This window comes from Nocardiopsis protaetiae (assembly GCF_045446735.1).
In the GTDB taxonomy this organism is placed as follows: Bacteria; Actinomycetota; Actinomycetes; order Streptosporangiales; family Streptosporangiaceae; genus Nocardiopsis; species Nocardiopsis protaetiae.
This window is the reverse complement of record NZ_JBJJBV010000034.1, coordinates 1-42346: the sequence shown is the minus strand read 5'-3', so window position 1 is coordinate 42346 and position 42346 is coordinate 1. Positions and strand designations below refer to the sequence as shown.

Genomic DNA, 42346 nt, shown 5'->3' with positions numbered 1-42346 from the left:
CCCACCGCCCCCGCCGGGCCGCCTCCCGCGTCACCCGTGCGGGCGCCGAACCGGTGGCGGGCATCCGCCGGACACGCCCGGCGTCGTGGCGGGGCCGCCGCGCGGATGGTGCGGGGCGTCCCGCCCACCCGGCCGCACCTCGCCTCACCGGCGCAGGTGCCGAACCGGCGAAGGTGTTCGTCGTGCGGTGTCAGCCGGGGTAGGGGGCGACCGCGCGGGCGGCCTTGAGCGCGCCTGCCCACCAGGCGAGCTGCTCCAGCATGGCCTTGGCGTACGTCTGCGCCTCGGGATCCTGCGGGAGGCCGTCCTCCCAGTTCAAGTAGTACTTCGGGAAGGACAGGCCGTCGCGGACGGTCACCGCGTGCAGCTCCGTCAGCACGTTCTCCAGGTGCAGCACCGCATGGCGGCCGCCCGCCGCGCCGCCGTAGCTGACGAACCCGACCGGCTTGGCCGCCCACTGGGTGAAGTGCCAGTCGATGGCGGCCTTGAGCGAGGCGGGGTAGCTGTGGTTGTACTCGGGGGTGACCAGGATGAACGCGTCGGCGCCCGACAGCGCCCCGGTCAGCGGGGCCAGGGTCCGCGGGATCGGGTACGCGTCGCCCGCCATCAAGGGCGGGATCGCGGGCAGGGCCAGCGGCAGTTCGAAGTCCGCCAGGTCGACGACCTCCACCTCGAACGCCCCGTGGGCGTTCGCCTGGTCGGCGACCCAGGAGGCGACCGTGGGGCCGAACCGGCCCTCACGGACGCTGCCGACGACGATCACGAGCTTGAAAGTGTGCGTGGTGTTGTCCATGGCCACCACCATCCGCCCTGGTCGGAGCCGGGAACAGGCCGTGTTCAGGCTGGCCCCCACAGGGCCACCCTGAGGCCGTGACCCGCCGGCGGGCCCGACCTAGGATCGTGGCATGGGTACTCCTCTGGGCGATTTCATCCGGGCCCGGCGCGACGCCATCCAGCCCGAAGCACTCGGGCTGCCGGCCCGCCACCGCCGCCGCTCCCCCGGCCTGCGCCGGGTGGACCTGGCCTCCCTGGCGGGGATCAGCGTCGAATACCTGACCCGGATCGAGCAGGGGCGCGACAACAACCCCTCGCCCGCCGTGGTGAACGCGATCGGCGACGCGCTCGGACTCGACACGTCCGAGCGCGGGCACATGCTCTACCTCACCAAGATCACCGGCGGCGGCTGCCCCTCCCACAACCGGCCCGCGCCGCCGGACCGGGAGGTCCCGCCGACCGTCCTGCGGACCCTGGGGCTGCTGGAGCCGGGCGCCGCGGCGGTCACCAACCGGCTGGGCGACCTGCTGGCCCGCACCCGCGGGTTCGACGCGGTGTTCGCCGGGACGGGGTTGCTGGAGGAGACGGGGGCGGACGGCGGGTTCCCCAACCTGACCCGGTACGTGTTCACCGACCCCCGGGCCCGGGAGCTGTTCCCGGACTGGGGCACCGTCGCCGACGAGCAGGCCTTCGACCTGTGGACGGCGCCGTCCCGCGAGTCCGCCGAGTGGATGGGCGCCGAGCTCGCCCCGGTGGCGGGGGCCGAGTTCACCGACCGCCTCCAGCGCCACATGCTCCCCCGGCGCGGGGTGCTGGCCGTGGCGCATCCCGCGGCCGGGGCGCTGCGCTGGCACCGGGAGCTCCTGGAGCTGTCCGCCGGGGACCAGCAGGTGCTGGTCCTGCTGCCCGCCGACGAGGCGACCGAGGCCGCCGCCGCGCGCCTGCGCGACCGGGCGGACGCGGTCGTGGTCGCGGACCGCTGACCGGGGTCACACGTCCCGGCGTTCGAACACCGTCACCGCGGCCGCCGCGAACACCGCCAGCCACACGCCGAGCACGAGCACCGCGACCACCGTGGGCGTGTACCCCTCCGTGCCGGGGATGGCGATGCCCGCGACGCTCTCCACCGCCGCGCCGTAGGTGTACCGGGGCACGGACTCCATCCACCACTCCCCCAGGAGCGGGGCCGTGAACACCGGCAGCATGTTGAGCAGGACCACGGTCACGAACGCCCCGGCCCCACTGCGCAGCACCGCGGCCGCGCACGCGGTGAGCACCGCCTGCACCGCCATCCCCACCGGGATGTACACCAGCGTCGCCCGGAGCATCCCCGGTGCGCCCAGGCTCAGGGCCGACTCCCCCGCCGCGCCCAGGGCGGCCTGGCTGACGTGGAAGTTCACCTGCGCCACGGCCACGCCCACCACCAGGGCGAGCACCGTGACGATGACCAGCTTGGCCAGCAGCGGACGCCACCGGCGCGGGGTCGCGGTCAGCGTGTACACCGCGGGTCCGCGGAACTCCGAGGCCACCGTGTTCCCCGCCAGCGCCGCGAAGGCCAGGGTGCCGAACCCGCCCGCGAAGAAGATGACGGCGTACTCGCCCTCCGCCTGCTCGCGGGCGAGCGCGGCGCTGTCGCCGAACACCACGGTGAGCACGGTGATGCCGATGGTGAGTACGAACACCAGCACCAGCATGACCCGGTTGGCGGGCGTGGCGAGGAACTTGCGCCACTCCGACCGCAGGACGGACCCGAACCCCGGGGCCGCGTTCCGTCCGGTGTCCCGCCTGTTCTCCTGTACCGCCGTCATCACTTCTCCCCTCCCGCCACGGTCGTCGCCGGGGCGAACACGTGCCCCGCGCTGTCGCCCGTGATCTCCATGAACACGTCCTCCAGGCTGGGCCGCTGAGCCGTCAGCTCGTGCAGCGCGAGCCCGTACCGCGCGGCCAGGTCCCCGATGTCGGCGGCCTCGGCCCCGGTGACCACCAGGGCGGGGGTACCGCTCGTGTCATCGGCCGTCGTCCCGGTCTCGACCGTGCAGCCGTGGTCGCGCAGGACGGCGGCGAGCGACTCCTGCCGCGGTCCGCTCACCCGGACCCGGCCGCCCGCACCCCGGTGGACCAGGTCCGCCACGGTGGTGTCGGCGATCAGCCGCCCCCGGCCGATGACGACCACCCGGTCCGCGGTCTCGGCCATCTCGCCCATGAGGTGGCTGGAGACCAGCACGGTGCGCCCCTCCGCGGCCAGCGACCGCATCAGCGTGCGCACCCACCGGACCCCCTCGGGGTCGAGCCCGTTGACCGGCTCGTCCAGCAGCAGGGTCCCGGGGTCGCCGAGCAGGGCGGTGGCGATGCCCAGCCGCTGGCGCATGCCGAGGGAGAAGCCGCCCACCCGCTTTCCGGCGACGTCGGAGAGGCCGACCGTGCCGAGCACCTCGTCCACCCGCCGGTCGGGCAGCCGCGCGGCCGCCGCCACCCAGCGCAGGTGGGCCGCGGCGGTCATGCCGCGCGGCACCCCGCCGGTATCGAGGACGGCGCCCACCGTGCGGAGGGGGGAGGGCAGGTCCCGGTAGCGGACGCCGTCGATCCCGGCCCGGCCGCCGGTGGGGCGGTCCAGGCCGACGATCATCCGCATGGTGGTGCTCTTGCCCGCGCCGTTGGGGCCCAGGAAGCCGGTGACCTTGCCGGAGGGGGCGGTGAAGGTCAGGTCGTCCACGGCCCGGGTCCGGCCGTAGTGCTTGCTCAGGTTCTCGACTTCGATCACGTCGTCCGCCCTTCGTCGCCTGCTGCCTGTCGTCCGTCACCACCAGGCAACCGTTCGGGGGCGGGGCGGGGTGAGCGCCGAACGCGGGGAGGAGGGATGACAAATGTTGTCGATCCGGGCCGGAACGGGGCCGTCGTGGGGTCCGCGGCCTACGGTGGGGCCATGAGCGATCAGGCGCAGTCCCCGGCACGGGGCCGGGCACCCCGAGGGGCCCGGTGGGGAACCGTGCTGCTCGTCGGTGTCTTCGTGTTCCTCGCGGTGGCCAACGGCGTCTTCTGCCTGGCCGTCATCGAGGACGCCGAACCCCTGTGGGTGCTCGCCGGCGTCGCGGTCATGGCCGGGGCGTCGGTGGTGCTGGTGCCGCTGGGCCCCCGCTTCCCGGGCGCCGTCGCCGTGGCGGTGGTCCTCCTGGCGGTGTCGCCCTACCTGTCCGACACGGGCTGGCGGGAGCTGGCTCTGGCGGGCGGGCTGATCTGGCCGGTCCTGGCGCTGGCCTGGGCGGCGGCGAACCTGGTCGGCAGGGCCCGCGGGCCGGGCAGCGCTGTGGCAGGGGCGGCGGCGTTCGTCGGCTACGCGGTGTTCATCGCCATCGTGAGCGGGACGGAGGGGTTCGCGTTCGTGGAGGCGCTCAACGCGTCCTCGCCCGTGCTGGGCGGGGCGTCGCTGGCCCTGTACGGGCGGCTGTCGCAGGCGAGGAGGGACCGGGCCCGGCAGGAGGAGCGGGAACGGGCGCTGCTGGCCGAGCGGGCGCGGATCGACGAGCGCCGGCGCCTGGCCCGGGAGATGCACGACGTGGTGTCGCACCAGGTCAGCCTGATCGTGCTGCAAGCGGGGGCGCTGGCCTCGACGTCCGCCGACCCGGGGGTGCGGGAGATCGCCGATCGGATCCGGGCGGCGGGCGGGAAGGCCGTGGACGAGCTGCGCGAGATGGTGGGGGTCCTGAACGACCCGGCCTCGGTACGGCCGGACCCGCCGGTGTCCTTCGGGTCCGTGGCGGAGGCCCCCGACCTCCTGGCACCGGTGCGCGAGGCGGAGGAGGCGGGGCAGCGGGTGGACCTGGCCGTCCGGGGCGACCTCGCGGGGCTGCCGCCGCACGTGGCGCGGGCGCTGCACCGGGTGGTGCAGGAGTGCCTGACCAACGCGCGCAAGCACGCGCCGGGGGCGGCGGTCGGGCTCAGGGTGGTCCGCGAACGCGACGCGGTGCTGGTGGAGGCGGAGAACCCGGTGGACGACGGCCTGGCCGGTCCCCTCATCGAGGGGACCGGGACCGGGCTGGAGGGGTTGCGGCACCGGGTGGAGATGCTGGACGGGTCCCTGCGGGCGGGCCGGGACGGCGACGGGTTCCGGGTGGCGGTCGTCGTCCCCCTGCCGAACGGAGAGTCGGAGGAACAGCGGTGATCGACGTGGTGCTCGTGGACGACGAGCCGATGGTCCGCGAACACCTGCGGGTCATCCTCGGCGCGGCGGAGGGGCTGCGCGTGGTGGGCGAGGCGGGCGACGGGGCGGAGGCGGTGGAGGCGGTGCTCCGGCACCGGCCGCGCGTGGTGCTGATGGACCTGCGGATGCCGGGGGTGGACGGGATCGCCGCCACGGAGCGCATCGCGGCCCTGCCCGACCCGCCGGTGGTGGTCGCGCTCACCACGTTCGCCGACGACTCCCACGTGGTGCGCGCGCTGGCGGCGGGCGCGGCGGGCTTCCTGGTGAAGTCCACCCCGATGGAGGAACTGGTCGGCCTGGTGCGGGTGGCGGCGGGCGGGCACGCGGTGCTGTCCCGGGAGGTCGCGGGCGGGTTCACGGGCCGTGCCGGAGGGTCGGCGCGGGCCCGGGAACAGGTGGCGGGGCTGAGCCCCCGGGACCGCGACATCCTGGGGTGCCTGGCGGAGGGGATGACCAACGCGGACATCGGCGCGCGCCTGTTCCTGGCGGAGACCACGGTGCGCGGGTACGTGTCGCGCCTGCTCACCCGGATCGACCTCACCAACCGCACCCAGGCGGGACTGCTGGCGCGGGAGGCGGGGCTGCGGGCCCCGGAGCGGCCGTCCGAGTGACGGGCCGGGCGGGGACGTCCTCCTAGGCGGGGACGTCCTCCTCCATGAAGTCCGCCAGGGGGCGCAGGCCCAGGGAGGTCTCGATCCCGTCCTCGTGCAGGACCAGGCGGATCGCCGACATGTCGATGATCATGTCCCCGGCGGGGTGCGCGGACAGCATCGACAGGGCGGTGCCGTACTTGGCCATGGACTGGGCGCCGGGCAGGAACACCGACAGCTCCTCGCGGGACTCGGATTCCCGCACCTCGACCCACTCGTCGAACTTGACCAGTGCGGCGCTGTCGCCCTCGACGGGGAGCTCGACCCGCCACACGGGCCCCTCCGCCGAGTTGAACCGGCGCCGCTGCTCCTCGGTCTCCCGGGTCATGGACGCCCACGTCGGCCCGGTGGCCCGAACGCCGTGTGCCTCCGCCACGGCGGTCAGCTCGCGCGCCGTCGCGGCGACGACCGCCATGGTCGGTCCCCACACGTCGTCCTCCAGCTCCGTGGGCGGGTCCGCGGGATCGGGAGCGACCGCGGTCAGCACCACGCCGCCGGGAGCGGTGCCCCGCCGCACCTCCGGCCGCGCGGCCAACAGCTCGCGCGCGGTGGCGATGGCGTCGTCCTCCGCGGCCCGCTTCAGCCGCAGTTCCTCGACGTGTTCGCCGAGCAGCCCGGCGGCGGCCTCGGGATCGTCCAGCGCCCGCCGCACGAGCTTGACGCTCATCCCGGTCCCCCGCAGGGCCATCACCGTCATGGCGGTCTCGATCTGGTCGAACGTGTACCCGCGGTACCCGGTCCGCTCGTCCACCTCGGCGGGGACCAAGAGCCCTTCGGCGTGGTAGAAGCGGAGCGTCTGTGGCGAGAGTCGGCACATCTCGCTGAAGTCCTTGATGGAGAGCATGCGTCGAGTCTGCGCCCTGCAGTTACCAGAAGGTCAACCCCGCAGCCCCTGCCTTCGCCGACTCGCCGGTGGACCTGGTCCGAGGGGGTTCCGGCCGCGCTCCGGCCCGCAGGCCTTCTTCCTCGCCCACCGACCCGAAGGCCCCCCGAGGGGCGTGACCAGGGACCGGGCGTACGGACATGTCGACTTGCCGATGCGGACCCGCCGGGTCGGCGGCCCTGTGGAAGGATCGGAACGTTCCTTCTGATGCCGAGACGGCGGGTGGTCGCACGTGCGGGACGAACCGATAGGCGCTTACCTCCACAGGCTGGCCGCCCGGGAACCCGCGCCGGGAGGCGGGGCGGCCGCCGCGCTCCACGCGGCCCAGGGGGCCGCCCTGGTGGCGATGGTGGCGCGGTACACCTCGGGGCCCAAGTACGCCCAGCATGCCGAACAGATCGAGCGGATCACCGGGCGCGCCGACGCCCTGGCCGAACGCGCCCTCGGCCTGGCCGCCGAGGACGAGACGGCGTTCGGCGACGTCGCCGCCGCCTACAAGCTGCCCCGGGACACGGAGGCGGACAAGGCCGCCCGGTCGGCCGCGATCGCCGAGGCCACGGTCGGGGCGACCGTGCCGCCCGCCGAGGTCATCGCCGTATCCGGGGAGATCGTCGCCCTGGCGGAGGCGCTGCTCCCGATCGGGAACCCCAACGTGGTCACCGACATCGCCGCCGCGGCCGAGGCCGCCCGCGCCGCGGCGACGACCAGCCGGGTGAACATCGAGATCAACCTGGCGGGGGTCGAGGACCCCGACCGGCGCGCGGACCTGCGGGCCGTCGCCGCGGAGGTGGACGACATCTCCGCGGCGGTGGAGAAGATCACCGCCCGGGTGCGCGAGGTGATCTCCCGATGACCGCCGTTCCCCTGTCCGGCAAGGAACTCGCCGCCGAGATCCGCCAGGAGGTGCGGGCCCGCGTCGGCGGACTCGTCGCCTCGGGCGTCCACCCCGAACTCGCGGTGGTGGTCGCCACCGACGACGGCGGCAGCGCCTGGTACGTGCGCTCGATCGCCCGCGCGGCGGAGAAGGCCGGGATCGCCTGCGACATCGCCGACCTGGGGGCCGACGCGACGGCCGAGGAGATCAAGGCGCGCATCGGCGACCTCAACGGGGACCCGGACGTGCACGGCATCATCCTGCAAACGCCCCTGCCGCCGGGGGTGCGGGCCTCCGAGCTGGTCGGGCTCATCGACGTCGGCAAGGACGTCGACGGCGCCAACCCGCAATCGCTGGGACTGCTGGCGGCGGGCATCCCCGCGTTCCCGCCGGCGACGGCCGAGGCCGTGGTCGCCCTCCTGGAACACCACGGGGTTCCGCTGGAGGGCGCGGAGGTCGCGGTGGTCGGGCGCTCCACCGTGGTCGGCAAGCCGGTGGCGCACCTGCTGCTGGACCGCAACGCCACGGTGACCGTCTGCCATTCGCGGACCAGGGACCTGGCCGCGGTGACGTCCCGCGCCGATGTGGTCGTGGCGGCGGTGGGGCGTGCCGGTCTGCTCGGCGCCGCCCACGTGCGCCCGGGCGCGGTGGTGGTGGACGTCGGCACCAACCCCACCCCGGACGGCGGCCTGGTGGGCGATGTCGACGCCGACGGGGTCGCGGGGGTGGCGGGCGCGCTGACCCCGGTCCCGGGCGGCGTGGGCCCGGTGACCACGGCGCTGCTGCTCCGCCACACGGTGGACGCGGCGCAGCGCTGACCGGCGGATGCCCGGACCGGACGACTCGCCACGGCCGCCCGCCCCGCATGTGTTCTGGGACCGCCACCCGTGGGCCCCGCCGCTCGCGGCTGTGGTCCTGGGTGCGGTGTGCGGGGCGCTCTCGGCTCTGTACGTGGTCAAATTCAACGAGTATCCGGCGGCCTCGTACGGCCTGTTCGTCGTGCCCGCGGTGCTGGCGGGGTGGTCGGCGCCCCGGCCGGGACCGGCCGCGCTGGCGGGGGTGACCGCCCTGCTGGGCGGGGTGCTCGGCCACTTCGTGGGGGTCCGGTTCATTGACTACGCCCAGAACGATCTGGAGTACCGGGCCTGGGTGGTCATCGCCCTCGCTTTCGGGGCACTGCTCGGCCTCATGGGCCACCGGCTGCGGGACGGCAAACCGCTCCGCCGCGCGACGGCGGCGGCCCTGGTCATCGGCCTGCTGCTCGCCCCCGTGCACCTCTGGTACAGCGCCGGCACCCACCCGACGGAGCACGCCGACCCGCGCGCCTACGTTCTCGACGCGTGCGCCGCCGCCCTGGTGCTCTTGGCCTGTCGGGGCCTCGCGCCCCGGGTCCTTGCCCTGGTCATCGCCGTACCGTTCACGATCCTGTTCGGCACCCTGTCGGTGTTCGCGCCGGTCCTGCTGTGGCGCGCCGGCGGCGGCTTCTGAGACGGCGCCCCGTCCGGGAAGTGGCGCGGGGGTGTGACCGCCTCCCGGTGGAGGTCATCGGTCGAACATCTGCTTGACCAGCGAGGGTCCCGGGAAATCGGCGGGGATCGCGTCCATGTGGACCTCGTTGACCCGCTCGCCGAGCCACATGTTCGAATCCCGGCGGATGCCCTGTTGCTTGAACCCGGCCTTCTCATAGGCCCGGATCGCCCCGATGTTGGGTTCGAGCACGGTGAGCCACACACACGCCATGTTCGCGACGTGGAAGGCGTAGTCCAGGACGAGCCGGGTGGCTTCGGCACCGATACCCCGTCCGTGGTGCTCGGGGTCCATGGACACGATGTACTCGGCGTTGCCGCGGGCGGTGTCCATCGCGACCTTGGCCAGCCCCACCGGGATCTCGGGGGCCTTGGTGACGTCGTAGATGGTGAAGCGGATCTCGTCGGGGCTCCCGCCGTCGACGAGGATCGCCCGGGTGGTCCTCACCGGCTGCGGGCTCTGCCGGTTGTAGCCCACGATCGTGGTGATCTGCTGGTCGAGGCGCCAGTAGGTTTCGAGTAGGTCTTCCCGGAGTGGTCCCAGGCCCGCGACGTCGCCGCGAAGCCAGATCCAGGGGGCGGTCTCGTCATGCATGTGTGTCCCTACTTCTTTTCGGAAGGGATGGTCAGGAGCTTCGCGCAGCGCAGCGTGCTCGGGGGTTCGGCGACAGGGGCTCCGTCGACCGAGATCCAGGCGTGCAGAGGCCGGGTAGGGGATGCCCACGGGAGGTGGGCTCAGGGTTCAGGCCGGGGTGCGGCGCGCAGCCACCCGTCCGTGTCGCTGGATCCGGTCGTGGCGGGTGCGGGCTTCGTCCCAGTAGGTGTGTGGCAGGAACCGGTGTCGCGGTACTTGGGCGAGCAGGTCGGCGATCCGCGCGGGGGTGTCGTGGTCGGCGGGTTCGGTGCCCGGGGCGCGGGTGAGGAGACGGTGGTCGAGGGTCATGAGTTCGTCAGGGTCAGTCCCAGCCGCCCGAGGTCGAGGCGTTCCGCGCGGCGTGCGAGCAGGTACAGGTGTCCTGCGCTCCGGTCCTGCTCCTTGACCAGGGTGAACCCCTGGGTCTCGTAGTACTTGGCCAGCTCGGGGAAGAAGCATCCCCGCCGCACCCACCGGCGACCCTGCCGCGCCGCCCGGTCGACCGCCCACAGGGCGATCATCGTGCCGGGCCTGTGCTCCCGGTAGGCGGGGTCGGTCACGGTCGTGAACAGGTACAGGCTCGGCTCGTCGGCCTCCTCGGGTGTCCAGTCCTTCGGCGGCGCGTGCGTCGTCACCGTCGTGCACCCGACGACACGGTCTTCGGCTTCGAGTACCCACATGAACCCGGCCGCGGCCTGACCGGCGAGATCGTCGACGTTCTCCCGCCAGGACTCCAGCCCCCGCTGCTCCATCCAGTCGCAGCGCGCGGTGATCATCGACGCGACTCCGGGGGTGTCCGCCTCGGTCGCGGGGCGCATGGTGAACACTGACGGTGTCCTCTCAGTGCAGGAAGGCGGTGGCGGACAGGTGCAGGCTGAGGACTTCCAGGATCTTCGCGTCACGCTCTTCGACGTAGCGCCCGGGAACCAGGCGGTCGATGCCCGTGCGCAGCCCGTCGGGGTCGACCAGACCCTCCTCGAACAGGGGCGATCCCTCGGCCAGCATACGAGCGAACAGCTTCGGCGCGTAGGTGGTGAGGGACGCCTCGATGACCTCGGCGAAGGACTCCCGTTCAACCGGGTGCACGACGTCCTCACCCATGCCGAGCGTCGCCAGACGGCGCCGCTGGAGTTGTTTCAGTTCCCGCCAGGCGAACGGGAGCTGTTCGCCGAGCGCGACCATGTCCGGGTCCGCGAACGGGTGCATCGGCCACAGCCCGTGCCTCAGCAGTAGGGGTGCGGTGGTCTCCAGCGTCAGCAGCGTCATGGAGTTGATGAGCGCCGGGGGCGCGATGCCGTCGTCGGCGAACTCCAACAGGCCGGGGACACGGGGCCCGATCCACGGGAGGAGGTGCGCATCGGTGATCTCGCCGAGCCCCTTGTGGGGTTCTTCCTCCTGGGTGAGGGCGACCATCTCGTCTCCGCCGAGACCGGTCACCACCGTGCGGGCTCCGCCGGCGGCGACCTTCCGGGCCATCTCCGCGAAGGGCCGGTGCAGGGGCTCCTCGGTGGGGTCGACCACGAGCCCGTTGACCCAGGGGCAGTCGGGAGAGAGCGGGAGATGGCGCATGGCGTCGACGACGAGATCCGGTTCGGCGAACGGCACCCGGGAGCGCATCTCGGCGCGGCGCCGGATCTGCTGCTCACGCCCCGGTCCGCCGATCAGCAGGGCGGCCGTGGGGAACCGGCCGGGGTGCCGCTCGGCGGCCCGGGTGGCCACGGTGCCCGAGTCGAACCCGCCGGTCAGGTGGAACAGGGTGGTGTCCTCAACCCAGGGGCGGCGGTCCATCGCCGTGTCCATGGTCGCGATGAACGCGCCCAGGACATCGACGTCCGGTACCAGTTCCCTGGGCAGGCGGTGCAGGGCGGGCTCGGGGTAGGTGATCCACAGGGACCCGCCGAAGTGCGCGACCGCGCGCTCGGTGAGCCGGTGCACACCCCGGTACAGGGTCTCCGACGAGTACCGGGGCCGGTAGATCAACAGCCGGGCGGCCTCCTTGGGGTTGATACCGGTGGCATGGTCGCGAAGGTCGGCCATGTCCCAGGACCCGACCAGGGTCGTGTCGTCGGCGGCCAGGTACAGGGGCGTGGTCCGGGCCGATCCGGCGGTGACGCGCACCGGCAGCCCGGGCTCGGCCTCCACGAGCACGAAGTCGGTCGGCCAGCCCGCGACGGCATCGAGCGCCCGGTCGTACCCGGCGGGGGTGAGGGCGCGGACACCGGGGTCGCAGGCCGGGCGGTCGGCGACGCGCTCGCGGACCACGAGCAGGGTCCGGTGCCCGTCGGTCGCGGCCAGGTGCTCGACCATCGGGTGGTCTAAGGGCTCGACCCTGCTGCGCCGGTCGAGGGTGCTGTAGCGCGCCCCGGACCACTGCCAGGTCGGATTCTCGCTGTAGGGGGTCAACTGCAATCGCAACATGGGGAGGTTGCTCCGGGGTGCGCGTTGTTCAGCGGATCAGGTGGTCAGCGGGCGGTCGTGTCGTAGGTGTGGGCGGCGTCGCCCGACCCCGAGGACTTCTTGTACTCGTGGCTCTGCGCCGGGGTCTGCACGACCGCGCGGGCGGTCGCGACGAACAGGCCGGCCATCTGCTCGCTCGCGGGCGGCGGGGTGAAGTCGTTCACCGTGTTCTCCTTTTTCCTTGTGGTTTCCGAGAGAGGTGGACCACGTACTCGGAGAGGTCCGGGTACGTGTGGGGGATGTCAGCCGTCGATGGCCTGTCCGAGTCCGGGGCGGACAGCGTCGATGCCGAGCGGGCTCCGTGTGATCGGCCCGGGCGCCGATCCCTCCCCCTTTGACCGGGTGCGGCCCGGAAGTGGAGGGCGTTCTGCCGTGCGGGGCCGAGGGGCTTGCGGGGTGCGGGGAGCGGTGAGTCGCGCGAACTCCTCGAAGGTCACCGCCCGCCCGCCTCGCCGTTCAGGGGGCGGTTGCCCCATCCGTGCGGGTTGCGCATGCGTGCTTCCAGGGCCGTGGACGTCTTCTCCATCAGGGTGGGTTCGACGTCGTCGGCCAGGGCGGTGGCCATCCAGTAGCGGGTGGTGCGCCAGATCTTCCAGCGGCCGGTGTGCTCGGCCTGGAGGCGGGAAAGCTCCTGGAAGTCAAGTTTGACCAGTAGTCCCGCCGGGCTGTCGGCGGTCAGTGTGGTCTCGCCGCGCCGGGCCCGCCAGGGCCCGTGGTGGTCGTCGCGGCTGATCTGCCAGTCGGGGTGGTCGGCCGCGATCACCTCGATCGCGGACGGGTGCCCGTACAGGGCCGCGCGCTCGATCGCGCGCTGGTCGCTCGTCATCGCTCACCTCAGGGGAAGTCGTGGTGAGGGCGACGTTACGGAGCGCACAGGAGCCCGGTGTTCCGCTTTGGAACACCGGGGCCCTTGACTCGTCTCAGCCGATCTGCATGCGCCTGGCCAGGCCGCGCAGCGGTTCGGGAACGGCCCGGTGGACGTCGACCAGGTGTCCCGCGACCGCGCGGGCCGAAGGGTGGTACCGGGTCATCTGCGGCGCGGCCCGTTCCGCCGTCACCAGGCGTCCCAGCGCCTTTTCCCGCTTGCCGGCCTCGACCAGAGCCCGCGCCATGTCGATGTCGTGGTGTGCCCGGCGCTCTGCGGGCAGGGCCGACAGTACCTGCTCGGAGATCAGGGCGTCTCGGCGCAGGGCCTCGTCGTGGTCGCCCATCTCCACGGCGACCGCCGCCCCGTGGATGGCCACGTTCGCGGGGTTGAACTGCAACGCGTAGAAATCCGGGGCACGCGCGGGGAGCCGCTGAGCGGCTTCGACCGCGGCTTCATGGTGGGCCCATGCCTGGGATGCGGTGGTGTTGCCGGTCTGGGTACCGCGGGCGGACAGGATCGCGGATCGGAGGCTGAGGGCGCCATGGACGGCGAGTGCCTGCGGGGTGGCGTCGTCGACCCTCTCGGCGGCGGTGCGGATGAGGTGCAGCCCGGACATCCATGAGCCGTACATCATCATCATGAGAGCCCGGGGAAGTAGCGCCAGGGCGGGCAGGTTGGGATCGTCGGCGCGGGCCGCGCTGGTGGCGGCGTCCTTGATGGCGGTGGCGGCGAGGTCCATGTAGCCGAGCCGCCGGGCCATGGACGCGGCGAGGGCCTGGGCGGCGTTGATGTGCCGCCACACACGGGGGGCGTCGCTGTTATGGGCATGGACGGCGAGTTCGGTGAGGACCGCAGGGAGCGATGCGCCGACGTCGAGGAACCGCGCGTTGAGCGAGCACTGACGCAGCCGTTCCACTTCCTTGGCCAAGGCCGCCACCGGTCGGGGCTCCATGCCCAGGTCCGGGGGGACGTCCACGGCGTCGAGGGACCTCCGGACGTCGGGGATGGTGGCGTGGACCCGGTCCCGGGCGGGGGTCTGGCCGCGGTAGGGCTGCCCGGAGAGATCGGTCGGGTCCACGGACAGGGCGGTGGAGACGGCGGCGATGAACGCGGGGGTGGCCAGGCCGTGCCCGCTCTCGACCTTGGCGATCAGACTGCGTGACACGTGGCTGCGGGCCGCGAGTCCGTGTTGTGTCAGGCCGCGGAGCTTGCGCAGCCGGGCTACGCGTTGGCCGATGGTCTCTTCGGTGTTCTCAACAGGCATGGCACCGCCTTCCTGATCGGTCGCATTCCCAGAGTAGGGCGGGGCTTTCGTCGTGTCAGGGGCGCGGCCGATCCGTGACCGTCATCGCTGCTCGGGGAAGGCAGGCCGCCTTTCGTGTGGGTGGAGGCCGTTGACGGTGTCGATGACCTGGCGCCAGGAGGGCAGACGGTTCTCGTGGGGGGCGTGGGGTCGTGCGGGGCGGCCGGGTCGATGAGGCGCTGGAGCCGGCGCGGGCGATGCTGGACCGGGTGCAGGGCATGGAGTCGGGCAGGTTGCACGACCGGGTGCGGTCGGTGCGGCGCGCGCTGGCGTCGCGGTCGGCGGAGCCTGAGGTGCGGGAGTTCGCGGAGCAGTGCGATGCGGAGTTGCGGCCGGGCCTGTGATTGGGTGGCACCGTCACGTGCCGCTGAGGCTGGGGAGTAACCGTGCGCTGGACCGTTCACTCCGAGGAGGAGCTCTACCGGGACCGGTGGTTGGACATCCGGGTCGCGGACGTGGAGATCACCGGTGGACGGCACCTGGAGCACCGGCTGATCCGGTCGGCGCCGGGCGCGGGCGCCGTGGTCATGAACGCCGCCGATGAGGTGCTGTTGGAGTGGCGGCACCGGTTCATCCCGGACACGTGGGCGTATGAGATCCCCATCGGCGGTATCGACGAGGGCGAGGCGCCCGAGGACGCGGCGGCGCGTGAGGTGCTGGAGGAGACCGGGTGGCGGCCGGGGCCGCTCCGCCCGCTGCTGTACGTGCAGCCCACTCCGGGGATCTCGGACTCCGAGCACCACGTTTTCTTCGCCGACTCCGCCGAGCATGTGGGGGACCCGGCGGAGGACTGGGAGGCGGAGCGCATCGATTGGGTGCCGCTCGCCGATGTGCCGAAGCTGGTGGGGGAGCGGAAGCTGGTCTCGGGTACGTCGGTGGCGGCGCTGACGTACCTCTATGGGGTGGGACGCCCGGCCTGACCGACATGGATCGGGGGCCCGGGTGCCTTGGATGCCGGAACGTGAAAGGTGCTCGGCCGGGAAAGTCCGGCCGAGCACTCGGGGTGGGGGTCAGGCGCCGGGCTTGCGGCCTTCGACGCCGTCCTTTTCCGGTTCCGGCTCGGGCGGGGGTGCCGGGGCCGGGTCGAGGGGGTCGAAACTCCGGCCGCCTACGCTCGGACCGCCCTTGGACCTGTGCACGTTGGGTTCCCTTCTGGCGGGCGTCGGGTGCGCCCGCCCTTTGGGGCATCTACCCGCTGTCGGCGGGGTTCTGCTTCGGGCGGGTGGCCGGGCCGGGCCATGGCCGAAAGGGGCGGGAGGATTTCGGGATGGTGCTTTGGAACGGGGTCGCGGTCGGTTTTCGGCGGGCGATCGGTGGCGTTCCGGGGGTGCTCGACGAGGCGGCGGGGTGGCTTCGGGGGCGGGAAATTCGGCAGTGGCCTGGGTGTTTTGAAGCGGAGTGGGTGGCGCCCGCGATTGCTCGGGGTGAGACGTGGGTGGCCACCGTTGCCGGTGAGGTGTGCGGAACGGTCACGCTGGATTGGGCGGACCCCCTGTGGGGCGATGTCGCAGGTGAGGCGGGCTACGTGCACCGGATGGCGGTGCGGCGGCGGGTCGCCGGGCTGGGAACCGTGATCCTGGATTGGGTGGCCGGTGAGGCGCGGCGGGAGGGCGCTGCGTTCCTGCGGCTGGACTGTGTCGGCTCGAACTGGGGGCTGTGGGCGTACTACGAGGCCCGGGGTTGTGAGCATCGCGGGGATGTGGATGTGCGCGGCGCACCCGGGCAGCGGGGCGGGGGAGGTCCCGCCACCCGGGTCAGCCGGTACGAGCTGCCGTTGGCCTCAGCCGGTGAGGGTGAAGGTGGCCCAGGTGTGGGTGCCGAGGTCGCCGAAGGGGCAGACGGGTGAGTATCCCCAGGCTGTGGACAACTCCTCGACCATGAGCAATCCGCGCTGGCCCTCGGCCTCGTCCCACTCGGTGGAGGTGCGGGAGCGGGGGATGGCCGGGACGGTGCCGGACAGGCCGTCGTCGGTGAAGCCCAGGGTCAGCGAGCGGTCGGAGACCAGCCAGAGGGTGCGGACGACTCCGCCGCCCCGGCCGGAGGCGGTGTACTTCACGCAGTTGGCGAACAGTTCGCTGCCGCAGAGGACGAGGGTGTCGGCCAGGTCCTCGTGGAATTCGGCGAGGTCGGCGCGCAGGTCGCGGCGGACCTGCGACAGGCGGGCGAGGTCGCCGGGGTAGAGGTGGTGCCGCCAGAGGCGGGTGGGGGTCATGCGCCCACCTTCGCCTTCTGCTCCTGCTGGGCGATCCAGACGCGGGTCACCTTGGCCAGGTCGTCGAACGTGACCGGGGGCGACGCCAGGAGGTCGCCCTCGGGCGGGCGGGGCGCCGGGATGCGGGGCGCGGTCCACTGCTGGAGGCGGGCGGTCGCGGCGGCCTGACGGCGCTGCTGCTCGTGGGCGGTGTAGTAGGGCCGCACGAGCGGGAGGTCGTCGGCCGGGAAGATCTCGCGCGGCTCGGACAGGCGCGGAACCGCGGGAGGCAGGGGGCGTACGGCCGGGCCAGGGTTCGCGTAGCGGCGCACGCGGGAGGCGCGGCGACGGTGGTGGCGGCCGGAGGGGGCGGTGAACAGCGCTCGGAGCAGGGCGAAAACAGCCCTGAGGAGCGTGGCACTAAGCTGGTGCACGCTGGCATTCCTTGTGTTGAAGGGGTTGATGCTGGCCGAGACCCCGGGCGCTTACTAGGCGTCGCGGGGTCACTCTTTTTCGGTTATGGGGTCACCCTAGGGCACAGGGGTTCGAGGTGGGAAGTTTTTCTTCGAATTCTCTGGAGGGGATTTCATGTGGCCAGGTCAGGGTGGTTGGAAAAGTGTGACAAGTGGTGATTTGGGGATTTTGGTGGGATTGAATGAAAAATGGGCGTGTCGGTAAGTCGACACGCCCATTCCTCGATACGTCTACCGCGTCAGCCGGTCCAGGAACCCGTGCAGGTTCTCCTCCAGCCGCTTCACCTTCTCCTCGGTGGTCAGCGTCTCCTCGAACCGCCCACCCGGCTCCGGCTGCTTGAGCCCCCGCACGTACAGCGAGCACGCGAAGTCCGAGCACATGTGCAGCCCGATCGTGTTCCCCTCGCGCCCCGCCTTCCCCACGCGCGGCGCCACCATGAGCGCCACCCCCGGTCCCTGGCGGCTGGTCACGCACACCGAGCACAGCGCCCGCCGCGCCCCGTTCCCGGAAGCGGTCAGCCGCAGCGCCACACCGACCGGCCCGTCGCCGCGTTCCACGATCAGGTAAGCGCGCTCGTGCGCCATCGGGTCGCGCCAGCCCAGGAAGTCGAGGTCCTCCCACCGCTGGGAGCCCAGATCGCGCGGGAGGTTCAGCCGCTTGGCCTCGCCCTTGGAGCAGTTGATGAACGAGCCGCGGATCTCGTTCTCCGTCACGGGAATCATTCCTGTGACGCTAACAGCGACCCTCCGGCCGGGCAATGGCTTTAGTTTCCGCTGGTCCTGGGATCGCGCAGCGACCGCATCGCCTCCAGCAGGGTGGCGTGGATGTACTCCAGTCCGGGGCCGGTGAACGAGGTCCAGTCCTCCCCGCCGTCCCCCGTGTCCTCCCAGGCCGTCTCCTCCTGGGGCGTGTGGCTGTACACCCACCACAGGTTCCCCTGCGGGTCCACGAACCGGGAGAACACGTCCCCGAAGAACGCCGTGGCCTCCGTCACCACCCGCCCCCCGCGCGCCTTCGCCCGGGTCAGCGTCGCCTCCACGTCGTCCACGTACACCCGCAGCAGCGAGGGCGTGAACGGCCAGTCCGGCTTGCGGTCGGCCACGGTGATGAGCGAGTCCCCCAGCCGCAGTTCCGCGTGCAGGACCAGCCCGTCGGAGTCCAGGGTGCGGGCCTCGTGCACGTTCCGCGCCCCGAAGACGTCGACGATGAAGTCGATCAGCTCGGGCGCCCTGTCGGCCATGATGAACGGGTCGACGGTCGCGGACCCCTGAGGGGCCGCCGGTTTCGTATCCATGCCCCGAGTCTGCGCCCGGACCGCCGACCGGGTCTTGAACATTCCCGCCAACCCGCCGCCCTACGGCCCACCGGGCCGCAGCCGCGAAGGCCGCTCCGCCCGCAGCGCCACCAGCGACCGGGTCAGGTGCGCCTGGTCGGAGTACCCCAGCTCGGCCGCCACGTACCCCGGCGTCAGCCCCGAACGCAGCGCCCGCGCCGCCTCCCGCGCACGCACCACCTGGTCGATCCGCACCCGGGTCAGCCCCGTCACCGCCTTGATCCGCCGCTGCCGGCTGCGCTCGGACCAGCCGCCGAAGTCCCCGCCCAGCATCCGCCGGGTGTCGGCGTCCACCCGCAGCGCCCCACACTCGGCCAGCCCGTGCACGAACCCCACCAGCCGGTCGAACGCCGGAACCCGGTGCAGCCGCCCCGCCAGCGCGAACCGGTCCCCCACCACCGCCAACGGCACCAGCGCCCCGACCATCGCCGCCTTGTCGTACCCCGTCACCACGATGTCCGGCCGCAGCTCCACCCCCCAGTGCCGCTCCCCCGGCACCCCCGGCAGGGTGTGCGGCGCGGGCAGCGGCCCCGCGAGTTCGACCCGCGTCGACCGGTCCGGGCAGACCGTGAACGCGATTCCCCAGTACTCGGTGGCCGGGTCGAGGTACGCCCCCGGCTCGGTCACCTCCGCGTACCAGACCGCGCTCAGAAAGGGGTCGTCCTCGCGGTACTCAAGTTTGTACACCCTTCCGATCCTAGGTCAGGTGGCCGAGCCCGGGCGGACGATCATGAGCACGACGACCGCCGCCCACAGCAGGTTGTAGAACCCGGTCCACATGGACAGCCGCCCCAGCGCCGCCTTCTCGCCGGGCTCGCGCAGCGCCTCGCGCTGGCGGGGGTGGATCTGCCAGGCGAGCAGGACGCCCGCGGCGGCGGTGAGGATCATCGCGACGTTCACCCAGAGCTCGGCCATCCGCCCCTGGACCAGGGCCAGGGCGATGCCCACCACCGGGACGGCGATGCCCGCGAGCGCGTAGCCGCGGGTGATGCGGTGCAGGGCGAGGGCCGTGTTCCGACTGCGCTCGGTGGTTTGGGACGGCGGCCCGCCGACGGGGACGGCGACCGGAACGTAGCGGGGGAACAGGCTGGTGGCGACGGCCGAACCGCCGATGAACACGATGCCCGCGAGGACGTGGATCGAGAGCAGCAGGTCTTCCATGGTGGGCTCCTCGGTGCCAGAACCTTCAGATTGCCTGAAGCTTAAGGCATGCTTCAGCCATGCTGAAGGTGGGGTGCCCCGCGGGCCGGGTCAGTTCCGCGGGCCGGGTCAGTCGCGCGACGGTGGGGACGGCGACGGGGACGGCGGCGGGGCCAGGGCGGCGAACGCCTCGCGGAACGCCGCGCCCACCTGCCGCTGGATCGGATCGGCCTCCGGCCCGAACAGCTCCTCGTCCACCCGCGCGATCTCCCGCCCCGCGCGCTCCAGCAGCTCGCGCCCCTTGGCCGTGACCTCGATGCTCGACGCCGCCCCCGGCCGGGCGGTGAGATCGTGCACCAGACCTGCGGCGACCAGCGCCTTCACCCCCGAATGCGCACTCTGCACGGTGATCCCCGACATCCGCGCCAGGTCGCTGAAGGAGATGCCCGGCACCCCCGCGATGTGGCCGAGCAGGCCCAGCCGGGCGACGGTGAGGTCGAGCGGGGCCAGGGCGGCGCCGAGTTCGTTCTCCACCCGGCGGGCCAGCGTCAGCACGAGGACGGAGACGCTCAGTGCGGGCGGGCCGGGGCGGGTGTTCTCGGTGCTCACCGCTCCAGTCTCCCCTATCGCCGAATCGGCCCGTCCCCTTGTCATCGTGTCCCTGTATCGACAAGGACACAGGCCGACAAGGGGACGGACCGACAAGGGGACGGGCCGACAAAGGGTCCGTCAGGCCGCCGCGGGCAGGGAGCACTCCGCGCGCGACAGGTCCAGCTCCGACCCCGCCGCCAGGCAGGCCGCGATCATGTGGACCTGCTGTCCGTACGCGCGCCCCGGCAGGGAGGTCTCGTTGCCCTCCCCGTCCACCTCACAGGGGTTGTCGTCGGTGCACTGCTCGCCACTCTCGTTGTGGGTGTTGTGGATCCCCACCACCGTGGTGCCGTCCGCGCCCACCAGCGCAGAGCCGGAGGTGCCGAACCGGGGGGCGCAGCCCTCGTCCTCGGCGTACCGGATGGAGTCGTCCATCAGGTACTCCCCCTCCTTCAGGTGCGGGACCACGGCCTCGGCGGTGCAGTCGAACCGCTCGCTGGTGTGCAGCACGCTCAGCGGGTCCCCCGCCCGCACCGGTTCGGTGGCCAGCTCGAAGACCTTCGCACCCGCGGCCTCCACCTCCGCATAGGTGCGGTCCAGGCGGTAGAGCGCGATGTCGGTCCCGGTCATCGTCGCGTACACCAGCCGGTCCGCGTGCGCGGTGACCAGCGGATACCCCTCCTCGTCCCCGACCGCCACCTCGCGGTCGGCGGGCAGGTCCACCAGGGCCGAACCCGGCGCGGGCCGCTCGGCCTCCTCCACACAGTGGCCGTTGGTCAGCAGCAGCGCCGGGTCCCGCGGCCGGGAGTCGGCGGTGCGGACCACCGAGCCCGTGCAGCCGCCCAGGTCCACCGCGCCCGCCACGTCCGGGATCACGTCGTCGGGCGGCAGCTCGGCGGTGCCGTCGATGATGCCGTTGATCCAGTCCGCGTGCCGGGTGACGTCGGTGTACAGGGTCGGCGCGTCGGCCCCGCCGGGCCCGCTGACCACGCCGGCCACCACCCACTCCCCGTCCTCGCGGACCAGGGCGGGCCCGCCGGAGTCCATGTTGCCCGCGGCGACCGAACCGTCCGGGGCGCCGATGCACAGCTCCCCCTCGGGCACCGCGTCCGGGCAGTCGGCCAGCGGCCGAACCTCGGTGTCGGCCTCGTGCAGGCGGGTCGGGAAACAGCCGGGATCGCCGACGTTCTCGCAGGTCATGCCCCAGCCCATGATGCGCGCCCCGGTGCCGTCCGCAGGTGTGGTCGAGGCGATCCGCACCGGTTCCGCCCCGACCGGGGTGCTCAGGTGCAGCAGCGCGAGGTCGCGGCCCCAGAACCCGCCCTCGTCGCGGTGGGTCGCCAGTCGGTAGTAGTGGTCGACCTCGGCGACCTCGCCGCCGGTGGTGGTGTCCAGGGACCCGACCCGGATCTTCCAGTCGCGCGGAACGCCGTTCTCGGCCCCGGTCGGGGTCTTGCCCGCGCAGTGGCTCGCGGTCAGCACCCACTCCGGGTCCAGCACGATCACCCCGCAGCCGTGGCCGTCCGGGCGCGGTGGCGCGGGGTAGGCGGGCTGGAAGGAGCCCATGAAGGAGTAGGCCTCGGTCGATTCGGCGCCGCCGATGACGGCCTGGGCCGGGGCGGCGGAGAGGGCGGGGAACAGGGGCGCGGCCAGCACGAGCGCGGCGCCGAGCATCGGCACGGTCAGGGGGTGACGCCTTCGGTTTCGCATGCCCATGACCGTAGGTAGTGGAGGTGTTCATCCCTGTTGCGTTCCGGTCATACCCCTAGGGGGTACTATCCGGACATGAGCGACCCCGTGCCCGCGGCCTGTGCCGCCCGCTGCCCCGTCCCGTCCGCCCTCGGTCCCCTGGAGCTGTCCCTGCCCCTGCGCGTGCTCGGCCTGTGCCTGCGGCTGCGCGTCCTCCTGTCCGGAGCCTGCCCCGGAGTGGGTTCCGGAACGCGCTGACGCGGGCCCGCGGCCTGCGGCGATGGCCTAACGGTGTTCGACCACTCACCGAACGTTCGGTCAGTCCATAGGGTCTGAGCTGCTTAAATCCTGGTCCGGTGTTCAAAATGCCGTAGGTCACATGGCATAGTGTCCTAGGGCTCGTGACCTATGTCTCGACACATCCGTCCTGTGTCGATTCGGCGTTCCTCCCCGAACGCCGGGCGCGGCCCCCGGGAGTGACCGACCCCAGGGTCGGCAGACATTACGGAGCAGCAATGGCAACATCCGACGCCACGGCCTCGGGATCCGCCCCCTTGGACACCAAGGAGCGGCGCAAGGTCCTGGCCGGGACCATGGTCGGTACCACCATCGAGTGGTACGACTTCTTCATCTACGCCCAGGCGGCCGGTCTTGTCCTGGCGCCCCTGTTCCTCGCACCGCTGTCGGAGGCCAACCCCGGCCTCGCGCAGATCCTGTCGTTCTCGACCATCGGCATCTCGTTCCTGTTCCGCCCCCTGGGCGCCATCGTCGCCGGGCACCTGGGCGACCGGTTCGGCCGAAAGAAGATCCTGGTCGCCACGCTCGTCCTGATGGGCGTCGCCACCTGCCTCATCGGCCTGCTGCCGACCTACGCCCAGATCGGCGTGGCCGCCCCGATCCTGCTCATCCTGCTGCGCATCCTCCAGGGCTTCTCCGCCGGCGGCGAGTGGGGCGGCGCCGCCCTGATGTCCGTCGAGCACGCGCCGGTCAACAAGCGCGGCTTCTTCGGCGCCTACCCGCAGATCGGCGTGCCCTGCGGCATGATCCTGGCGACCTTCGTCGTCTGGCTCATCACCGTGATCATCGGCCAGGACGCCTTCCTCGCCTGGGGCTGGCGCATCCCGTTCCTGCTGTCCTTCCTGCTGATCATCGTCGGCCACCTCATCCGCAAGTCCGTGGAGGAGTCCCCGGTCTTCAAGCTGATGCAGCAGCGCCGCGCCAAGGCCTCCGCCCCGCTGGGCACCCTGTTCCGCAAGAACACCAAGGAGGTCGTGCTCTCCGCGCTGATCTTCCTCGCCAACAACGCGGCCGGGTACCTGGTCATCGCCTTCCTGGCGACCTACGCCTCGACCGCGCTGGAGATGGAGCGCGGGCCGGTCCTGCTGGCCACCACCCTCGCCTCCTTCGGCTGGCTCATCTCCACCCTGTACGGCGGCTGGGTCAGCGACCGCTGGGGCCGGGTGCGCACCTTCCAGATCGGCTACGTCCTGCTCGCGGCCTGGTCCGTGCCCATGTGGTTCCTGGTCGACACCGCGAACATCTACCTCTACTTCGTCGGCGTCTTCGTCTTCTGCCTGACGCTCGGCCTGAGCTACGGCCCGCAGGCCGCGCTGTACGCCGAGATGTTCCCGGCCGAGGTCCGCTACTCCGGCGTCTCCATCGGCTACGCCCTGGGCGCGATCCTGGGCGGCGCCTTCGCCCCGATGATCGCCCAGCTGCTGCTGGAGAGCACCGGCGGGTCCTGGAGCATCGGCGTTTACATCGTCGGCGCCGCGGCGGTCTCCTTCCTGGGGGTCTCGCTGGTCAAGGAGAGGATGGGCGTCGACCTGCACGTCGACGACGAGGACGACAGGGACAAGGCCGAGAAGACCGCTTGACCCTCTGATCCCCTTGATCCCTGATCCCTCGTCTCGGATCCCCTGATCCCGGATCCCGGAGGGCGGTACGGCGAGAAGTCGCCGTACCGCCCTCTCTCTTTCTCTTCTCGGCGCCCTATCGCCTTCCCCGCTTGTCGACACGGGGCCGGACCCACGATTCTGGGAGCGCTCTCACAACCGTTCCCCGAGCGAAAGGCGCCACCGTGTTCACCGACATGACCTGGATGAACGAGCCCCCGGCCTGGAAGGTCGAGGACGACGTCCTCACCGTCACCACCGGGGACCGCAAGGACTTCTGGCGGCACACCCACTACGGGTTCGTGCACGACGACGGCCACTTCCTGTCCGCCGAGGTCACCGGGGACTTCACCGTCCAGGTCACGTTCGACGGCGACTACCTGGAGCAGTACGACCAGGCCGGGCTGATGCTCCGCGCCGACGAGGAGAACTGGATCAAGACCGGCACCGAGTTCGTCCACGGCGGGCTCAACGTCAGCTCCGTCGTCACCCGCGGGTTCTCGGACTGGTCGGTGGTCTCCCTGGCCCGGACCGGCGGGTCCTTCCACCCGGTGACCGTCCGCGCGATCCGCACCGGCGACACCGTCAACGTCCAGTACCTCGACGGCTGGGGCGCCTGGCGGCTGCTGCGCCTGGCCCACCTGCCGCTGGGCGAGACCTGTCACGTAGGGGTCATGTGCTGCTCGCCGCAGCGGGAGGGGTTCCGCGCGGTGTTCCGGGACTACTCGGTGTCCTCCGAGATCCCCGAGGACACACACGCTTAGGGCTCCGAACGAGGGAGGGGCGGGTCGGCGAGGGAGGGGCGCCGACCCGCCCGAGCGGGGGATGGGGAGGAGGTCAGGAGGGAGAGGGCGGAGTGGATCAGGTGATGGTGTCGCGCACGCCGGAGATCACCGACGAGTTCCACATCATCGAGATGTGCTCCAGGCAGCCGGTCTGGTGGTTGGCCGCGCCCGGCAGGGACGTGCTCGACGTCGGGGAGATGACGATGTCGCAGGGCGAGCGGTAGGTCGTGTAGACCGTCGGGCCGGGCGTCGGGTTCCCGGAGTTGAGCTCGTTGAGGAACGACGAGCCGTGGCGCATCTCCGCGCAGGAGGTGACCAGCCCCGGGCAGAGGTTGGCGATGTTCGTCCCGTTGTTGGGGCCGCCGATCGAGATCCAGTGGTCGACCTTCTGCGCGCCACCGAGGTTCTTGATGTACCAGCGGGAGGACAGGCCGCCCATGGAGTGGGTGACCAGGTGGACCTTGCTCGCCCCGTGCTGGGCGAGGACCCCGTCCACGTAGGACGAGAGCTGGCCGGCGATGGTCTTGTTGGAGCGGAGCCAGTCGTAGGTGAAGACGTGCAGCCGGTTCTGCGGGTAGCCGGCGGCGACCAGCTGGGACCGCATGGTGGACCACTGCTCGCCCTTGCCGGCGAAACCGTGGATGAAGATGACGGGGGCGTGCGAGGCGGCCGCGGCGGGCGCGGCCTGGGCGAAGGAGAGGACGGCGGCCAGCACCAGGGCGCTGAGGACGGAGAGGAGGCGCTTCATTCGGGGGGTCCTCCGGGGATCGGCGGGGGGATCTGGAGTGAGTGTGTGACACCGGTCACTGGGTGCGCATCGGCTGAATCGCCGGTCCCTTTACTTCTCTTTAACTCGTGGGTAACTTTTGATGGGTGACCAGAGTGCCCCCCGCTGTCACCATCCCCTCCGGGCGTGAGCACGAACTCGCCGCCGTCCGCCGCCTCCTCCATGCCGCCCGCACCGGGCGCAGCGACGCCCTCCTGCTGACCGGCGGCCCGGGCAGCGGCAAGAGCACCCTGCTGGCCCGCGCCGTCACCGAGGCCGACGACCTCACCGTCCTGTACGCCCGCGCGGTCCCCGAAGAGAGCGACCTGGCCTACGCCGGGCTGCACCAGCTGCTGCGCACCGTGCTCCGCTACCTGCCGCGGCTGCCCGACGCCCAGCGCGGGGTCCTGGAGGAGGCGCTGTCCCTGGGGCGGGTCGACCGGCCCTTCCCGCTGGAGGCCGCCGCCCTGGCCCTGCTCACCGAGGCCGCCGCCGAACACCCGCTGCTGGTGTGCGTGGACGACCTCCACCTCATGGACGCGCCGTCCCGGCTGGCCATCGCGTTCGCCGCCCGCCGGTTCTCCGTGGAGGGCGTCGCCACCCTGCTGACCGCCGACGCCCACGCGCTCGGCGACCTGGCCGGGCCCGAACGCCTGCCGCTGTCACCGCTGCCCGACCCGGTGCTGTCCGACCTCCTCGACGAGCGGTCCCCGTACCCGCTCGCCGCCGGGGTCCGCGCCGACCTGGTCGCCGCCGCCCAGGGCAGCCCGGGCGCGGCCGCGGAGCTGGCCGCCGCGCTCACCGCCGCCCAGGCGCGCGGCGACGCGCCCCTGGGCGACCCGCCCCGCTCGCACGGGGCCATCACCGACACCTGCGCCCGGCTGCTGCGCACCCTGCCCGCGACCGCCCGCCGCCGACTGCTGCTCCTGGTACTGGACGACGCGATCGACCACCACGACCGGGCCGAACGCGCGGGCCTGGACCCCGGGGACCTCGACCCCGCCGTGGCCGCGGGCCTGGTCCGCCACGAGGCCGGGTCGCCGGTCCCCGCGCACCCCCTGGTCCGCACCGCCTGCTTCCACCGCTCCCCGCTGGCCGAACGCCACGCCGCCCACCGGACCCTGGCCGACCTGTACGCGGACACCCCGGCCGCCGCGATCCGCCACCGGGCCGCCGCCGTCGCGGGCACCGACCCCGGGCTGGCCGCCGAGCTCGCCGCGACCGCCCGCACCACCGCCGACCACGCCACCGCCGCCCGCCTGTGGGAACGCGCCGCCGAGCTCACCCCGGCGGTGGGCGCCGTCGCCGGACGTCCCGCGGCACCCGTCGGGACCCCCGCCGCGGTCGCGCTGTCCCCTGCCGCCACCGGAGCCCCGGCCGCCCCACCGGCCCCACACGCCTTGACATCCCCGGCCGCCCCTGCTGTCGGGGCGCCCCCGACCGACTCGGCGGCCCCGGCGACCCAGGATGCCCCACCGGCCCCGACAACCCCGGTGACCCCGACTGTTTCGGGGACTCCGGTGGCCCCACCGGCCCTGTCGGCCCCACCGGCCCCGGCCGTGGGAACGGCGGTGACCGGCGGCGGGGGCGGTACCGGCGGTGCACCCGGGGAACGCGAAGGGCGGTTCCTGATGGCCGCGTGGCACGCGTGGTTCGCCGGGGACCAGCGGCGGGCCAGGCGCCACGCCCAGCGGGCTGGCGACGCCGCCGACCCCCTCACCGCCCAGATGGACCTGCGCACCGGCGTGGCCATCGACGCCTACCACCGGCTCAGCGCCGCGGCCGAGACCGCGGCCGCGCACGACCTGTCCCGCGCCGTCGACCTCTTCCACCACGCCGGGGAGGCCTGCTGCCTGGCCGGGGACCACGAACGCTACTTCGCCACCGTCGCCCGCGCCCACATCCTCGCCGGAGCGGCCGCCGCACCCCGCGACCGCATCCTCCTCGACTACATGGCGGGCAAGTCCGCCGTCTTCCAGGGCCGCCACACCGAGGGCGTCAGCGCCCTGCGCCGGGTCCAGGCCGCCGCCGACCGGCTCGGCGAACCCGACACCCTCGTCCTGGGCGTCATCGCCGGGCTGCTGTGCGGCGACCACATCCGCACCCGCGCCCTGGCCGGGCGGGCCGTCCTCACCGCCCGCCGCACCGGGGCCGCCGCCCTGGTCCCCCAGGCCCTGGAGTTCCTCACCTACGCCGAACTCTGGTTCGGCCGCCTGTCCCTGGCCGAGGAGAGCGCGGCGGAGGGCCTGCGCACCGCCCTGGCCACCGGCCAGGAGAACTGCGCCGGGCACCACCGGGCCGCGCTGGCGTTCGTCGCCGCCATCCGCGGCGACGAGGAGTCCTGCCGGGAGCTGGCCGGGGCCGCCCTGGCCACCGCCGAGGCCCACGACGTGGGGCTGCCCGCCGCCCTCGCCTCCTGGGCGCTGGCCCTGCTCGACCTGGGCGCGGGCCGGGCCCGCGAAGCGGCGGTGCGGCTGCGCGCCCTCACCCGCTCCGGCCCCGGGCAGAGCCACACCGCCGTGCGCCTGCTGCTGACCCCGCACCTGGTGGAGGCCGGGGTGCGCGGCGGCCTCGACATCCGCCTCGACGCCGGGGTCGCCACCCTGCACGCCTGGGCGGAGGCCACCGGCAACGACACCGCCCGCGCCCTGGTGGCGCGCTGCCGCGGCCTGCTGGCCGACGGCGAGGAGGCCACCGGCCACCTGCTGCGCGCGCTGGAGCTGCACACCTCCGGGTACTGCGACTTCGAGCAGGCCCGCACCCGCTTGCTGCTGGGTACGCGGCTGCGGCGTTCACGCCATCCGGGACCGGCCCGCGAGCACCTGTCCGAGGCGCTGGAGACCTTCGAGCGGCTGGGCGCCGCGCCCTGGGCCCGCCAGGCCCGCGCCGAGCTGCGCGCCGCGGGCGGGGCGGTCACCGGCGCGGAGTCGCGCCTGGCCGACCTGAGCCCGCAGCAGCTGCGCATCGCCCGGCACGTGGCGGGCGGCGCCACCAACCGGGAGGTCGCGGCGCGCATGTTCCTCAGCACCCGGACGGTGGACCATCACCTGCGCAACATCTACGCCAAGCTCGGCATCCGCTCCCGGGTGGAGCTGAGCCGCCTCATCGACCGCCCGGTGCTCGCGGAGTGACCCGAGCCGGTCGGCCCGGAGCACCCGCCGGGGCATAGCGGCTGAGCCGGCGATGTTTCACGTGAAACATCGGCCGTGACACGGCGGCACAATACGGGGTCGCTCCGTACCCGGTGGGGAACAATGTGCGGGACGGCTCCCCCAGGAAAGGCGCCACGGTGTTCCACCTGCCAGGATTGCCCTCCGACCTGCCCCACCCCGAGGTCCTGTGGGCCCGGGCCGGGGCCTACGCGTCCATCTGCGCCGGGCTCGGACTGACCGAATGCGTCCCCGGACCCGGGGCCGTCCACTTCCAGCTGGTGCTGGGGGCCCGGTTCTGCCTGGCCCGGGTGGCCGGCGGCGGGTTCCTGCTCATCGGCCAGGACCCCGACAGCACCGACGCCCGCGCCTGGACCCGGCCCATCGACCCCTTCCAGGGCGCGCCCGAGGCACTCCCCTGGGACTGGCTGGCCGAGCGGCCCCGCCCCGACTTCGCCTACTGGTGGGACGGGGAGTGGGCGCGCGCCGCCTACCCCGACGACTGGGAGGACGACGGCCTGGCCGCCACCGTGGGCTGGTGCGCCGACCTGGACGACTTCACCGAATGGGTGGCCCGCGCCGCCCTCGACACCACCGACCCGGCGGGCACCGTGTCCGCCCGCAAGACCGTGGCCGACCTGGCCGCCCGGGCCCGGGAGCGCACCCTGGACGCCGACGCGCTCGCCGCGGCCCTGGACCACGCGGGCCGCGACGACGCCGACCTCGCGGCCGGGCTCGCGCTGGCCCGCAGGCTCGGGCTCACCGGCGAACAGGACCCCGAGGAGATGGAGCCGAGCGGGTCCGGGCCCGCCGCCGCGCACCCCGTCATCGGCGGGCACTCCTGGATGCTGCTGCTCGGGGACGCCATGCGCGCCGCCCGCGAGCTCCCCGGCCGCGGCGACGGCGTCACCGCCCTGGCCGCGGGCGCCGCCCCGAACGGGCGTGCCGAGGAGGCCCTGGCCGAGGCCGCCGCGCTGGTCCGCGAGCACCTGCTGGGCGACGCCGACCGGCGGGTCCTGGTCTACCGCGCGCCCCACGCGCACGGCCTCGTCCACGACGACCTCGTCCCCGTCGCCACCGGCCCCGGCCTGCACACCGTCCTGGAGCGCCTGCGGCAGGACGAGGGCGACGACGACGGCCGGTGGCTCTTCGCCCGGCTCACCGTCACCCGCGAGGACGCCACCCTGGAACGCGCCTACGACCACTGGCCGGAGTGGATGCCCGGCCCGGTGGACGAGGAGATCCGCGAACTCGGCTTCGCGCACCCCACCGGCGAGCCCGCCGACGTCGACGAACTCCGCGCCGAGATGGACCGCCGCACCCCCTCCCACCTCCCCTCCTGGGCCGACCTGCTGTCCGACCGCACCGCCGACGACCCGCCCTGGCCCGGCCCGCCCGGCCGCCCCAGCGTTCCGCCGCTGCGGATCACCCTGGACCGCCGGGTCGCCCTGATCGACGAGATCGCCGACCGGATGCGCTGCGCGGCGGGCGGCCTGGAGTGGTCCCGGCTGCGCCTCACCTACCACGCCCTGGCCGGGTACGCGGGCGGCACCCTGACCGCCATCCGCCCCGACGGCGACCGCGCACTGCCGGTGGGCGCGGACCTGCGCGCCGCCCTGGCGGTGCTGCGTTCGGCCACCTACATCGAGGGGCGGGGCGCCTGGTTCACGGTCGACATCGCCGTGGGGCCGATCGCCGGCTGGCGGGTCGCCTACGACCGGGACGGGCGGCCCGCCTTCTCCCTACCGCCGACCGCCTTCGACCACGCCCTCGACCTGCGGTACTTCCCCCGGGACTGGATGAACGTCCCGCCGTGGCTGGACGAGCGGCTGCGCGTCGCCGAGTCCTGATCCGGCCGGGGATCCGGGCTGGTCGGCGCGGGCTCCAGCGGACCGTCGGCGTCCTGGGCTTCCCCGCGCTCACGGTGGCCCTGGCCGCGTTCCCGGGCCCGGGCACCTTCACCGAGCCGCGGGTGCTCCTCGCCGTCGTCCTGCCCGCCGCGGTCCTGGGCGCCTGGCCGCCTGGGCGCTGTGGCGTCTGCCGGAGGTGGCCGCCCGCTCCGGCGTCCTCATCACCGACGACACCGTCGAACTCGTCCGGGAACGCTGCCTGTGGCGGTCCGGGGTGCGCGCCGTCGTGCCCCGAACGTCGATCACCGTCGTGCGCAGGGTCCGCGCCCCGTCCCTGACCGGTCTCGCCAACGGGTGGCCGGTGGAGGACGCCGTCGACCTCGTCGTCACCGCCGACCCCGGCCGGACCCCGTACTGGGTGCGCCGCGGCCGGGGCGGCGAACCCGGGACCGTCCGGCTGCGGGTGCTGGGCGGCCCCGCCGTCCTGCCGCTGACGAGCCGAGTCGGAGGACGCCTCTGACGGCGTTCCGGCCCTAGTGGACGGGGGTGACCGAGGGTGTCGGCCACCTGTCCACCCGAAGGCGTGCGCCGGGTCACATATCTGGACGATCGGTCACGCGACCTGGGGCTTTCTGCGACGTTTTCTCGACTTTGTCCCACGTATAGCGAACAGATGGCAAGAAACCGCACCATATGTCTGTACACGTCACCTTCGACACACCCGACATTCGACATATGGAGGAAGAGGCATGGCCGACGACCGGGACCTGCTCCCCTCCGAGCAGCCGGTGCAGCTGCTCGACGAGTCGGGGAAGCAGGTCGAGAACCCGACCCTGCCCTTCCCCGACAACGGGCGCCTCCTCGACGCCTACACCGCCCTGGTGGTCGGCCGCCGCGTCAACGACCAGGCCGGTGCCCTGGTCCGCCAGGGCCGCCTGGCCGTCTACCCCTCCTCGCACGGCCAGGAGGCCTGCCAGGTCGGCGCCTCCCTCGTCCTGGGCGAGAACGACTGGCTCTTCCCCACCTACCGGGACACCGTCGCCGTCGTCACCCGCGGCGTCGACCCCGTCCAGGTGCTCACCCTCCTCAAGGGCGACTGGCACGCCGGGTACGACCCCTACGAGCACAAGGTCGCCCCGCAGGCCACCCCGCTCGCCACCCAGCTGCTGCACGCCGTCGGCGTCGCCCACGCCGCCCGCCTGCGCGGTGAGGACACCGTCGTCATGGCCCTGTGCGGCGACGGCGCCACCAGCGAGGGCGACTTCCACGAGGCGCTGAACTTCGCCGCCGTCCTCAAGGCCCCCGTCGTGTTCTTCATCCAGAACAACGAGTACGCCATCTCCGTCCCCCTCGCCCGGCAGACCGCCGCTCCCTCCCTCGCCCACAAGGGCATCGGCTACGGCGTCAACGGCGAGCGCGTCGACGGCAACGACACCGCCGCCGTGCTGGCCGTCCTGGGCGGCGCCGTCGAGGCCGCCCGCGCCGGTGGGGGCCCGCAGCTGGTCGAGGCGCACACCTACCGCATGCAGGCGCACACCAACGCCGACGACGACACCCGCTACCGCGACAGCGACGAGGTCGACCCGTGGGTCGCCCGCGACCCCCTGGTCCGGCTGGAGGCGCTGCTCAAGCGCAAGCGCGTGCTCACCAGGGCGCGCCAGGAGGCGATCACCGAGCAGGCCGAGGCCGTCGCCGCCGCCATGCGCGAGGGCATCTCCCGCGACACCGACCCCCACCCCTCCGAACTGTTCGCCCACGTCTACGCCGAGCCGACCCCGCAGTTGAAGGAGCAGGCCGCCGTCCTGGCCGACGAACTGAGCAGAGAGAGCGACTGACCGATGGCCACCGACCCCACCAAGCTCAGCATGGCCCAGGCGCTCAACCGGGCGCTGCGCGACGCCATGGCCGAGGACGAGACCGTGTACGTCTTCGGCGAGGACGTCGGCCCCCTCGGCGGCGTCTTCCGCATCACCGACGGCCTCACCGCCGAGTTCGGCGAGGACCGCTGCTTCGACACCCCGCTCGCCGAGTCCGGCATCGCCGGCCTGGCCGTGGGCATGGCGATGAACGGGATGCGCCCCGTCATCGAGATGCAGTTCGACGCGTTCGCCTACCCGGCGTTCGAGCAGATCGTCAGCCACATCGCCAAGCTCCGCAACCGCACCCGCGGCCGCGTCTCCCTGCCCATCGTCATCCGGGTGCCTTACGCGGGCGGCATCGGCGGCGTCGAGCACCACTGCGACTCCTCCGAGGCGTACTACGCCCACACCCCCGGCCTGAAGGTCGTCACCCCGGCCACCCCGGCCGACGCCTACCACCTGCTGCGCGAGGCCATCGCCTCCGACGACCCCGTCGTGTTCATGGAGCCCAAGAAGCTCTACTGGGCCAAGGAGGAGTTCGACCCCGCAGCCGGGCGCCCCGGCATCGGCACCGCCGTGGTGTGCCGCCCCGGCACCGACGCCACCCTCATCGCCTACGGGCCGTCCGTGCCCGTCGCTCTGGAGGCCGCCGAGGCCGCCGCCCAGGAGGGCCGCAGCCTCCAGGTGGTGGACCTGCGCTCGATCGTCCCCTTCGACGACGAGACCGTGTGCGCCGCGGTGCGCTCCACCGGCCGGGCCGTCGTGGTCGCCGAGGCCAGCGGGTTCGCCAGCGTCGCCTCGGAGATCGTCGCCCGGGTCACCGAACGCTGCTTCCACTCCCTGGCCGCCCCGGTCCGCCGGGTCACCGGCTTCGACATCCCGTTCCCGCCGCCCAAGCTGGAGCGCCACCAGCTGCCGAGCGTCGACCGCATCCTCGACGCGGTGGACGACCTTCAGTGGGAGGACGACCAGTGACGGTCCACGTTTTCGAACTGCCCGACCTGGGCGAGGGCCTCACCGAGGCCGAGGTGGTCAAGTGGCTGGTGTCGGTGGGCGACACCGTCGCCGTCGACCAGCCGATCGCCGAGGTGGAGACCGCGAAGTCGATCGTGGAGGTGCCCACCCCGTACGGCGGTGTGGTGCACGAGCTGCACGGCGCCGAGGGCGAGGTGCTGGCGGTGGGGGGCCCGCTGATCAGCGTCGCCGACGAGTCCGCCGAGCCGGTCGCGCCCGCTGATTCTGAGCCTGCCGCCCCGGTCTCGGCGGACGGCGAGCGGTACCGCGAGGAGGAGCGCGCGGGGACCGGCTCGGGGAACGTGCTCATCGGCTACGGCACCCCGGAGTCGGGGGCCACGGGCCGCCGTCGCCGTCCGCGCAGGGCCGCGGCGCCCGACGCCGTTGTGTCCCCGGCCCCGGCGGTGCGCCGGGTCCCGCTGGTGACCTCGCCGCTGGTGCGCCGGCTCGCCCGCGAGGCCGGGCTGCGCGTCGCCGACATCGCTGGCAGCGGCCAGGACGGGCTCATCACCCGCCGCGACGTGCTCGCCGCGATCGAGGCCGCCCAGACCCCGGCCGCCGCACCCGCGGACGCCGTTCCGGCCCCGGTCCCGGCGGGGGCCGTGGACCCGCGCACCGGGCTGGCCGAGTCCAGCCGCGTGCCCATGAGCGGGTTCCGCAAGAGCGTCGCCGCCGCCCTCTCGCGCAGCCGCGGCGAGATCCCCGAGGCCACCGTCTGGGTGGACGTCGACGCCACCGAGCTGGTCCGCCTGCGCACCGCCCACCCGGACGGCCCGGGGCTGCTGTCCTACGTCGCCCGCTTCACCGTCGCCGGACTGCGCGCCTACCCCGAGCTCAACGGGCTGGTGGACACCGAGCGCGGCGAGCTGGTCCAGTACGACGGCATCAACCTCGGCCTGGCCGTGCAGACCGACCGCGGCCTGGTCGCCCCGGCCGTGCTCGGCGCGCACAGGATGACCACGTCCGAGCTGGACGCCGAGGTCAGGCGGCTCACCGCCGCCGCCCGCGCGGGCAAGGCCACCCCGGCCGAGATGACCGGCGGCACCTTCACCCTCAACAACTACGGTTCGCTGCGGGTCGACGGAAGCGCCGCCATCATCAACCACCCGCAGGTGGCCATCCTCGGCATCGGCCGGATCATCGACCGCCCGTGGGTGGTGAACGGCGAGCTGACCGTCCGCAAGGTCACCCAGCTGTCGTTCGCGTTCGACCACCGGGTGTGCGACGGCGGCGCGGCGGCCGGCTTCATGCGGGTCGTCGCCGACGCCATCGAGGACCCCGCCGCGGCCATCGCCCGCCTGTAGGCGGGGGTCCCACAGCAGCGGCCCGGAGGGAGTCGGCACCCTCCGGGGCGCTCTCCCGTGTCCGGGCTCAGGAGACGGCCGCCGGGTCGTAGGCGAGGACGTCGTCCAGGTACTCGGCCACGGCCCGCCGGTTCTGCTCCAGGCAGCGGATGCGCCGCTCCATGCGGTCGAGCTCGCCGCGCAGGGTCGCGATCATCTCGGGGGTGGCGTCGGGGAAGTGGATCGAGCGGGGCTTGTCCAGGCACGGCAGGATCTGCTTGATGATGCGGGTGGGCAGCCCGGCGTCGAGCAGCCCGCGGATCTGGACCACCCGGTCCACGGTGGGCTCGTCGTAGTCCCGGTAGCCGTTCTCCAGGCGGTGGGAGACGATGAGGCCCTGCTCCTCGTAGTAGCGCAGCAGTCGGCGCGGGACCTCCGTGCGCTCCGACAGCTCCCCGATCCTCATGTGCGCCACCTCTTATGTGTCCCCATGTCGACATTCACACGTGTGTGAAGGCTAGAGCATGAAAGCCCCCACCCGGAGCCCTCACCACAACCTGGGGCATCGCGCCACCCCGACCCCAGGGGGTTTCCCACCTTGCCCGGGGCCCTGGCCCCAGCCCGCCCTCTCCCGGAGCCCCCGCCCCAGCCGGAGGGCGTCACGCTTTCCTTCGCCCCAGGGGTTTCCCACCTGACCTGGGGCCTCAGCCCCAGCCCGGTCACATCCCTGGCCGTCCCCGCCGCAGAGGGTGACGGCGGCAGGAGGCTTCCCGCCCTGACCTCAGAGGGCTGCCCACCCAACCTGGCTCCTCAGCCCAGCCCGGTCACGCCATTGGGGTCCTTGCCGCAGGGGGTTTCCACCTTCCCCGGGGCCTCAACCCCAGCCCGGCCACATCCCTGGCCTCCCCCGCCGCAGGGGGTGACGGCGGCAGGAGGCCTCTGGCCCGACCTCAGGGGGCTGCCCACCTGACCTGGGGCCTTAGCCCCAGCCCATCCCCTTCCCAGAGAGCCCTTAGCCACATCCGTGGCCACCCCCGCCGCAGGGGGCGACGGCCGCACGAGGCCTCCGGCCCCGACCCCAGAGGGTTTCCCACCTGCCCGGGGCCTCAGCCACAGCCCGGTCACCTTCCCGGGGCCTTAGCCACAGCCGGAGAGCGTCGCGCTTCCCCCGCCGCAGGGGGTGACGGCCGCGGGAGGCCTCCCGCCCCGGCTCCAGGGGGTGTGGGTAGAGCGGGGCTGGACCCCGACCCCAGGGGGTGAGACAGCAAGAGCAGGTTTCCAAAACAGCAACCATCTGCGGAGGGCGGTGTGCGGAGACCGCTCTCGGTCGCGTTGGTCTCCACGGGTCACCCCCTGGGAACGTACAGACCCGGGCTGGGCGCGGAGCCGTCCCCACGGTACGACGCCCGGCAGACCAAAAAGACGTACGCGTTCAACTCACGTCCCCGGTGGTGGGGGTGTTTCCAGGGGACGGGTCGGGGCACAGCGCACACCCCCGACCACACAGGTCCACGGAAAGACGCTCCGACTGGAAACAGGCTGTTGCACAGACCTCGCTTGAAAGCCCAACCACAGACGGGGTAACCCCCGCCCTCAGTGCCCTCCCCGGACACAGGGGGTGTCGGGAGGAAGAACCTCGGCCTGCGCTCCAGAGAGTGAAACCCCGGCTCCGATCGCCCTCCCTGGCCACAGTGGGTGACCCGCACCCACACTGCCGGTGGTACCGGCAGCGGTCCCACCTTCCGAAACCCCCTGTCCCCGGGCCCAAGGACAAGCGCGGCCGTCACCCCCTGCGGCGAGGCCGCGGTTCGCCTTCCGGTCTGGGGCTGATGCCGCAGGCACCCGCGGCCGTCACCCCCTGGAGTGCAGGTCGTGGTTCTTCCTCCCGACACCCCCTGCGGCGGGGAGGGCGATCGGGGCCGGGGTTACTACACCAGGTGGTCGGGCTTTCAAGCGAGGTCTGTGCAACCGCGGGTTTGCAGGCGGAGCGTCTTTCCGTGGTGAGGGGCCCTGCTGTTTCCGGACAGGATTTCAACCGCCTATTTCACGCGGCCAGTCGCAAATCCTGATGCGCCGCGTAGATCTCCGCAGGCGTGTTGTACCCCAGCGCGGAGTGAAGACGCCTGTGATTATACCAGTGCTCGATGTACCGAGTGATGTCACGCCGGGCGCTTTCCCGAGTGGGATACACCATCCTGTTCGCCCGCTCGTTCTTCAGCGCGCCGAAGAACGACTCGGCCATCGCGTTGTCATAGCAGACACCGGTCCGGCCGACCGATCGTTGGAGACCCTGCTTCTTCAGGAAATCACCGAATTCCTTCGGCGTGTAGTTGCTGCCCCGGTCCGAGTGGAACACCGCACCCTTGGACACCTTCCCGTTCCTCTGCGCGTTCTTCAGCGCCTGAATGACGAGCGGGGTGCGATAGTGGTCGCCCATGGCATATCCGATGACCTCCTTGGTGCAGCAGTCGATCACCGTCGCCAGATACAGCCACCCTTCCCAGGTGGGGATATAGGTGATGTCGCCGACGAGTTTCACCCCCGGGCGAGGGGCGGTGAAGTCACGCCGGACCAGATCCGGGATCCCGGCGGATTCGTCGCCCTGGGTCAGACACACCCGCTTGGGGCGCGGCTGGCACGGCTCCAGGCCCATGCTGCGCATGAGCAGCCGCACCAGCTCCGGGCCGGCCTGGACGCCCCAGCGCTGGAGTTGGGCGTGGATCCGCCGGTAACCGTAGGTCTCCTCCGAGTCGTCGAACGCTTTCCGGATGAGCAGTGTGAGGTATTCGCGGCGCTCGGCCGTCGCCGACTCCGGCCGGCTCCTCCACTCGTAGAAGCCGGAACGGGAAACGTCCAGCCGGGAGCACATGAAGGTGACGGGGAAGGCGTACTTCGCGGTGTCATCGGCCCGGGTGGTCTCGATGAACTCGTAGATGTCCGTCACGGACGATTCTTTGCGAAGTACGCGGCTGCTTTTTTCAGGAACTCGATCTCCATGGCCTGTTCACGGTTGATGCGTTCGAGTTCTTTGAGGCGGGCGCGTTCGTTCAGGTTCAGGTCGGGGTTCGCGTTCTCGTGTTCTTGCCGGTGTTTTTTGACCCACTCGCGCAGGGTCTCGGTGTTCACGCCGAGCTCTCGGGCGACCTGGGAGATCGGTCGCTGTGTTTCCTGCACGAGTTTTACGGCTTCGGCGCGGAACTCTGGCGAGTATTTACTCGGCCTGCCCATGTGCCCTCCTGGTTTCCTTAAGGAATGATTGTATTGGATCCCTGTCCGGAAACCTCGGGGCACCTCAGTGGACCTGTGTGGCCGGGGATGTGCGCTGTGCCCCGACCCGTCCCCTGGAAAAGCAACACCCCCACCACCGGGGACGTGAGCCCAACGCGTACGCCTCTGTGGTCTGCCGGGCGTCGTACCGTGGGGACGGCTCCGCGCCCAGCCCGGGTCTGTACGTTCCCAAACGGTGACCCGTGGAGACCAACGCGACCGAGAGCGGACCTTCAGACCGCCCTCCGCAGATGGCGGGGGTTTTGGAAACCTGCTCTTGCTGTCTCACCCCCTGGGGCCCGGGCCCCGTCCCGCTCTACCGAAACCCCCCGGGGCCGGGGCGGGAGGCCTCCTGCTGCCGTCACCCCCTGCGGCGGGGGAGGCACAACGCACTCCGGCTATGGCTAAGGCCCCGGGCAGGTTACCGGGCTGTGGCTGAGACCCCAGGCCAGGGGGGAAACCCCCAGGGGCCAGGGCCGGAGGCCTCCTACTACCGTCACCTCCTGCGGCGGGGGTGGCCACGGATGTGACCGGGCTGGGGCCAAGGCCCCCGGAGAAGGTGGGAACCCCCTGGGGCGGGGGTGGCCAGGAAGGTGGTCGGGCTGGGGCTGAGGCCCCAGGTCAGGTGGGCAACCCCCTGGGTTCGGGCCGGGAGGCCTCCTGCGGCCGTCATCCCCTGGGGCGGGGGCGGCCAGGCAGGTGACCGGGCTGGGGCCGGAGGCCTCGGGAAAGGTGGGAACCCCCTGTGGCGGGGGAAGCGCGACGCCCTCCGGTTGTGGTGAGGGCTCCAGGCCCGGGGACGGGCGGGGCCAGGGCCCCGGGTAGGTGGAAATCCCCTGGGGCAGAGCATCCCGGTGGCGTGGTCCGAACACGGCGGTGCCCCCGGCCGACCGGCCGGGGGCACCGCTTTGTCGACAAATCGACGTGGCGCCGTGGCGCTATTCCTGGCCCTCGCCCTTGGCGACCAGGGTCAGCACGTCGTAGGTGGCGACGGCCTCGCCGTCCTGGTCGGTCACCACGGCGTCCCAGCGGACCTCGCCGTACTCGGCGTTCGTCCGCGGGGTGATCTGCTTGGCGGTCAGCGTCACCTTGATGACCGCGTCCTCCTTGACCGGGGTGAGGAACCGCAGGTCGTCCACGCCGAAGTTGGCCAGCACCGGGCCCGGCGCCGGGTCCACGAACAGGCCCGCGGCCAGCGACACCACCAGGTAGCCGTGCGCCACGATCCCGCCGAACAGCGGGTTGGCGGCCGCGGCCTCCTCGTCGGTGTGGGCGTAGAACGTGTCACCGGTGAACTCGGCGAAGTGGTCGATGTCGGCGCGGGTCACCGTGCGCTCCGCCGACTCGATGGTGTCGCCGATCCGCAGCTCGGCGAGGTTCTTGCGGAAGGGGTGGACGTCCTCCACGTTCCGCTTCGACCCCGTGGTCCAGTGCCCGGTGATCGCGGTGAGCATGTCCGGCGAGGCCTGGATCGCGGTGCGCTGCATGTGGTGCTTGACGCCGCGCACGCCGCCCAGCTCCTCGCCGCCGCCCGCCCGGCCCGGGCCGCCGTGCACCAGCACCGGCAGCGGGGAGCCGTGGCCGGTCGACTCCTTGGCGTCGTCCCGGTCCAGCACCAGGATGCGGCCGTGCCAGGGCGCGACGCCCAGCACGACCTCGCGGGCCACGTCGGCGTCGTGGGTGACCAGCGAGCCCACCAGGGAGCCCTGGCCCAGGGCGGCCAGCTCGACGGCCTCGGCCACCGAGCCGTAGGTGATGACGGTGCTGACCGGGCCGAACGCCTCGACCTCGTGCGGCTCCCGGGCACCCGGCTCGGCGCGCAGCAGGATCGGGGAGATGAACGCGCCGGACTCGGCGTCCGCGCCCACCACCTCGACCTCATCGGGGTCGCCGAACACCAGCTCACAGGAGGTGCGCAGCGCCTTGACCGCCTTGCGGACCTCGTCGCGCTGGGCCAGCGACACCAGGGCGCCCATGCGGGTGTCCGGGTGGTCGGCGGCGCCCACCACGACCTTGGCCAGGCGGGCCTTGAGCGCCTCGACGACGGTGTCGGCCATGGCCTCGGGCACGATGACGCGGCGGATGGCGGTGCACTTCTGTCCCGCCTTGACGGTCATCTCGCTGACGACCTGCTTGATGTACAGGTCGAACTCGGGGTCCTCGGCGGTGACGTCCGGGCCCAGGATGGAGCAGTTGAGGGAGTCGGCCTCGACGTTGAGCTGCGTCCCGCCGCTCACCACGTTCGGGTGGTTGCGCAGGATGGCGCCGGTGGCGGCCGAGCCGGTGAAGCCGACGATGTCCTGCGGGCCCAGGTCGTCGAGCAGCCCGCGGTGCCCGGCGATGAGCAACTGGAGGGAGCCCTCGGGCAGGATGCCCGACTCGATGGCCCGGCGGACCACGGCCTCGGTGAGGTAGGCGGTCTGGGCGGCCGGCTTGACGATGCTGGGCAGCCCGGCCAGGAACGCGGGGGCGAGCTTTTCGAGCATGCCCCACACGGGGAAGTTGAACGCGTTGATCTGCACGGTGACACCGGGCCGGGAGGTGTAGACGTGCTGCCCCACGAAGGTGCCCTCGCGGCTGAGCCGCTCCAGGGGGCCGTCGAGGATGACCGTGGAGTTGGGCAGCTCGCGGCGGCCCTTGCTGGAGAAGCTGAAGAGGGTGCCGAAGCCGCCGTCGATGTCCACCATGCTGTCGCGCTTGGTGGCGCCGGTCCGGTAGGAGAGCGCGTAGAACTCGTCCTTGTACTGCATCAGGTGCTGGGCGAGGGACTTGAGCAGGTTCGCGCGCTGGTGGAAGGTGAGGGCGCGCAGCGCCGGGCCGCCCACGGTGCGGGCGTAGTCGACCATGGCGGCGATGTCGGGGCCGTTCTTCGACATGCGGGCGACGGTCTCGCCGGTGTTCGCGTCGGCGAGGGGTTCGCCCCCGTCGGCGGGGGTGAACCACGACCCCAGCGCGTAGCTCTCCAGTACTTCGGACACCTGACGGTCCTCTCCTCGGGCTGAGTGTCTTCCGGCACAGTATTACAGACCGATCGTTCAGTAAATAGTCCCCGGGTGGCCGCGTCCGCCGCCACCTGCGTTTTCCCACCATGTGGACGTGTGGAGAGGTCGTCTTGTCGACAAGTTCCCGAGACGATGTAACGAGCGGGGCCCTGGAGACAGAAAGAGGGTGACGGCGAGCGGAAGGGGAGCGATGAACGGTGCGGACGACACCGGGGGCGCCGCCATGGGCGAGCTCTTCACCGGGTTCTTCACCCGGCACTACGACGACGTGCGGCGCTACGCGCTGCGGCGGCTGGGCCCCGAGGCGGCCGACGACATCGCCGCGGAGACCTTCGCCATCGCCTGGCGGCGGTTCGACCGGCTGCCCCGGGACGAACCCCTGCCGTGGCTGTACGGGGTGGCGCGCAACGTGGTCCGGGTCCGGCGGCGGGAGCTGCGGCGACAAGGAGAGATGTCGACCGCGCTCGCCTGGGACGGCGCCGGCGAACCGGACCCGACGGGCTCGGTGGCCGAACGCGACAGCGCGCTCCGGGCCCTGGAACGGCTCAGCGAGACCGACCGCGAGCTGATCATGCTCCTGGCCTGGGAGGGGCTCGAACCGCGGGAGGCGGCCCGGGTGCTCGGCTGCACCTCCGCCACCGTGCGGGTGCGGCTGCACCGGGCCCGCAGACGGATCGAGCGACTCCTGGAATCCCCGCCGCCACCGGCCCCTGCGGCGTTCCGCGACCTCTCCCCCGCCACCCCGAAGGAGCAGGCATGAAGGACACCGGACTCCGCGACGACGTCGCCGCCGTGCGGCGCGCGTTCGCCGGACACGACCCCGCCGCACCCTTTCCGGACGACCCGACCGCGCGCGAACTGTCCCGGATCGAGGTCATCGCCTCCGGGTACCGCCCGCTGCGGACCTCCCGCCTCCTGCCCCGGCGCCCCCTGCTGCGGCCGTCCCTGGTCGGTGCGGCGGCGGTGCTGACGGCGGCCGCCGTGCTCTCCCCCCTGCTGTTCCGCGGCGCCCCGGCCCACGCGGGCCCGCCGCCCGCCCCGCTGGAGGTGACCGTCGCCGAGCGGACCGAGAGCCGGGACCGCCTGATCGACCTGGCCGAGGCCGCCGAGGCGGCGCGGCCGCCCGCCCGAGGCGGCGACGTGGCCTACGTCAGGACCTACAAGTGGGCGCTCACGTTCTCCGGGGACTCAGACGGGAAGGAGGGGTGGGGGGTCCAGCCCGAGGAGACCCGGCTGTGGCGGTCCCCGGACGACTCGGGACTCCAGATCATCGACCCCGGCGAACCCGAGTACCTGGGCGGCGACCCGGGGCCCGTCCTCGGCTTCCCCACCGATGCCTCGCGGTACTCGTGGGACCCCCTGGACAAGCCCGGCACCCTGACCTTCGCCTGGAAGCCGGAGGAGCTGTCCACCGACCCCGGGGCCCTGGAACGGCAGCTGTACGAGGCGACGGACCACACGCGCGAGGACGCCCCCGCCATCTCGCTCTTCCGCGCACTGGAGGAGCTGTACGTGCAGTACCCCGTCGAACAGCGGGTCCAGGCGGCGGTGCTCCGCGTGCTCGCGGAACACGAGGAGGTGTTCTACGCCGGGACCACCCGGGACCGGTACGGGCGCGAGGGCGAGCTCTTCCTGGTGGAGGACGACCAGGTCAGCTCGCACGCGACGCTGGAACGCCGGATCATGTTCGACGCCGGGACCGGCATGCCGCTCTACTACGAGATCGTCGAGACGGCGTCCCCGTTCGACCCCCCCGAAGGCGTGGAGCTGCCGATGGTGAACCGCTACGTCGTGGTGGTGGAGTCGGGCTGGGTCGCGGAGGTCGAGGACCGGCCCTGACCCGGGGGGCCGACGGCCCGTCCGGCCCGTCCACAGCCTGTGGACGGGCCGG

The 42346-nt window shown here is 72.7% G+C and carries 43 protein-coding genes; 20 read left to right on the top strand and 23 right to left on the bottom strand.

Going from position 1 to position 42346, the window contains the following annotated elements; all coding sequences use genetic code 11:
- Positions 1-190: 190 nt before the first annotated feature.
- Positions 191-793: an NADPH-dependent FMN reductase gene (locus ACJOT3_RS08345; RefSeq protein WP_406970545.1), complete on the bottom strand. Its 603-nt coding sequence runs from the start codon at positions 791-793 to the stop codon at positions 191-193.
- A 112-nt stretch (positions 794-905) separates the two neighbouring features.
- On the opposite strand from ACJOT3_RS08345, the gene ACJOT3_RS08340 reads away from it, so the two are divergent.
- Positions 906-1757 carry a helix-turn-helix domain-containing protein gene (locus tag ACJOT3_RS08340; protein WP_406970543.1) on the top strand — a complete coding sequence of 284 codons (852 nt, stop codon included), beginning with the start codon at positions 906-908 and terminating at the stop codon, positions 1755-1757.
- A gap of 6 nt (positions 1758-1763) precedes the next feature.
- Here ACJOT3_RS08340 and ACJOT3_RS08335 read toward each other — a convergent pair whose 3' ends face one another.
- Complete coding sequence (locus ACJOT3_RS08335) at positions 1764-2582, bottom strand: hypothetical protein (protein ID WP_406970541.1); 819 nt, start codon at positions 2580-2582, stop codon at positions 1764-1766.
- Positions 2582-3535, bottom strand: coding sequence for an ABC transporter ATP-binding protein (locus ACJOT3_RS08330; RefSeq protein ID WP_406970539.1), 954 nt, complete (start codon positions 3533-3535; stop codon positions 2582-2584). The genes ACJOT3_RS08335 and ACJOT3_RS08330 overlap by 1 nt, the downstream gene beginning before the upstream one ends.
- Before the next feature lie 162 nt (positions 3536-3697).
- Here ACJOT3_RS08330 and ACJOT3_RS08325 point away from each other — a divergent pair, with 162 nt between their 5' ends.
- Both ACJOT3_RS08325 and ACJOT3_RS08320 read left to right on the top strand, forming a co-directional pair.
- The gene (locus ACJOT3_RS08325; protein WP_406970537.1) at positions 3698-4933 is read left to right on the top strand and encodes a sensor histidine kinase; all 1236 of its coding nucleotides are present in this window, start codon (positions 3698-3700) and stop codon (positions 4931-4933) included.
- Complete coding sequence (locus ACJOT3_RS08320) at positions 4930-5583, top strand: response regulator (protein WP_406970535.1); 654 nt, start codon at positions 4930-4932, stop codon at positions 5581-5583. Before ACJOT3_RS08325 ends, ACJOT3_RS08320 begins: the two co-directional genes overlap by 4 nt.
- 22 nt (positions 5584-5605) lie before the next feature.
- On the opposite strand, the gene ACJOT3_RS08315 is transcribed toward ACJOT3_RS08320, so the two are convergent.
- Positions 5606-6466 (bottom strand): MerR family transcriptional regulator, encoded by an 861-nt coding sequence (locus ACJOT3_RS08315; protein ID WP_406970533.1) that lies wholly within the window; start codon positions 6464-6466, stop codon positions 5606-5608.
- Between the two features lie 271 nt (positions 6467-6737).
- Here ACJOT3_RS08315 and ACJOT3_RS08310 point away from each other — a divergent pair, with 271 nt between their 5' ends.
- The 3 genes from ACJOT3_RS08310 to ACJOT3_RS08300 are packed head-to-tail and all read left to right on the top strand — an operon-like array spanning position 6738 to position 8867.
- Positions 6738-7358, top strand: coding sequence for a cyclodeaminase/cyclohydrolase family protein (locus tag ACJOT3_RS08310; protein WP_406970531.1), 621 nt, complete (start codon positions 6738-6740; stop codon positions 7356-7358).
- A complete protein-coding gene (locus ACJOT3_RS08305) occupies positions 7355-8197 on the top strand; it encodes a bifunctional 5,10-methylenetetrahydrofolate dehydrogenase/5,10-methenyltetrahydrofolate cyclohydrolase (RefSeq protein ID WP_406970529.1) in 843 nt (280 codons plus the stop codon). Before ACJOT3_RS08310 ends, ACJOT3_RS08305 begins: the two co-directional genes overlap by 4 nt.
- Positions 8198-8204: 7 nt before the next feature.
- Complete coding sequence (locus ACJOT3_RS08300; RefSeq protein ID WP_406970527.1) at positions 8205-8867, top strand: DUF6518 family protein; 663 nt, start codon at positions 8205-8207, stop codon at positions 8865-8867.
- A gap of 54 nt (positions 8868-8921) precedes the next feature.
- On the opposite strand, the gene ACJOT3_RS08295 is transcribed toward ACJOT3_RS08300, so the two are convergent.
- The 7 genes from ACJOT3_RS08295 to ACJOT3_RS08265 all read right to left on the bottom strand — a co-directional run bounded on the left by ACJOT3_RS08295 (position 8922) and on the right by ACJOT3_RS08265 (position 14128).
- Positions 8922-9500, bottom strand: coding sequence for a GNAT family N-acetyltransferase (locus tag ACJOT3_RS08295; RefSeq protein ID WP_406970525.1), 579 nt, complete (start codon positions 9498-9500; stop codon positions 8922-8924).
- Positions 9501-9647: 147 nt separating this feature from the next.
- The gene (locus ACJOT3_RS08290) at positions 9648-9848 is read right to left on the bottom strand and encodes a hypothetical protein (protein WP_406970523.1); all 201 of its coding nucleotides are present in this window, start codon (positions 9846-9848) and stop codon (positions 9648-9650) included.
- On the bottom strand, positions 9845-10366 hold the full coding sequence (locus tag ACJOT3_RS08285) for a GNAT family N-acetyltransferase (protein ID WP_406970521.1): 522 nt from the start codon (positions 10364-10366) through the stop codon (positions 9845-9847). The genes ACJOT3_RS08290 and ACJOT3_RS08285 overlap by 4 nt, the downstream gene beginning before the upstream one ends.
- A 13-nt stretch (positions 10367-10379) precedes the next feature.
- Positions 10380-11957 (bottom strand): asparagine synthetase B family protein, encoded by a 1578-nt coding sequence (locus ACJOT3_RS08280; RefSeq protein ID WP_406970519.1) that lies wholly within the window; start codon positions 11955-11957, stop codon positions 10380-10382.
- A 44-nt stretch (positions 11958-12001) separates the two neighbouring features.
- Positions 12002-12160, bottom strand: coding sequence for a hypothetical protein (locus ACJOT3_RS08275; protein ID WP_406970517.1), 159 nt, complete (start codon positions 12158-12160; stop codon positions 12002-12004).
- 269 nt (positions 12161-12429) lie between these two features.
- Entirely contained in the window at positions 12430-12822 is a 393-nt protein-coding gene (locus ACJOT3_RS08270) for a hypothetical protein (RefSeq protein WP_406970515.1), read from the bottom strand.
- 94 nt (positions 12823-12916) lie between these two features.
- Complete coding sequence (locus ACJOT3_RS08265) at positions 12917-14128, bottom strand: helix-turn-helix domain-containing protein (protein WP_406970514.1); 1212 nt, start codon at positions 14126-14128, stop codon at positions 12917-12919.
- 191 nt (positions 14129-14319) lie between these two features.
- On the opposite strand from ACJOT3_RS08265, the gene ACJOT3_RS08260 reads away from it, so the two are divergent.
- From ACJOT3_RS08260 to ACJOT3_RS08250, 3 genes are read left to right on the top strand one after another with little or no spacing between them, the layout of a single operon-like run.
- Positions 14320-14511 (top strand): hypothetical protein, encoded by a 192-nt coding sequence (locus ACJOT3_RS08260; protein WP_406970512.1) that lies wholly within the window; start codon positions 14320-14322, stop codon positions 14509-14511.
- A gap of 42 nt (positions 14512-14553) precedes the next feature.
- Positions 14554-15087, top strand: a complete 534-nt coding sequence (locus tag ACJOT3_RS08255; RefSeq protein ID WP_406970510.1) for an NUDIX hydrolase — start codon at positions 14554-14556, stop codon at positions 15085-15087.
- A 5-nt stretch (positions 15088-15092) separates the two neighbouring features.
- Complete coding sequence (locus ACJOT3_RS08250) at positions 15093-16013, top strand: GNAT family N-acetyltransferase (protein WP_406970508.1); 921 nt, start codon at positions 15093-15095, stop codon at positions 16011-16013.
- On the opposite strand, the gene ACJOT3_RS08245 is transcribed toward ACJOT3_RS08250, so the two are convergent.
- From ACJOT3_RS08245 to ACJOT3_RS08210, 8 genes are all read right to left on the bottom strand, one after another.
- Positions 15948-16379, bottom strand: coding sequence for an ATP-binding protein (locus ACJOT3_RS08245; protein WP_406970506.1), 432 nt, complete (start codon positions 16377-16379; stop codon positions 15948-15950). The genes ACJOT3_RS08250 and ACJOT3_RS08245 overlap by 66 nt on opposite strands.
- Positions 16376-16792, bottom strand: coding sequence for a hypothetical protein (locus ACJOT3_RS08240; RefSeq protein WP_406970504.1), 417 nt, complete (start codon positions 16790-16792; stop codon positions 16376-16378). The genes ACJOT3_RS08245 and ACJOT3_RS08240 overlap by 4 nt, the downstream gene beginning before the upstream one ends.
- Positions 16793-17062: 270 nt before the next feature.
- Entirely contained in the window at positions 17063-17554 is a 492-nt protein-coding gene (locus ACJOT3_RS08235) for an FBP domain-containing protein (protein WP_406970502.1), read from the bottom strand.
- 41 nt (positions 17555-17595) lie between these two features.
- Positions 17596-18126: a VOC family protein gene (locus ACJOT3_RS08230; RefSeq protein ID WP_406970500.1), complete on the bottom strand. Its 531-nt coding sequence runs from the start codon at positions 18124-18126 to the stop codon at positions 17596-17598.
- Between the two features lie 60 nt (positions 18127-18186).
- Positions 18187-18852 (bottom strand): helix-turn-helix domain-containing protein, encoded by a 666-nt coding sequence (locus tag ACJOT3_RS08225; RefSeq protein WP_406970498.1) that lies wholly within the window; start codon positions 18850-18852, stop codon positions 18187-18189.
- Positions 18853-18867: 15 nt separating this feature from the next.
- Complete coding sequence (locus tag ACJOT3_RS08220) at positions 18868-19326, bottom strand: hypothetical protein (RefSeq protein WP_406970496.1); 459 nt, start codon at positions 19324-19326, stop codon at positions 18868-18870.
- A gap of 108 nt (positions 19327-19434) precedes the next feature.
- Positions 19435-19914 carry a MarR family winged helix-turn-helix transcriptional regulator gene (locus ACJOT3_RS08215; protein WP_406970494.1) on the bottom strand — a complete coding sequence of 160 codons (480 nt, stop codon included), beginning with the start codon at positions 19912-19914 and terminating at the stop codon, positions 19435-19437.
- 120 nt (positions 19915-20034) lie between these two features.
- A complete protein-coding gene (locus ACJOT3_RS08210) occupies positions 20035-21606 on the bottom strand; it encodes a trypsin-like serine protease (protein ID WP_406970492.1) in 1572 nt (523 codons plus the stop codon).
- 75 nt (positions 21607-21681) lie between these two features.
- On the opposite strand from ACJOT3_RS08210, the gene ACJOT3_RS08205 reads away from it, so the two are divergent.
- The 3 genes from ACJOT3_RS08205 to ACJOT3_RS08195 all read left to right on the top strand — a co-directional run bounded on the left by ACJOT3_RS08205 (position 21682) and on the right by ACJOT3_RS08195 (position 24244).
- Positions 21682-21843, top strand: coding sequence for a hypothetical protein (locus tag ACJOT3_RS08205; RefSeq protein ID WP_406970490.1), 162 nt, complete (start codon positions 21682-21684; stop codon positions 21841-21843).
- A gap of 257 nt (positions 21844-22100) precedes the next feature.
- A complete protein-coding gene (locus tag ACJOT3_RS08200; protein ID WP_406970488.1) occupies positions 22101-23462 on the top strand; it encodes an MFS transporter in 1362 nt (453 codons plus the stop codon).
- A gap of 203 nt (positions 23463-23665) precedes the next feature.
- The gene (locus ACJOT3_RS08195) at positions 23666-24244 is read left to right on the top strand and encodes a DUF1349 domain-containing protein (protein WP_406970486.1); all 579 of its coding nucleotides are present in this window, start codon (positions 23666-23668) and stop codon (positions 24242-24244) included.
- Between the two features lie 97 nt (positions 24245-24341).
- Here the strand turns inward: ACJOT3_RS08195 and ACJOT3_RS08190 are convergent, their stop codons facing one another.
- On the bottom strand, positions 24342-25013 hold the full coding sequence (locus ACJOT3_RS08190; RefSeq protein ID WP_406970484.1) for an esterase/lipase family protein: 672 nt from the start codon (positions 25011-25013) through the stop codon (positions 24342-24344).
- A gap of 125 nt (positions 25014-25138) precedes the next feature.
- Between ACJOT3_RS08190 and ACJOT3_RS08185 the strand changes: the two genes are divergently transcribed.
- From ACJOT3_RS08185 to ACJOT3_RS08160, 6 genes are all read left to right on the top strand, one after another.
- A complete protein-coding gene (locus ACJOT3_RS08185) occupies positions 25139-28162 on the top strand; it encodes a helix-turn-helix transcriptional regulator (protein ID WP_406970482.1) in 3024 nt (1007 codons plus the stop codon).
- Positions 28163-28320: 158 nt separating this feature from the next.
- Positions 28321-30030: a hypothetical protein gene (locus ACJOT3_RS08180; protein WP_406970480.1), complete on the top strand. Its 1710-nt coding sequence runs from the start codon at positions 28321-28323 to the stop codon at positions 30028-30030.
- 196 nt (positions 30031-30226) lie between these two features.
- Positions 30227-30550, top strand: a complete 324-nt coding sequence (locus ACJOT3_RS08175) for a hypothetical protein (RefSeq protein ID WP_406970478.1) — start codon at positions 30227-30229, stop codon at positions 30548-30550.
- Positions 30551-30779: 229 nt separating this feature from the next.
- Entirely contained in the window at positions 30780-31865 is a 1086-nt protein-coding gene (pdhA, locus tag ACJOT3_RS08170) for a pyruvate dehydrogenase (acetyl-transferring) E1 component subunit alpha (protein WP_406970476.1), read from the top strand.
- A gap of 3 nt (positions 31866-31868) precedes the next feature.
- On the top strand, positions 31869-32864 hold the full coding sequence (locus ACJOT3_RS08165) for an alpha-ketoacid dehydrogenase subunit beta (protein WP_406970474.1): 996 nt from the start codon (positions 31869-31871) through the stop codon (positions 32862-32864).
- Positions 32861-34207: a dihydrolipoamide acetyltransferase family protein gene (locus ACJOT3_RS08160; protein ID WP_406970472.1), complete on the top strand. Its 1347-nt coding sequence runs from the start codon at positions 32861-32863 to the stop codon at positions 34205-34207. Before ACJOT3_RS08165 ends, ACJOT3_RS08160 begins: the two co-directional genes overlap by 4 nt.
- Before the next feature lie 67 nt (positions 34208-34274).
- Here ACJOT3_RS08160 and ACJOT3_RS08155 read toward each other — a convergent pair whose 3' ends face one another.
- The 3 genes from ACJOT3_RS08155 to paaZ form a co-directional block, all read right to left on the bottom strand.
- On the bottom strand, positions 34275-34652 hold the full coding sequence (locus ACJOT3_RS08155; protein ID WP_406970470.1) for a MerR family transcriptional regulator: 378 nt from the start codon (positions 34650-34652) through the stop codon (positions 34275-34277).
- Between the two features lie 1578 nt (positions 34653-36230).
- A protein-coding gene (locus ACJOT3_RS08150) for an IS3 family transposase (RefSeq protein WP_406970468.1) occupies positions 36231-37414 on the bottom strand; the annotation gives its coding sequence in 2 pieces (ribosomal slippage) (positions 36231-37156 and positions 37156-37414; 1185 coding nt in all).
- A 977-nt stretch (positions 37415-38391) separates the two neighbouring features.
- On the bottom strand, positions 38392-40431 hold the full coding sequence (gene paaZ, locus ACJOT3_RS08145; RefSeq protein ID WP_406970466.1) for a phenylacetic acid degradation bifunctional protein PaaZ: 2040 nt from the start codon (positions 40429-40431) through the stop codon (positions 38392-38394).
- 214 nt (positions 40432-40645) lie between these two features.
- Here paaZ and ACJOT3_RS08140 point away from each other — a divergent pair, with 214 nt between their 5' ends.
- Positions 40646-41215 carry an RNA polymerase sigma factor gene (locus tag ACJOT3_RS08140; RefSeq protein WP_406970464.1) on the top strand — a complete coding sequence of 190 codons (570 nt, stop codon included), beginning with the start codon at positions 40646-40648 and terminating at the stop codon, positions 41213-41215.
- On the top strand, positions 41212-42294 hold the full coding sequence (locus ACJOT3_RS08135) for a CU044_5270 family protein (protein ID WP_406970462.1): 1083 nt from the start codon (positions 41212-41214) through the stop codon (positions 42292-42294). The genes ACJOT3_RS08140 and ACJOT3_RS08135 overlap by 4 nt, the downstream gene beginning before the upstream one ends.
- Positions 42295-42346 lie beyond the last annotated feature (52 nt).

What these genes read in the sequence shown, in the direction of transcription:
- ACJOT3_RS08345 (WP_406970545.1), bottom strand. Translation starts at nt 793, where the DNA reads ATGGACAACACCACGCACACTTTCAAGCTCGTGATCGTCGTCGGCAGC.
- ACJOT3_RS08340 (WP_406970543.1), top strand. Translation starts at nt 906, where the DNA reads ATGGGTACTCCTCTGGGCGATTTCATCCGGGCCCGGCGCGACGCCATC.
- ACJOT3_RS08335 (WP_406970541.1), bottom strand. Translation starts at nt 2,582, where the DNA reads ATGACGGCGGTACAGGAGAACAGGCGGGACACCGGACGGAACGCGGCC.
- ACJOT3_RS08325 (WP_406970537.1), top strand. Translation starts at nt 3,698, where the DNA reads ATGAGCGATCAGGCGCAGTCCCCGGCACGGGGCCGGGCACCCCGAGGG.
- ACJOT3_RS08315 (WP_406970533.1), bottom strand. Translation starts at nt 6,466, where the DNA reads ATGCTCTCCATCAAGGACTTCAGCGAGATGTGCCGACTCTCGCCACAG.
- ACJOT3_RS08305 (WP_406970529.1), top strand. Translation starts at nt 7,355, where the DNA reads ATGACCGCCGTTCCCCTGTCCGGCAAGGAACTCGCCGCCGAGATCCGC.
- ACJOT3_RS08300 (WP_406970527.1), top strand. Translation starts at nt 8,205, where the DNA reads ATGCCCGGACCGGACGACTCGCCACGGCCGCCCGCCCCGCATGTGTTC.
- ACJOT3_RS08295 (WP_406970525.1), bottom strand. Translation starts at nt 9,500, where the DNA reads ATGCATGACGAGACCGCCCCCTGGATCTGGCTTCGCGGCGACGTCGCG.
- ACJOT3_RS08290 (WP_406970523.1), bottom strand. Translation starts at nt 9,848, where the DNA reads ATGACCCTCGACCACCGTCTCCTCACCCGCGCCCCGGGCACCGAACCC.
- ACJOT3_RS08280 (WP_406970519.1), bottom strand. Translation starts at nt 11,957, where the DNA reads ATGTTGCGATTGCAGTTGACCCCCTACAGCGAGAATCCGACCTGGCAG.
- ACJOT3_RS08270 (WP_406970515.1), bottom strand. Translation starts at nt 12,822, where the DNA reads ATGACGAGCGACCAGCGCGCGATCGAGCGCGCGGCCCTGTACGGGCAC.
- ACJOT3_RS08265 (WP_406970514.1), bottom strand. Translation starts at nt 14,128, where the DNA reads ATGCCTGTTGAGAACACCGAAGAGACCATCGGCCAACGCGTAGCCCGG.
- ACJOT3_RS08250 (WP_406970508.1), top strand. Translation starts at nt 15,093, where the DNA reads ATGGATCGGGGGCCCGGGTGCCTTGGATGCCGGAACGTGAAAGGTGCT.
- ACJOT3_RS08245 (WP_406970506.1), bottom strand. Translation starts at nt 16,379, where the DNA reads ATGACCCCCACCCGCCTCTGGCGGCACCACCTCTACCCCGGCGACCTC.
- ACJOT3_RS08235 (WP_406970502.1), bottom strand. Translation starts at nt 17,554, where the DNA reads ATGATTCCCGTGACGGAGAACGAGATCCGCGGCTCGTTCATCAACTGC.
- ACJOT3_RS08230 (WP_406970500.1), bottom strand. Translation starts at nt 18,126, where the DNA reads ATGGATACGAAACCGGCGGCCCCTCAGGGGTCCGCGACCGTCGACCCG.
- ACJOT3_RS08220 (WP_406970496.1), bottom strand. Translation starts at nt 19,326, where the DNA reads ATGGAAGACCTGCTGCTCTCGATCCACGTCCTCGCGGGCATCGTGTTC.
- ACJOT3_RS08210 (WP_406970492.1), bottom strand. Translation starts at nt 21,606, where the DNA reads ATGCGAAACCGAAGGCGTCACCCCCTGACCGTGCCGATGCTCGGCGCC.
- ACJOT3_RS08205 (WP_406970490.1), top strand. Translation starts at nt 21,682, where the DNA reads ATGAGCGACCCCGTGCCCGCGGCCTGTGCCGCCCGCTGCCCCGTCCCG.
- ACJOT3_RS08200 (WP_406970488.1), top strand. Translation starts at nt 22,101, where the DNA reads ATGGCAACATCCGACGCCACGGCCTCGGGATCCGCCCCCTTGGACACC.
- ACJOT3_RS08190 (WP_406970484.1), bottom strand. Translation starts at nt 25,013, where the DNA reads ATGAAGCGCCTCCTCTCCGTCCTCAGCGCCCTGGTGCTGGCCGCCGTC.
- pdhA (WP_406970476.1), top strand. Translation starts at nt 30,780, where the DNA reads ATGGCCGACGACCGGGACCTGCTCCCCTCCGAGCAGCCGGTGCAGCTG.
- ACJOT3_RS08165 (WP_406970474.1), top strand. Translation starts at nt 31,869, where the DNA reads ATGGCCACCGACCCCACCAAGCTCAGCATGGCCCAGGCGCTCAACCGG.
- ACJOT3_RS08155 (WP_406970470.1), bottom strand. Translation starts at nt 34,652, where the DNA reads ATGAGGATCGGGGAGCTGTCGGAGCGCACGGAGGTCCCGCGCCGACTG.
- ACJOT3_RS08140 (WP_406970464.1), top strand. Translation starts at nt 40,646, where the DNA reads ATGAACGGTGCGGACGACACCGGGGGCGCCGCCATGGGCGAGCTCTTC.
- ACJOT3_RS08135 (WP_406970462.1), top strand. Translation starts at nt 41,212, where the DNA reads ATGAAGGACACCGGACTCCGCGACGACGTCGCCGCCGTGCGGCGCGCG.